The 55,290-nt window shown below is 73.1% G+C and carries 55 protein-coding genes, 4 tRNA genes and 1 pseudogene (2 of these 60 running past the window's edge); 29 read left to right on the forward strand and 31 right to left on the reverse strand.

From position 1 onward, the window contains the following. From BM223_RS11600 to BM223_RS11615, 4 genes are all read left to right on the forward strand, one after another. Positions 1-329, forward strand: the 3' portion of a protein-coding gene (locus BM223_RS11600) for an RNA polymerase sigma factor (RefSeq protein WP_052138374.1). 250 nt of this gene lie to the left of the window's left edge; the window shows 329 of its 579 coding nt (coding positions 251-579); its start codon lies beyond the left edge, outside the window; the stop codon is at positions 327-329. A gap of 133 nt (positions 330-462) precedes the next feature. Then, positions 463-1,152: a hypothetical protein gene (locus tag BM223_RS28935; RefSeq protein WP_158510186.1), complete on the forward strand. Its 690-nt coding sequence runs from the start codon at positions 463-465 to the stop codon at positions 1,150-1,152. Positions 1,153-1,245: 93 nt separating this feature from the next. Beyond that, positions 1,246-1,785, forward strand: coding sequence for an RNA polymerase sigma factor (locus BM223_RS11610; protein WP_052138372.1), 540 nt, complete (start codon positions 1,246-1,248; stop codon positions 1,783-1,785). Between the two features lie 21 nt (positions 1,786-1,806). Next, the gene (locus BM223_RS11615; protein WP_038677741.1) at positions 1,807-2,580 is read left to right on the forward strand and encodes an enoyl-CoA hydratase/isomerase family protein; all 774 of its coding nucleotides are present in this window, start codon (positions 1,807-1,809) and stop codon (positions 2,578-2,580) included. Here BM223_RS11615 and BM223_RS11620 read toward each other — a convergent pair. After that, positions 2,567-3,463, reverse strand: coding sequence for an acyl-CoA thioesterase (locus BM223_RS11620; RefSeq protein ID WP_052138371.1), 897 nt, complete (start codon positions 3,461-3,463; stop codon positions 2,567-2,569). The two genes, BM223_RS11615 and BM223_RS11620, sit on opposite strands and share 14 nt — an antisense overlap. A 149-nt stretch (positions 3,464-3,612) precedes the next feature. On the opposite strand from BM223_RS11620, the gene BM223_RS11625 reads away from it, so the two are divergent. Genes BM223_RS11625 through BM223_RS11635 form a run of 3 tightly spaced genes read left to right on the forward strand, consistent with a single transcriptional unit; the run spans position 3,613 to position 5,981 of the window. Beyond that, complete coding sequence (locus tag BM223_RS11625; RefSeq protein ID WP_038677739.1) at positions 3,613-4,827, forward strand: acetyl-CoA C-acetyltransferase; 1,215 nt, start codon at positions 3,613-3,615, stop codon at positions 4,825-4,827. A gap of 49 nt (positions 4,828-4,876) precedes the next feature. Beyond that, positions 4,877-5,458: a GNAT family N-acetyltransferase gene (locus BM223_RS11630; RefSeq protein ID WP_038677737.1), complete on the forward strand. Its 582-nt coding sequence runs from the start codon at positions 4,877-4,879 to the stop codon at positions 5,456-5,458. 10 nt (positions 5,459-5,468) lie between these two features. Then, entirely contained in the window at positions 5,469-5,981 is a 513-nt protein-coding gene (locus tag BM223_RS11635) for a MarR family winged helix-turn-helix transcriptional regulator (protein WP_038677735.1), read from the forward strand. Positions 5,982-6,154: 173 nt separating this feature from the next. Here BM223_RS11635 and BM223_RS11640 read toward each other — a convergent pair whose 3' ends face one another. The 6 genes from BM223_RS11640 to BM223_RS11665 form a co-directional block, all read right to left on the reverse strand. Next, a complete protein-coding gene (locus tag BM223_RS11640) occupies positions 6,155-7,447 on the reverse strand; it encodes an HNH endonuclease signature motif containing protein (protein ID WP_038677733.1) in 1,293 nt (430 codons plus the stop codon). A gap of 113 nt (positions 7,448-7,560) precedes the next feature. Further along, entirely contained in the window at positions 7,561-9,243 is a 1,683-nt protein-coding gene (gene ettA, locus BM223_RS11645) for an energy-dependent translational throttle protein EttA (RefSeq protein ID WP_038677731.1), read from the reverse strand. A gap of 145 nt (positions 9,244-9,388) precedes the next feature. Next, positions 9,389-9,811 carry a single-stranded DNA-binding protein gene (locus BM223_RS11650; protein WP_038677728.1) on the reverse strand — a complete coding sequence of 141 codons (423 nt, stop codon included), beginning with the start codon at positions 9,809-9,811 and terminating at the stop codon, positions 9,389-9,391. A gap of 204 nt (positions 9,812-10,015) precedes the next feature. After that, a complete protein-coding gene (locus tag BM223_RS28940) occupies positions 10,016-11,617 on the reverse strand; it encodes a GTPase (RefSeq protein WP_038677726.1) in 1,602 nt (533 codons plus the stop codon). Further along, positions 11,614-13,368, reverse strand: coding sequence for a dynamin family protein (locus tag BM223_RS11660; protein WP_235319205.1), 1,755 nt, complete (start codon positions 13,366-13,368; stop codon positions 11,614-11,616). Before BM223_RS11660 ends, BM223_RS28940 begins: the two co-directional genes overlap by 4 nt. Beyond that, positions 13,365-14,486: a PrsW family intramembrane metalloprotease gene (locus tag BM223_RS11665; RefSeq protein ID WP_038677724.1), complete on the reverse strand. Its 1,122-nt coding sequence runs from the start codon at positions 14,484-14,486 to the stop codon at positions 13,365-13,367. The genes BM223_RS11660 and BM223_RS11665 overlap by 4 nt, the downstream gene beginning before the upstream one ends. 94 nt (positions 14,487-14,580) lie before the next feature. Between BM223_RS11665 and BM223_RS11670 the strand changes: the two genes are divergently transcribed. The 3 genes from BM223_RS11670 (at position 14,581) to BM223_RS11680 (ending at position 17,955) form a co-directional block, all read left to right on the forward strand. Beyond that, positions 14,581-15,999 (forward strand): aminopeptidase P family protein, encoded by a 1,419-nt coding sequence (locus BM223_RS11670; RefSeq protein ID WP_038677722.1) that lies wholly within the window; start codon positions 14,581-14,583, stop codon positions 15,997-15,999. Beyond that, positions 15,996-16,487 carry a universal stress protein gene (locus BM223_RS11675; RefSeq protein WP_200887093.1) on the forward strand — a complete coding sequence of 164 codons (492 nt, stop codon included), beginning with the start codon at positions 15,996-15,998 and terminating at the stop codon, positions 16,485-16,487. The genes BM223_RS11670 and BM223_RS11675 overlap by 4 nt, the downstream gene beginning before the upstream one ends. A gap of 109 nt (positions 16,488-16,596) precedes the next feature. Then, on the forward strand, positions 16,597-17,955 hold the full coding sequence (locus BM223_RS11680) for an NAD-dependent malic enzyme (RefSeq protein WP_052138369.1): 1,359 nt from the start codon (positions 16,597-16,599) through the stop codon (positions 17,953-17,955). On the opposite strand, the gene BM223_RS28945 is transcribed toward BM223_RS11680, so the two are convergent. The 3 genes from BM223_RS28945 to BM223_RS11690 are packed head-to-tail and all read right to left on the reverse strand — an operon-like array spanning position 17,952 to position 19,056. After that, positions 17,952-18,092: a hypothetical protein gene (locus BM223_RS28945; RefSeq protein ID WP_170222498.1), complete on the reverse strand. Its 141-nt coding sequence runs from the start codon at positions 18,090-18,092 to the stop codon at positions 17,952-17,954. The two genes, BM223_RS11680 and BM223_RS28945, sit on opposite strands and share 4 nt — an antisense overlap. Next, positions 18,089-18,571: a DUF4396 domain-containing protein gene (locus BM223_RS11685; RefSeq protein WP_174823532.1), complete on the reverse strand. Its 483-nt coding sequence runs from the start codon at positions 18,569-18,571 to the stop codon at positions 18,089-18,091. Before BM223_RS11685 ends, BM223_RS28945 begins: the two co-directional genes overlap by 4 nt. 38 nt (positions 18,572-18,609) lie before the next feature. Further along, positions 18,610-19,056, reverse strand: a complete 447-nt coding sequence (locus BM223_RS11690; RefSeq protein WP_038677717.1) for a group I intron-associated PD-(D/E)XK endonuclease — start codon at positions 19,054-19,056, stop codon at positions 18,610-18,612. Positions 19,057-19,164: 108 nt separating this feature from the next. Between BM223_RS11690 and BM223_RS11695 the strand changes: the two genes are divergently transcribed. Continuing rightward, positions 19,165-19,237, forward strand: a tRNA-Arg gene (locus BM223_RS11695). Here the strand turns inward: BM223_RS11695 and BM223_RS11700 are convergent. Next, positions 19,199-20,992 carry a 2-isopropylmalate synthase gene (locus tag BM223_RS11700; RefSeq protein WP_052139258.1) on the reverse strand — a complete coding sequence of 598 codons (1,794 nt, stop codon included), beginning with the start codon at positions 20,990-20,992 and terminating at the stop codon, positions 19,199-19,201. The genes BM223_RS11695 and BM223_RS11700 overlap by 39 nt on opposite strands. 162 nt (positions 20,993-21,154) lie before the next feature. Here BM223_RS11700 and BM223_RS11705 point away from each other — a divergent pair, with 162 nt between their 5' ends. The 3 genes from BM223_RS11705 to BM223_RS11715 are packed head-to-tail and all read left to right on the forward strand — an operon-like array spanning position 21,155 to position 23,275. Continuing rightward, on the forward strand, positions 21,155-21,820 hold the full coding sequence (locus tag BM223_RS11705) for a FadR/GntR family transcriptional regulator (protein ID WP_038677714.1): 666 nt from the start codon (positions 21,155-21,157) through the stop codon (positions 21,818-21,820). After that, positions 21,817-22,623, forward strand: coding sequence for an ABC transporter ATP-binding protein (locus tag BM223_RS11710; RefSeq protein ID WP_038677712.1), 807 nt, complete (start codon positions 21,817-21,819; stop codon positions 22,621-22,623). The genes BM223_RS11705 and BM223_RS11710 overlap by 4 nt, the downstream gene beginning before the upstream one ends. Before the next feature lie 40 nt (positions 22,624-22,663). Continuing rightward, a complete protein-coding gene (locus BM223_RS11715; protein WP_141267188.1) occupies positions 22,664-23,275 on the forward strand; it encodes a hypothetical protein in 612 nt (203 codons plus the stop codon). 69 nt (positions 23,276-23,344) lie between these two features. On the opposite strand, the gene BM223_RS11720 is transcribed toward BM223_RS11715, so the two are convergent. Genes BM223_RS11720 through BM223_RS11735 form a run of 4 tightly spaced genes read right to left on the reverse strand, consistent with a single transcriptional unit; the run spans position 23,345 to position 26,808 of the window. Beyond that, positions 23,345-24,511, reverse strand: a complete 1,167-nt coding sequence (locus BM223_RS11720) for an acyl-CoA dehydrogenase family protein (RefSeq protein WP_038677710.1) — start codon at positions 24,509-24,511, stop codon at positions 23,345-23,347. A 3-nt stretch (positions 24,512-24,514) separates the two neighbouring features. Then, on the reverse strand, positions 24,515-25,543 hold the full coding sequence (locus tag BM223_RS11725; RefSeq protein WP_235319203.1) for an adenosine deaminase: 1,029 nt from the start codon (positions 25,541-25,543) through the stop codon (positions 24,515-24,517). A gap of 32 nt (positions 25,544-25,575) precedes the next feature. Beyond that, on the reverse strand, positions 25,576-26,313 hold the full coding sequence (locus BM223_RS11730; RefSeq protein WP_038677708.1) for a DsbA family protein: 738 nt from the start codon (positions 26,311-26,313) through the stop codon (positions 25,576-25,578). 3 nt (positions 26,314-26,316) lie between these two features. Further along, positions 26,317-26,808, reverse strand: a complete 492-nt coding sequence (locus tag BM223_RS11735; protein ID WP_038677706.1) for a MauE/DoxX family redox-associated membrane protein — start codon at positions 26,806-26,808, stop codon at positions 26,317-26,319. An 80-nt stretch (positions 26,809-26,888) separates the two neighbouring features. Here BM223_RS11735 and orn point away from each other — a divergent pair, with 80 nt between their 5' ends. From orn to BM223_RS11750, 3 genes are all read left to right on the forward strand, one after another. Continuing rightward, the gene (gene orn, locus BM223_RS11740) at positions 26,889-27,506 is read left to right on the forward strand and encodes an oligoribonuclease (protein WP_038677704.1); all 618 of its coding nucleotides are present in this window, start codon (positions 26,889-26,891) and stop codon (positions 27,504-27,506) included. A 68-nt stretch (positions 27,507-27,574) separates the two neighbouring features. Further along, a tRNA-His gene (locus BM223_RS11745) sits at positions 27,575-27,650 on the forward strand. Between the two features lie 199 nt (positions 27,651-27,849). After that, on the forward strand, positions 27,850-28,710 hold the full coding sequence (locus tag BM223_RS11750; protein WP_038677702.1) for a bifunctional helix-turn-helix transcriptional regulator/GNAT family N-acetyltransferase: 861 nt from the start codon (positions 27,850-27,852) through the stop codon (positions 28,708-28,710). A gap of 1 nt (position 28,711) precedes the next feature. Here BM223_RS11750 and BM223_RS11755 read toward each other — a convergent pair whose 3' ends face one another. After that, positions 28,712-29,665 (reverse strand): pirin family protein, encoded by a 954-nt coding sequence (locus tag BM223_RS11755; protein ID WP_038677700.1) that lies wholly within the window; start codon positions 29,663-29,665, stop codon positions 28,712-28,714. A gap of 102 nt (positions 29,666-29,767) precedes the next feature. Here BM223_RS11755 and BM223_RS11760 point away from each other — a divergent pair, with 102 nt between their 5' ends. From BM223_RS11760 to BM223_RS11775, 4 genes are all read left to right on the forward strand, one after another. Beyond that, a complete protein-coding gene (locus tag BM223_RS11760) occupies positions 29,768-31,324 on the forward strand; it encodes a phytoene desaturase family protein (protein ID WP_038677698.1) in 1,557 nt (518 codons plus the stop codon). Positions 31,325-31,388: 64 nt separating this feature from the next. Further along, positions 31,389-31,461, forward strand: a tRNA-Lys gene (locus BM223_RS11765). 78 nt (positions 31,462-31,539) lie between these two features. Continuing rightward, positions 31,540-33,027, forward strand: a complete 1,488-nt coding sequence (locus BM223_RS11770) for a serine/threonine-protein kinase (protein WP_052138367.1) — start codon at positions 31,540-31,542, stop codon at positions 33,025-33,027. A gap of 51 nt (positions 33,028-33,078) precedes the next feature. After that, positions 33,079-33,780, forward strand: a complete 702-nt coding sequence (locus tag BM223_RS11775; protein WP_141267187.1) for a GAF and ANTAR domain-containing protein — start codon at positions 33,079-33,081, stop codon at positions 33,778-33,780. Positions 33,781-33,892: 112 nt separating this feature from the next. Here the strand turns inward: BM223_RS11775 and BM223_RS11780 are convergent, their stop codons facing one another. From BM223_RS11780 to BM223_RS11795, 5 genes are all read right to left on the reverse strand, one after another. Beyond that, positions 33,893-35,170, reverse strand: a complete 1,278-nt coding sequence (locus tag BM223_RS11780) for an HNH endonuclease signature motif containing protein (RefSeq protein WP_038677695.1) — start codon at positions 35,168-35,170, stop codon at positions 33,893-33,895. Between the two features lie 56 nt (positions 35,171-35,226). After that, complete coding sequence (locus BM223_RS28950; protein ID WP_158510185.1) at positions 35,227-35,394, reverse strand: hypothetical protein; 168 nt, start codon at positions 35,392-35,394, stop codon at positions 35,227-35,229. A gap of 109 nt (positions 35,395-35,503) precedes the next feature. Beyond that, positions 35,504-36,484 carry a helix-turn-helix transcriptional regulator gene (locus BM223_RS11785; protein WP_038677693.1) on the reverse strand — a complete coding sequence of 327 codons (981 nt, stop codon included), beginning with the start codon at positions 36,482-36,484 and terminating at the stop codon, positions 35,504-35,506. Continuing rightward, positions 36,481-37,437, reverse strand: coding sequence for a WYL domain-containing protein (locus tag BM223_RS11790; protein ID WP_141267469.1), 957 nt, complete (start codon positions 37,435-37,437; stop codon positions 36,481-36,483). The genes BM223_RS11785 and BM223_RS11790 overlap by 4 nt, the downstream gene beginning before the upstream one ends. A gap of 66 nt (positions 37,438-37,503) precedes the next feature. Next, positions 37,504-39,924: a penicillin acylase family protein gene (locus tag BM223_RS11795; protein ID WP_075018565.1), complete on the reverse strand. Its 2,421-nt coding sequence runs from the start codon at positions 39,922-39,924 to the stop codon at positions 37,504-37,506. A gap of 137 nt (positions 39,925-40,061) precedes the next feature. On the opposite strand from BM223_RS11795, the gene BM223_RS11800 reads away from it, so the two are divergent. From BM223_RS11800 to BM223_RS29740, 3 genes and pseudogenes are all read left to right on the forward strand, one after another. Further along, positions 40,062-41,669 carry a PucR family transcriptional regulator gene (locus BM223_RS11800; RefSeq protein ID WP_038677689.1) on the forward strand — a complete coding sequence of 536 codons (1,608 nt, stop codon included), beginning with the start codon at positions 40,062-40,064 and terminating at the stop codon, positions 41,667-41,669. Positions 41,670-41,706: 37 nt separating this feature from the next. Continuing rightward, positions 41,707-43,182 (forward strand): amidase, encoded by a 1,476-nt coding sequence (locus tag BM223_RS11805; protein WP_038677687.1) that lies wholly within the window; start codon positions 41,707-41,709, stop codon positions 43,180-43,182. Beyond that, a pseudogene (locus BM223_RS29740) lies at positions 43,179-44,237 on the forward strand (APC family permease); the annotation flags it as partial. The gene BM223_RS11805 and the pseudogene BM223_RS29740, both read left to right, overlap by 4 nt. Positions 44,238-44,567: 330 nt before the next feature. Here the strand turns inward: BM223_RS29740 and BM223_RS28955 are convergent. Genes BM223_RS28955 through BM223_RS11840 form a run of 6 tightly spaced genes read right to left on the reverse strand, consistent with a single transcriptional unit; the run spans position 44,568 to position 47,662 of the window. After that, complete coding sequence (locus BM223_RS28955; RefSeq protein WP_075018600.1) at positions 44,568-44,867, reverse strand: GroES family chaperonin; 300 nt, start codon at positions 44,865-44,867, stop codon at positions 44,568-44,570. Between the two features lie 38 nt (positions 44,868-44,905). After that, the gene (locus BM223_RS11820) at positions 44,906-45,154 is read right to left on the reverse strand and encodes a DUF3618 domain-containing protein (protein ID WP_038677684.1); all 249 of its coding nucleotides are present in this window, start codon (positions 45,152-45,154) and stop codon (positions 44,906-44,908) included. Continuing rightward, a complete protein-coding gene (locus BM223_RS11825; RefSeq protein ID WP_038677681.1) occupies positions 45,151-45,924 on the reverse strand; it encodes an energy-coupling factor ABC transporter ATP-binding protein in 774 nt (257 codons plus the stop codon). Before BM223_RS11825 ends, BM223_RS11820 begins: the two co-directional genes overlap by 4 nt. After that, positions 45,921-46,613 carry a cobalt ECF transporter T component CbiQ gene (gene cbiQ, locus BM223_RS11830; protein ID WP_038677679.1) on the reverse strand — a complete coding sequence of 231 codons (693 nt, stop codon included), beginning with the start codon at positions 46,611-46,613 and terminating at the stop codon, positions 45,921-45,923. Before cbiQ ends, BM223_RS11825 begins: the two co-directional genes overlap by 4 nt. An 18-nt stretch (positions 46,614-46,631) precedes the next feature. Continuing rightward, positions 46,632-46,976, reverse strand: a complete 345-nt coding sequence (locus BM223_RS28960) for a PDGLE domain-containing protein (RefSeq protein ID WP_038677677.1) — start codon at positions 46,974-46,976, stop codon at positions 46,632-46,634. Continuing rightward, positions 46,973-47,662 carry an energy-coupling factor ABC transporter permease gene (locus BM223_RS11840; RefSeq protein ID WP_052138364.1) on the reverse strand — a complete coding sequence of 230 codons (690 nt, stop codon included), beginning with the start codon at positions 47,660-47,662 and terminating at the stop codon, positions 46,973-46,975. The genes BM223_RS28960 and BM223_RS11840 overlap by 4 nt, the downstream gene beginning before the upstream one ends. 124 nt (positions 47,663-47,786) lie before the next feature. Between BM223_RS11840 and bcp the strand changes: the two genes are divergently transcribed. From bcp to BM223_RS28965, 3 genes are read left to right on the forward strand one after another with little or no spacing between them, the layout of a single operon-like run. Then, positions 47,787-48,278: a thioredoxin-dependent thiol peroxidase gene (gene bcp, locus BM223_RS11845; protein WP_038677675.1), complete on the forward strand. Its 492-nt coding sequence runs from the start codon at positions 47,787-47,789 to the stop codon at positions 48,276-48,278. A 27-nt stretch (positions 48,279-48,305) separates the two neighbouring features. After that, positions 48,306-49,553, forward strand: a complete 1,248-nt coding sequence (locus tag BM223_RS11850) for a hypothetical protein (protein WP_038677673.1) — start codon at positions 48,306-48,308, stop codon at positions 49,551-49,553. Between the two features lie 13 nt (positions 49,554-49,566). Further along, on the forward strand, positions 49,567-51,711 hold the full coding sequence (locus tag BM223_RS28965; protein ID WP_038677671.1) for a hypothetical protein: 2,145 nt from the start codon (positions 49,567-49,569) through the stop codon (positions 51,709-51,711). Here the strand turns inward: BM223_RS28965 and BM223_RS11860 are convergent. Beyond that, the gene (locus BM223_RS11860) at positions 51,633-52,859 is read right to left on the reverse strand and encodes an amidohydrolase (protein WP_038677669.1); all 1,227 of its coding nucleotides are present in this window, start codon (positions 52,857-52,859) and stop codon (positions 51,633-51,635) included. The two genes, BM223_RS28965 and BM223_RS11860, sit on opposite strands and share 79 nt — an antisense overlap. A gap of 77 nt (positions 52,860-52,936) precedes the next feature. Between BM223_RS11860 and BM223_RS11865 the strand changes: the two genes are divergently transcribed. Continuing rightward, the gene (locus tag BM223_RS11865) at positions 52,937-53,446 is read left to right on the forward strand and encodes an HNH endonuclease signature motif containing protein (protein WP_052138363.1); all 510 of its coding nucleotides are present in this window, start codon (positions 52,937-52,939) and stop codon (positions 53,444-53,446) included. A gap of 16 nt (positions 53,447-53,462) precedes the next feature. Further along, positions 53,463-53,544, forward strand: a tRNA-Leu gene (locus tag BM223_RS11870). 17 nt (positions 53,545-53,561) lie between these two features. Here BM223_RS11870 and rdgB read toward each other — a convergent pair. The 3 genes in view from rdgB to BM223_RS11885 are tightly spaced (at most 21 nt apart) and all read right to left on the reverse strand, a layout consistent with a single transcriptional unit that may run on beyond the window. Next, complete coding sequence (gene rdgB / locus BM223_RS11875) at positions 53,562-54,164, reverse strand: RdgB/HAM1 family non-canonical purine NTP pyrophosphatase (protein ID WP_038677667.1); 603 nt, start codon at positions 54,162-54,164, stop codon at positions 53,562-53,564. Beyond that, on the reverse strand, positions 54,161-54,868 hold the full coding sequence (gene rph / locus BM223_RS11880) for a ribonuclease PH (protein WP_038677666.1): 708 nt from the start codon (positions 54,866-54,868) through the stop codon (positions 54,161-54,163). The genes rdgB and rph overlap by 4 nt, the downstream gene beginning before the upstream one ends. A 21-nt stretch (positions 54,869-54,889) precedes the next feature. Further along, positions 54,890-55,290: the 3' portion of an SGNH/GDSL hydrolase family protein gene (locus tag BM223_RS11885; RefSeq protein ID WP_038677663.1), read on the reverse strand. The gene runs 358 nt beyond the window's last position; 401 of the gene's 759 nt are visible here — the last part of the coding sequence; the start codon falls outside the window, past its right edge; the stop codon is at positions 54,890-54,892.

The raw sequence follows: 55,290 nt of genomic DNA on the forward strand, positions 1-55,290 counted from the left end.
GGCGCCGCGCCGCCCGGCGCGACCCCGCCCTCCTCGCGGCCACCGGGCCCGGCGTCGATCCCGGCCCGGAGCCCGCCGCCTGCGACGGCGACTGGGCCCGCCGGCTGCTCGCCACGCTGCCCGAGCGCGAGCGCGACGTGGTCACCTGCCGCGAGGTGCTCGACATGGACGTCCCCACCACCGCGGCCGCGCTCGGCCTGCGCCCGGTCGCCGTCCGCGTGGCGCACCACCGCGGCCTCAAGCGGCTGCGCGGCCGGTTCGACGCCGATCCCGCCGATCCCGCCGGCACCACGGCGCCGGCCGGTGCCGCCGCGCCGGAGCCGCTATGAGAGCGGTCGCGGGTTTTCTCTACCCTGGACGTAACAACCGCACCTCCCGGCTACATGAAGTCGGTGAGGACAGTCCCCGTCTCGGAGAGGGACTGCCCGGGCGCCCCACCCGAGCACGACCGACAGGCAGGCCATGAGCAGCGATCGCCGGATGGAACGGCTCCGCGTCGACGTACCGACGCTGGAGCCCGATCCCGCCTTCCTCGGCATGCTCGCCCACCTGAGCGCGTCCTCGGTCCCGGCACCCCCACGAACGGCTCGGTCATCCGGTCTCCGCCTCGTCGTCGCCATGGCCTCCGTGGCCGTGATCGCGGCGGCCACGTGGGCCGCGGGCATCCCCACCGGCAAGGAGATCCCACTCTCCCCTGCCGACGCCCCGACCCAGGTGGATCCCACCGGAACCCCGAGCCCCGGAGACGTCGGAACCCCACACTCCGACGTATCCACGCCCGGCAGCCCCCTGTCCCCGGGGCTGCCGGGCATCCCCCGCTCCTCGTCGTCGGGTTCGTCGTCGTCGCCGGACGACCGGACGAGCGACCCCGGCACCGACCGGCCCGGGAGCACGCCGACCGGGCCGGGCCAGCACGGCAAGGGCAACGGCAACGGCAACGGCAAGGGCAACGGGAACGGCAAGGCCAAGGGCCACGAGAAGGGCAAGGGTCCGGGCCAGGGCAACGGCAAGGGCAACGGCAAGGGCCAGGGCCGCGACCCCGAGCGCCCGCCCGGCAAGGCCGAGGGCAAGGCGAAGGGCAAGGCGAAGGGCAAGGGCCACGCCGAGCGCGACGAGCGCGACGAGCGCACGGAGCGCCCGATCGGCCGTTGAGTCGCCCGGAGGGCCCGGGGCAGGCGACAATGAGGCCGACGCTCCGGGGACGACCTCCGAGCGCGTGCAGGCCATAGGGGTGGGACACGTCTGGTGCGAGCCGACGACGAGCTGGTCGCCGCGGCGAAGCGCGGTGACGCCGCTGCGTGGCGCGAGCTCTATCGCGCGCACGCGGGCCGGCTGCTGCTCTGGCTCGAGTCCCGGGCCAAGCCCGGCGGCGAGGCGCCCGACGACCTGGCCGCGGCGGCCTGGCTGGTCGCGGCCGAGCGGGTCGCCGACTTCACCGGGTCCTCGTCCGACTTCGGCGGCTGGCTCTTCGGGATCGCGCGCAACCACGCGGCCAACGCCGCACGGCGCGGCGCGACCCGGGCCCGCGGCCTCGAGACGCTCGGCGCCGACGCGACCGTGACCCTGCCGGGCCCGGAGCCGCGGCTGCTCGCCGACGAGTGGGTCCGCGAGGCACTGGCCGCGCTGCCCCCGCGCGAGCGCGACGTGATCGCCTGCACCGAGGTGCTCGACCTCGACGTCGCCGCGACCGCTGCGGCGCTCGGCATGTCCGCGGTCGCCGTCCGGGTGGCCCGGCACCGCGGCCTCAAGCGGCTGCGCGGCGCGCTCGACCACCCCGAATCCTAGAACACGTTCTATTCTGGACCCATGACGCTGCAGGTCTCCGACGAGAACCGGGTCCGCACCCTGACCCTCGACCGCCCCGAGGCGCTCAACGCCTTCAACGAGGAGCTCTACGACGCCACCGCCGAGGCGCTCCTCGCCGCGGCGGCCGACCCCGGGGTCGCGGTCGTCCTGCTCACCGGCGCCGGGCGCGCGTTCAGCGCCGGCACCGACCTCCTCGAGATGCACCGGATGGCGACCGACCCGGACTTCGTCCGCGGCACCCACGGGTTCATCGGCCTGGTCGACGCGCTCGTCGACTTCCCCAAGCCGCTCGTCGTCGCCGTCAACGGGCTCGGGCTCGGGATCGGAGCGACGATCCTCGGCTTCGCCGACCTCGGGCTGATGTCCACCGAGGCCCGGCTCAAGTGCCCGTTCACCTCGCTCGGAGTCGCGCCGGAGGCGGCGTCGTCGTACCTGTTCCCGGCGCTGGTCGGCCGCCAGGACGCCGCCTGGGTGCTGCTGTCCGCCGAGTGGATCAGCGCCGACGAGGCCCGGGCGATGGGCCTGGTCCGGACGGTCTGCGCACCCGCGGACCTGCTCCCCACCGCCCGCGCTCAGGCCGAGCTGCTCGCGCGCCGTCCCATCGCCTCGCTGGTGGCGGTCAAGCGGACCATGACCGAGCCGCACCGCGCCGCCATCCGCGCGGCCCGGGACCGGGAGAACGCCGCCTTCGCCGAGCTGATGGGCGGCCCCGCGAACCTCGAGGCGCTCGCCGCCTTCGCCGAGGGCCGCGAGCCCGACTTCAGCGGCTGCTGACCAGCTCGCCGAGCGTGTCGAGGAGCGCCTCGCGGAAGCCCGGCGGCGGCGTCATCGACCGCTGCGTCTCGATGTCGAAGAACACGAGCACCACCTTCGAGCGCGCCAGCACCGCACCCTCCGGTGCGCCGCCGGTGCCGTCGGTGATCTCGGACTCGATCACCATCGACTTCGTGCCGACGTGGGAGATCACCGACCACGCGTCGTAGGGCTGGGGGCGCAGGACGATCGGCGCGAGGTACTCCACGTCGGCCTGGGCGATCACGCTCGCCACCCGCGGGAAGCCCTGCAGGCCCTGCTGGAGCCGGCGGATCGACGCGATCCGCGCCTCCTGGAAGTACTCGAAGTACTTCACGTTGTTGACGTGGCGGTAGATGTCGAGGTCCGAGAAGCGCACCTGCACCGGGTAGTGCGCGGCGTGCTCGCGCGGCACGTCCACCTTGACCGGGCGCGAGCGCTCGCCGAGCGCGGCGTACGGCAGCAGCGCATCGCGTTCCTGCTCGGCCAGCCGCCGCGGCAGGCCGGTCTCGAGCACGAACGGCGCGAGCACCGTGCGCGCCCGGACGTAGACGGTCCGGGTGCCGTCGGCGTCCTCCTGGAAGATCTCGTGGTCGAGCGTGAAGCTCGCCGTGCGGATCTCGCTCACCCACGACTCGATCGCCACCGACTGGAAGCGGAAGCGCAGCGGCGCCCGGAAGGTCACCTCGTGCCGGACGACGACGTACGCGTCGCCGTGGTGGGCCTCGACCCCCGCGGCCTGGCGGCAGGCGTGGAGCAGGGCGCTGCGCGCCTCCTGGAGGTAGTCGACGTACTTCACGTTGTTGACGTGGTTGAGCTGGTCGATGTCTCCCCAGCGCAGGGGGCAGTCGTAGCGGTGCCGCACGCCTGCATGCTTCCACGGGAGCGGCCCGGACCGGGGGTGGGATCCGCATGGAGGGACCGCCATGTGGGATCGGCCACCAGTGCAACCTGTTCCAGGCCGGCCGCACTACGCTGTGCAGGTTCTTCCTGTCACCGCACCGAGGAGTCTCCATGCCCGAGGCCGTCATCGTTTCAGCCGCCCGCACGCCCATCGGCCGTGCCAACAAGGGCTCGCTCAAGGACTTCCGGCCCGACGACCTGACCGCGTTCATCGCGAAGGCCGCGCTCGACAAGATCCCCGCTCTCGACCCCAACGACGTCGACGACTTCCTGCTCGGCTGCGGCCTGCCCGGCGGTGAGGCCGGCAACAACATGGCCCGCGTCGTCACCAGCCTGATGGGCTACGAGATCCCCGGCGCCACCATCACCCGGTACTGCTCCTCGTCGGTGCAGACCTCCCGGATGGCCTTCCACGCGATCAAGGCCGGCGAGGGCGACGTCTTCATCTCCGCCGGCGTCGAGACCGTCTCGCGCTTCCAGTTCGGCACCTCGGACCACATCCCGAACACCAAGAACCCCCTCTTCGCCGACGCCCAGCAGCGCACCGAGGAGTACGCCGCCGGCGGCAAGGACTGGCACGACCCCCGCGAGGACGGCCAGCTCCCCGACATCTACATCGCGATGGGCCAGACCGCCGAGAACGTCGCCCGGATGCGCGGCCTCAAGCGCGAGGACCTCGACCACTTCGCCGTCCGCTCGCAGAACCTCGCCGAGAAGTCCATCAACGACGGCTTCTGGGCCCGCGAGATCACCCCCGTCACCCTCGCCGACGGCACCGTCGTCTCCGCGGACGACGGCCCGCGCGCCGGCGTCACCTACGACGCCATCTCGCAGCTCCAGCCGGTCTTCCGGCCCGACGGCGTCGTCACCGCAGGCAACTGCTGCCCGCTCAACGACGGCGCGGCCGCGGTCGTCATCATGTCCGACACGAAGGCTGCCGAGCTGGGCCTCACTCCCCTCGCCCGGATCGTCTCCACCGGCGTCTCCGGCCTCTCCCCTGAGATCATGGGCCTGGGCCCGGTCGAGGCCACCCGCAACGCCCTCAAGCACGCCAACATGACCATCGACGACATCGACCTCGCCGAGATCAACGAGGCCTTCGCCGCCCAGGTCCTCCCCTCCGCCGAGGACCTCGGCATCCCGATCGAGAAGCTCAACGTCAACGGCGGCTCCATCGCCGTGGGCCACCCCTTCGGCATGACCGGCGCCCGCCTGCAGAACACCCTGCTCAACTCGCTGCAGTGGCACGACAAGTCCACCGGCCTGATCACCATGTGCGTCGGTGGCGGCCAGGGCATGGCGATGATCCTGGAGCGGCTGTCCTGAGCGGACGCCGTACCTGAGCCTGTCGGTGGCGGGCCGTACCTTGCCGTGCATGAGCACGGAGATCGAGGTACGGCCCGCCGTCGTTTTCGACGACGTCCGGGCGCTGGTCGGCCCCAAGCGCGACGACGCCAGCGTCTGCTGGTGCCTGAGCTACCGCATCCCCTCGAAGATCAACAACGCGATGCGCGGGCAGGAGCGTGGCCGGTTCGTGGCCGAGCTCCTCGAGCAGGGACCGCTCGGCGTGCTCGCCTACCGCGACGACGTCCCCGTCGGCTGGGCCGCCGTCGCCCCGCGCGCCGACACCACCTTCGCCCGCAACCGGAAGATCCCCCGCGTCGACGACCTGCCGGTCTGGTCGGTGTGGTGCATCCGGGTCCGGCCCGGTCACCGCGGCCAGGGCATCTCGCACGCCCTCATCCAGGGTGCCGTCGCCTTCGCCCGCGACAACGGCGCCCCCGCGCTCGAGGCCTACCCCCTCGACAACGGCGACGCCAAGGTCGACCAGACCATGGCCTACGCCGGGCTGCGCGCGAACTTCGAGGCGGCCGGCTTCCGCTGGGCCGCCGACACGACGTCCGTGCTCAGCGGCCATCCGCGCGTGCTCCTCCGGCACGACCTCGCCCAGCCCTAGACTGACGCGGATGACTGACGAGACCGCCGCCTCCCCGGCCGCCGCCGGCGATGAGCCGCGGTGGCTCGACGAGGACCAGCAGCGCACCTGGCGCTCCTTCCTGCTCGGCACCACGCTCCTCCTCGACCGGATCGACGAGGACCTGCGCCGCCAGCACGGCCTGTCCGCCGTCGAGTACGAGATCCTCGTCCGCCTCTCCGAGTCCGAGGGCCGCCTCCGGATGGCCCAGCTCGCCGCCGCCCTCGCCCACAGCCGCAGCCGCGTGACCCACACGGTCAAGCGGATGGAGCGGGCCGGACTCGTCCAGCGCGAGGAGTCCTCCGAGGACGGCCGCGGCGTCGACTGCCGCCTCACCGACGCCGGCGCCGCCATGCTCACCCTCGCCGCACCCGGCCACGTCGAGACCGTCCGGCAGTCGCTCATCGACCTGGTTGCGCCCGGTGACCTCGACGCACTCGGACGGGTGATGGACGCGGTGTGCGACCAGCTGATCTGCGCCTATCCGGAGCGTGAGATCCGCTAGTTGGGCAGGCCTGCGGGCCTGTGGGCTGGCGGTCGGTTGGCGGGCCGGAGCGCCGCGCCTTCTTGCCGAGGTGGTGGAGGATGCGCGCCGGCTTCGGCGCTTCTCGGGTCGGGGGCTTCTTTACTGATGGCGTGGTGGCGCGCCGCAGGGGTTGAAGTACCTGGTTGCGGTGATCAGTGGGTTGCGGGTGGCTGCCGGTACACCCCTGGCTCGGGGTCGTCAGCATCATCCGAGTGCTCGACCGGATGTGTTCCGCGGTGACTCACCTCGAAGTGGAAGCCCGCCGGGCTTCGCCACAGGTACGTGCCGAGCTTGGTGACCTGGTAGCGCCATCGGCTGTGGGTCTTCGCGCGATGGTGGCGCCGGCACAAGGGGACGAGGTTGCAGGGGCAGGTCGGCCCGCCTTGGCCGTGGGGTGTTGCGTGGTCGAGGTCGCAACGCGTGGCTGGCCGGGTGCAGTACGGGAAGCGGCAGGTGTGGTCGCGGAGCTCGACCTGCTGACGGTGACGGTCCGGGATCTCGTAGGCCGTCACCGGCACATGCCCGGCCACGTCGATCACCGGCCGGACCAGCACGGACACCCCGGGCTGGGCCAGCCACTCACGGATCTGCTCGGCGCTGATCGGGGTCTGGTCCCACCGGCCGACCGGGTTCTCGCCGGCCAGCGTCGCCTGCGTGATGTGGAGGTTCAGGACGGCCCGGCGAGCGGGGGCTGCGTCGGGGCCGAGGTCGAGGGTGAGGTCGTTGCGGGCCAGGTCGCCGAGGGCTTGGGAGCGGCGCACGTCCAGGCTCGCCTCATTGCCCAGCCGGCCCAGCAGCGTGGCCCGGCGGCTGATCGCGTCGTCCAGGTCACGGCCGTCGGCGGCGTCGAGGAGACCGTCGATCGACACCAGCCCGTTGCCGTCGGGTGCCCCGACCTCGACGTAGCGGTGGTCAGTCGCCGCCGTCCGCTCGGCCTCGTACCGCTCCGGGTCGAAGCGGATGACCGCCTCCGCAATGAGCCGCTCGAGCTGGGCCCAGCCGACTCCGGTGGCGTTGAAGAGCTGGCGGTCGACGAAGGCGGCGGCATCGGGGCAGAGGGGGCGGGTGGCTTCGGCGATCCGTTCGGCGCGCCAGGGGGCCAGACGGCCGGCGACCACTGAGGCATAGACCTGCGGCAGGCGCCACGCACATTCGAGCACCCGGCCGACGTAGACCCGGCCGCCATCGGGGGAACGGCCGAGCACCGCCACGAGCTCCATGAGTGCGAACTCCGAGACTAGCGGGGCGCCCTCGCCGGCGATCGGCAGGCCGGTGTCGACGAATCGGTCCCGGATGGTTGCCGCACCCACCGCCTCAGCCCCGGCCGAGCCGGCCACCACGTTGCCCGCGGCCCATTCCACGATGCCTGCCCACTCCCGCACCACCGACTCCTCGCGCCCGCGCACCTCCGCCCGGAGGTCGGCGAGAAGGGTGGTCGAAGTCATACCTGTATTAGATCAGGAGGGTCCGACACAACCCGAAAACGACCTCCGGGGCCGCAGGCTGGTCGACAGCGCTGCGGCCCCGGAGGTCTTTGTCTCGTCTCCGACTTGTCTGACTAGTCGCGGGTCAGGCGGCGGTGGGTGACCCGGTGGGGGCGGGCGGCCTCGACGCCGAGGCGCTCGATCTTGTTCTCCTCGTAGGAGGCGAAGTTGCCCTCGAACCAGAACCAGGCGCCCTCGTTGTCCTCGGTGCCCTCCCAGGCGAGGATGTGGGTGGCCACGCGGTCGAGGAACCACCGGTCGTGGGAGGTCACGACGGCGCAGCCCGGGAAGTCGAGGAGGGCGTCCTCGAGCGAGGAGAGCGTCTCGACGTCCAGGTCGTTGGTGGGCTCGTCGAGCAGGAGCATGTTGCCGCCCTGCTTGAGGGTGAGCGCGAGGTTGAGGCGGTTGCGCTCACCGCCGGAGAGGACGCCGGCCTTCTTCTGCTGGTCCGGGCCCTTGAAGCCGAAGGAGGCGACGTAGGCGCGGCTGTTCATCTCGAAGTTGGCGACCTTGATGAAGTCCAGGCCGTCGGAGACGACCTCCCAGACGTTCTTGTTGGGGTCGATGCCGCCGCGGCTCTGGTCGACGTAGGAGATCTTGACCGTCTGGCCGACGTTGAGCTTGCCGGAGTCGGGCTCCTCGTTGCCGGTGATCATCCGGAACAGGGTGGTCTTGCCGACACCGTTGGGGCCGACGACGCCGACGATGCCGGCGCGCGGGAGGGTGAAGGAGATGTCGTTCCAGAGGATCCGGCCCTCGAAGCCCTTGGTCAGGTGCTCGGCCTCGAGGACGACGTCACCCAGGCGCGGGCCCGGCGGGATGTTGATGTCGGCAGCGTCGATCTTGCGGGCCTTGTCGGCCTCGGCGGCCAGCTCCTCGTAGCGGGCGAGGCGGGACTTCGACTTGGTCTGGCGGGCCTTGGCGTTGGAGCGGACCCACTCCAGCTCCTTCTCGAGCATCTTGGCGCGCTTGGCGTCCTTGGCGCCCTCGACCTTGAGCCGCTCCTTCTTGGTCTCGAGGTACGTCGAGTAGTTGCCCTCGTAGCCGTGGATGGAGCCGCGGTCGACCTCGGCGATCCACTGGGCGACGTTGTCGAGGAAGTACCGGTCGTGGGTGACCGCCAGGACGGCGCCCGGGTAGGACTTGAGGTGACCCTCGAGCCACTGCACGGACTCGGCGTCGAGGTGGTTGGTGGGCTCGTCGAGGAGCAGCAGGTCGGGCTGCTGGAGGAGCAGCTTGCACAGCGCGACGCGACGGCGCTCACCACCCGAGAGCTTGTCGACGAGGGCGTCGGACGGCGGGCAGCGCAGGGCGTCCATCGCCTGCTCGAGGCGGCTGTCGAGGTCCCAGGCGTTGGCGTTGTCGAGCTCGGTCTGCAGCTCGCCGGTCTCGGCCATCAGGGCGTCCTGGTCGGCGTCGGGGTCGCCCATCTCCATGTAGGCGTCCTCGAGGCGCTTCATCTTGGCCTTGATGTCGGCGACGGCCTCCTCGACGTTCTCGAGGACCGTCTTGCCCTCGGTCAGCGGCGGCTCCTGCTGGAGCATGCCGACCGTCGCGTCGGGGTCGCGCACGATGTCGCCGTTGTTGGGGTGGTCGAGGCCCGCCATCAGCTTGAGCAGCGACGACTTGCCCATGCCGTTGGGTCCGACGACACCGATCTTGGCGCCGTGGAGGAACGACAGCGTCACGTTGTCGAGGACAACCTTGTCGCCGTGGGCCTTCCGCACGTTGCGCAGCGAGAGCACGTATTCCGCCATGGGCCCAAGGCTACGCAGCATCGGCCGGATCACGGTGGTCGGGGTCGCTCGGGATGACGGTCGTCGGGGGCCGGTGGCGCGGGCGGACGACTGGGCGGACGCGGCGGTGCCGGCGGGGCCGGCCGCGGGAGCGGCGGGGCGGCGGTCATGCGGCGGCGCTCCGGCCGGCGTCGGGACGCGCGGCCTCGACGGCGTCGGCTGGCGCGGCGGCCGCCTTGACGAAGGTCGCCACCCCGCGGGTGAGGTCGTGCCCGAGCGTGAGCGCGTCGATCTCGACGGCGACGGCCTCGAGCCCGTGCTTGTTGACGTAGGTGCGGTGGGTCAGCCGCCCGTGGACGACGACCGGGTCGCCCTGGTGGAGCGAGGCGGCGGCGTGGGCCGCGAGCCGGCGCCAGGCGCTGACGCCGTACCACTGGGTCTCACCGTCGACCCACTCTCCGGTGGTGCGGCTGAAGTGGCGCGGCGTGCAGCCCACCCGGAAGCTGAGCACCGGGACGCCGCCGACCTCGCGCGTGGTCGGGACGTTGCCGATCCAGCCCTGGACGGTGACCAGCGTGGCGTTGGTCATGAGGCTCTCCTCTCGTGGGGGCCCGGTCGGGGGTGACCGGGCGGGAGACGAGTCCACGCCACGAGGAGGAGGAAGCGGGTCCGGGAGGGCTCCGCCTGGGGAGAGAGCACCGCCGGTCCCCCGGCTGTGGAGAGCCGAGGGACCGGGAGGGGACGCCTGGGTCAGGCGTGACGATCAGAGGAGCCCGAAGGAGCCCGGAGGAGGTCAGCCGCGCGCGGCGTTGATCCCCCGCCGGAAGGCCGCGTACGACGCCAGCTCGGCGCCGAGCGGCTGGACGACGTCGGCGTCGAGGACCGCGTGCACGATCCCCCGCAGCCGCTCGTCGGCCGCCTCGGCGCGCTGCCGGGCGAGCCCGCGCACGAGCATTCCCCCGAGCACGGCGAGGACCAGCCCCAGCACCAGACCGCCGATGCCGAGCACGGCCGGCAGCGGGAGCCCCGCGACCTCGGTGAGGTCGCCGGTCGAGCCCTGGACCGCGGCCACGCCCCACCAGACGAAGCCGCCGACGGCAGCGAGCAGGAGCAGCCAGTGCAGGACCCGGACCAGGCCCACCCACGCGGGCAGCCGGCCACCGAGGTCGACGCCGCGCAGCTCGCGGTCGAGCCGCTCGCCGACCGTGTCGAGGCGACCGGTGGCGGCGGCGAGGACGTGCCGGGTCCAGCCGGGACCGACCCCGGCAGCGGCCTCGTCAGCGAGCCCACGGATGGTGGTGTCGACGGAGGCGCGGTCGAGCGGCGCGACCTTCGGCTCGGAGGACAACGTCATCTCGTCGTCACCGCGGCGGCCGAGCAGCGCGAGCGGCGGCCAGGTGGCGGCGCGGCGGGCGCGCTCGCCGATGGTCCGCTCGATGCCCTCGACGACGGCCGAGACGCCGGCGGCGTCGGCCACGCGGTCCTCGACGTCCTCGATCCGGCTGGGCGCGAGGTCGGCGGCGGGCGTCGTGCCCCCCGCCTGCTCGAGCCGGACGGCGGCCGCGGCGATGTCGGCCTCGACCCGGCGCGAGGTGCTCTGCTTGTCGTGGACGCGCCGCAGGATCTCCTGGCGCAGCTCGGTCATGCCGATGCCCTCGCGCGCCGAGATCGGCAGCACGGGCACGTCGGGCAGGCCGTCGGCGGCCAGCAGCCGGCGCACGTCGTCGATCATCGACTGCCGGCGCTCGGGCGGCACGGTGTCGATGTGGTTGAGCGCGACCAGGATGACGTCCTGGTGGGTGCTCATCGGCTTGAAGTAGCGGTCGTGCACGGCGGCGTCGGCGTACTTCTGCGGGTCGAGGATCCAGACCATGAGGTCGGCGGTGGCGACGAGCCGGTCGACCTCGAGGTGGTGGGAGACCTCGGTGGAGTCGTGGTCGGGCAGGTCGAGCAGGACGACGCCGTCGAAGTCCTCGTCGCTGCGCGGTGTGTCGAGCATCGAGTCGCGCATCGTCTGGTGCCGCGGCGGGATGCCGAGCCACTCGAGCAGCTCACCGGCGCCCTCGCTCCCCCAGACGACGGCCGTCGCCCACGAGGTGGTGGGCCGCCGGATGCCGACGGAGGAGAGCTCGAGCCCGGTCAGCGAGTTGTAGGTCGACGACTTGCCCGATCCCGTCGCTCCGGCGATCGCGACGACCGTGTGGCGCGCCGAGAGCCGCAGCCGGCCGGTCGACTTCTCCACCGCCGCCGCGACGTCGTCGAGCAGCGCGTCGTCGAGCCGGCCGCGGGCCGCCTGGGCTGCCGTGTCGAGACCGGCCACCTTGGCGCCGATCGCCGTCCCCCGCGTGGCGAGGTCGCTCGGGACCTTCGTCGCGTCGTCGAGACCTTGCGTCACAGGTGTCCACCCGTTCCCTTCTTAGCCGCGGCGAACCGCAGGTCGTCCACGCGGCGCGCAGCCTGGCGCAGCTGGTCTGGCGCATCGGGCTTGAGCTGCCACTGGGCGGCCGGCGCGAGGTAGCGCGCGCGCTCGGCGCCCATCAGCGTCGCGAGCCGGCGCGCGAGCGTGCCGCGCGCCTGGTCGACGACGCGGTCGGCTCCGGCCTGCCCGAGCGTGGTGGCGAGGAGGCCCTCGCCCAGCCGGACGGCCTCGGCCGCGTCGGCATGGGGCTGCGGTCCGGCGAGCGCGACGACGCCGAGCGTCACCGCGAGCCCGCGGACGCCGAGCGCGAGGAAGCGCGCGCTGTGGCGCGCGTCGCCGGCCTCGGTGCGGACGAGCTCCTGGAGCTCGTCGTGCCAGGCCCGGATCTCCTGCTCGGCCTGGGCGCGCAGCCCCCGGCCCGCCCGGGACAGGTCGTCGGTCGTCGAGCGCAGCAGCGCCTCGCCGTAGGACTTCTCGCGCCACGCGGCGGCCGCGGTGGACGCCGCTCGCTCGGCGTGGTCGGCCACGAGCGTCTCGAGCGCCATCTCGATGGCGAGCCCGACCCGCTCGGCCTGCTGGGGCTTGCCCTTGATCGCGTTGACCAGCCGCTCGCGGACGAAGCCGACCTTGGCCTCGAGCGTGCGGACGAGCTCGCCGCTGCCGACGAACTCCTGCCAGCGTGCGAGCAGGTCGCCGCGCAGCAGCGTGCCGTCGGAGCCGGCGGCGAGCAGCGCGGCCTGGGCCTCGTCGTAGACGCGGTCGGCGCGGGCGAGGAGGTCGGCGACGGCCTCGACCTGCTGATCGACGGCGTCGGCGATGGGGAACGCCTTGCGGGTAACGGTGCGCACCGCGCCCGCGACGGTCTGGTTGACGACGTCGCGCTTGGCCGCGGTGTCGGCGGCCAGCGCGTCGAGCCAGCTCTTGATCTCGGCGCCGTACGACGTGGGGAGCAGCCCGTCGTCGCTCACCGGCCCCTGCGGGACGGCGAACAGCGGGCTGTCCTTGAGCCCACGAGCCGCCATCATCCGGGCGAGGTGGACCGAGACCGTCGAGACGTCGTCGGGCGAGGTGCGGCTGAGCACGAGCGCGACGGCCGTGTTGCGGTCGACGGCCTGCTTGAGGTGGTCCCACGGGACCTGGTCGGAGTAGCGCGCCGCCGACGTGACGAACAGCCACAGGTCGGCCGCGGCGAGCAGCTGGCTGGCGAGCTCGCGGTTGCGCTCGTCGACCGAGTCGACGTCGGGCGCGTCGAGGATCGCCAGGCCGCGCGGGACCTCGAGGCTCGGGACCAGCTGGATGGCGTCCTGGTCGGTGGTCGCCTGGGCGACCCGGGCGAGCTCGGGCAGCAGCCGGTCGGCGCCGAACCAGCGGCCGTCGTCGGGGTGGTGCACCAGGACGGGCGAGCGCGTCGTGGGACGGAGCAGGCCGGGCGTGGTGACCTTGGTGCCGACGAGCGTGTTGACCAGGGTCGACTTGCCCGCACCGGTGGAGCCGCCGACGACGACGAGCAGCGGCGCCTCGATCTCGGTCAGCCGCGGGATGATGTAGTCCTCGAGCTGCTCGATGATGTGCTCGCGCCCGACCCGCAGCGCGTCGACGCTGGGGAGGTCGAGCGGCAGCGGCGCGTTGTTGAGGGAGCCGTGGAGGCGCACCACCTCGGTGAGCATCCGGCCGCCGACGTCGTCGAGCAGATCGGCCCCCGTCGTTGCCTGGTGTCCGGGAGTCATCGCTGAGGTACCACCTGTCCGGGAAATGCGATCCGCGGCCGAGCGGCCTGGATCCTGCCGAGGAAGTCCTGCCCGCGCACCTGCCAGTCGGCCGGCGCGGTGCCGCGCAGGAGACGGTGGTGCAGGTAGCCGAGCTCGATCGCGGCCTGCTGATAGTCGCGCATGGCGCGTTCGGCGTCGGGGCCGCCCATCCGGCGCGCGTACTGCCGGGCCTGGCGGCGCGCTCGGAGGTCGACGACCCAGCCGATGTCGGTCGCCGGCAGCAGTCCGCGCTGCGCGGCGTCCGTGAGGGAGACGCGGAGGACGTGCGCCTCGGTCTCGCGCGACCACCACGCCAGGGCGATCATCGCGATGAACGCCGGCGCCATGATCACGACGTAGACGACGGCGAAGCTGCCGAAGCCGAAGATCGTGGAGGCGTTCCAGACGCCGTGGGCGAGGACGGCGAGGGCGTAGCCGCCCAGGGGGGCGAGCCAGCGCACGGAGCGGCGGCGCGAGGCGACGGCGAGTCCGACCCCCACCCCCGTGAACGCGGTGAAGAGCGGGTGCGCGAACGGGCTGAAGACGCAGCGCACGACGAACGTGCCGGTGATCGCCTCGAAGCCGCCGGGACCCATGCCGTCGGTGCCGTTGTAGGCCGCGGCGAGGTAGAGGATGTTCTCGGTGAAGGCGAAGCCCACGCCGACCATGCCGGCGTAGACGATGCCGTCGAGGACGCCGTCGATCTCGGCACGGCGCCACCACAGCAGCAGGACGAGGAAGAGGCCCTTGCTCGCCTCTTCGATGACCGGCGCGGCGATCGCGAGCGAGGCGTCGTCGGTGAAGCCGACGATCAGGCCGCCGAGACCCTGGATGACGATGGCGGCCATGGTCGCGACGAAGGCACCCCAGGCGAGCCCGGAGGCGAGCAGCACCCGCGGCTCGGGCTCGTAGCGGTCGAGCCACAGGTACGCCGCCACGACCGGCCCCACGGGCACCGCGGCGAGCGCGGTCGCCAGCAGCACGATCGTCGGCGCGCCGGCGAGCGCGAGCACGAGCAGTGTCAGCAGCGCTCCGAGCGCCACCGCCACGGCCACGACGACCGTGAAGGCAACGCTGTTGCGACGGACTGCTGGCATGGGCGGAAGCCTATCCGGAGCGTGCCGTGCGCCTGAGATCGCCGTTGGCTCCGTGGGCGCTCGACGCGCGTACGCGCGTGCGTACAGTAGGGGGGTGAGCGCCGAGACCCCCCAGAACGGACCCAAGACCGAGCAGCACGACCCCGCCGTCCCGGAGGCCTACGCCGCCTTCATGCGGACCGGCTGGGACGAGCGCGAGGACGACGTCCAGCGCCATCCCGTCGCCGACCTGGCGGCCGCTCGTCGTACCCGGCTGGCCGAGGCGTTCCCGGGCGAGCGGCTGGTGCTGCCTGGTGGCGGCTACCAGGTGCGCGCCTACGACACCGACTACCGCTTCCGCGCCGACACCGCGCACGCGTACTTCTCGGGCAACCACACCTCCGACGCGACGCTCGTCGTCGAGACCGACGGGTCCTCGGTGCTCTACGCGCGCCCGCGCTCGGGTCGCGACACCGACGAGTTCTTCCGCGACCGCCAGTACGGCGCCCTGTGGGCCGGCAAGCGCCCGTCGGCCGGCGAGCTCGAGGCCGCGCTCGGCCTGACGGTCAAGCACGTCGACGAGCTCGAGGCCGACCTGGCCCGCGGCGCCAAGACCCGCGTCCTGCGCGGCGTCTCGGCCTCGGTCGACGGACTCGTCCCCGGCGACGAGGCGCGGGACGGCGAGCTCGAGCGGGTCGCGTCCGAGATGCGCCTGGTCAAGGACGCCTGGGAGATCGGCGAGCTGCAGGCCGCGGTCGACGCGACCACGCTGGGCTTCGAGGACTGCGTGCGCGAGTGGGACCGCGTCGTCGAGCACGGCGAGCGCTGGCTCGAGGGCACCTTCTTCCGCCGGGCCCGCACGATGGGCAACGACCTCGGGTACGACTCGATCGTCGCCAACGGCGCGCACGCCACGACGCTGCACTGGATCGAGAACTCGGGCGCGATCGTGCCCGGCGACCTGATCCTGTGCGACATGGGCGTCGAGGGCGCCAACCTCTACACCGCCGACGTCACGCGCACGCTGCCCGTCTCCGGCACCTTCTCCCCCCTGCAGCGCGATCTCTACACGCTGGTGCTGCGCTCGCAGGAGGCGGCGATCGCGGCGCTCCGTCCGGGCGCGAAGTTCCTCGCCGGCCACGACGCCGCGATGGAGGTGCTCGCCCACGGGCTCGACGACCTCGGCCTGCTGCCGGTCTCGGTCGAGGAGGCGCTCTCCCCCGACTCCAAGGTCTACGCCCGCTGGACGCTCCACGGCGTCAGCCACATGCTCGGCATGGACGTGCACGACTGCGGCAAGGCCGCACCCGAGGCCTACCGCGAGGCCGACCTCGTCGAGGGCATGGTGCTGACCGTCGAGCCCGGCCTCTACTTCCAGGCCGACGACCTCCTCGTCCCCGAGGAGCTGCGCGGCATCGGCATCCGGATCGAGGACGACGTGGTGGTCACCGCCGACGGCGTCCGCAACCTCTCCGCGGCGCTGCCGCGCACCCCCGACGCGATCGAGGAGTGGATGGCCACCCTGCGCGGTTGAGCGCTACGTTGAGCCACCAGCACAACGGCGTGAAGGAGCGAGCAGTGGCGGACAAGACGATCGTGGCCGGGGTCGACGGCAGTGAGACCGCGGCGATCGCGGCGGAGCGGGCGGCGGTGCTCGCGCAGGCGCTCGACGCCCGGCTGCACCTGATCTCGGCGTTCGGCAAGTTCGAGTCCGAGACCGTGCGCATCGGCAGCGACACCCTCATGCTGAGCAACGAGACCGAGGCCGAGAAGGTCGCGGCCAAGGCGGCGACGCTGCTGCGCTCGGCGTACCCGGACGTCACGATCACGACCGCCGCGGCCGAGGGCAAGCCGGGCGAGGCGCTCGTCAGCGTCGCCGAGGCCCTCGGCGCCGACCTCATCGTGGTCGGCAACAAGCGGGTCCAGGGCATCGCCGGACGGGTGCTCGGCAGCATCGCGCGCGACGTCGCGGCGCACGCCTCGTGCGACGTCTACGTGGCGCACACGCACGACCGCGGCTGAGCCCTCCCGGAAAACCGAACACCGCGCCGACTTCCGAGTAACCCCGTCTCGGGACGAGACTTGGATCGTGCCTAAAAGGACTGCCACCGCCTCGTCGTACTCGATCACCATGCGTCTGCACACCACCGTCGACCACGGCGTCGTCGGTGAGGTCGCCACCGCGATCGCGAGCGCGGGCGGCATGGTCACCGCGATCGACGTCGCGGAGTCCAGCGCGCACCGCCTCACGGTCGACGTCACGTGCTCGGCCGCCGACGCCGAGCACGCCCTCGAGCTGCAGACCGCGGTCGCCGCGGTCGACGGCGTCGAGGTGCACAAGGTGTCCGACCGCACGTTCCTGATCCACCTCGGCGGCAAGATCGAGGTCGCCTCGAAGGTCCCGCTCAAGACCCGCGACGACATGTCGCTCGCCTACACGCCCGGCGTGGGGCGGGTCTCGATGGCGATCGCCGAGAACCCCGAGGACGTGCGCCGGCTCACGATCAAGGGCAACGCGGTCGCCGTCGTCACCGACGGCTCCGCCGTGCTCGGCCTGGGCAACATCGGCCCCGGCGCCGCGCTGCCGGTGATGGAGGGCAAGGCCGCGCTGTTCAAGCGGTTCGGCGAGATCGACGCCTGGCCGATCTGCCTCGACACCCAGGACACCGACGAGATCGTCCGCGCGGTCGAGCTCATCGCCCCCGGCTTCGGCGGCATCAACCTCGAGGACATCGCCGCGCCGCGCTGCTTCGAGATCGAGGCCCGGCTGCGCGAGCGGCTCGACATCCCCGTCTTCCACGACGACCAGCACGGCACCGCGATCGTCGTGCTCGCCGCCCTCACCAACGCGCTGCGGGTGGTCAAGAAGGAGGTCGGCGAGGCCCGCGTCGTCGTCTCCGGCGGCGGCGCCGCCGGTACCGCCATCGTGAAGCTGCTGCTCGCGGCCGGCGTCCAGGACGTCGTCGTGGTCGACCGCAACGGCGCGCTCTGCGCCGACGACGAGGGCCTCTCCCCCGCCCACCAGGAGCTGGCCTCGCTCACCAACCGCGGTCGTCGTACCGGCGGGCTGGAGCAGGTGCTCGAGGGCGCCGACGTCTTCATCGGCGTGAGCGCGCCGGGCATCCTCAAGCCCGAGTGGATCGCCACCATGGCCCCCGACCCGGTCGTCTTCGCGCTCGCCAACCCCGACCCGGAGGTCGACCCGGCGCAGGCCGCGAAGTACGCCGCCGTCGTCGCGTCCGGCCGCTCCGACTTCCCGAACCAGATCAACAACGTGCTCGCGTTCCCCGGTGTCTTCCGGGGGCTGCTCGACGCGCGGGCCGCCGAGGTGACCGTGGAGATGATGCTCCGCGCGGCCGAGGCCATCGCACTCGTCGTCCGGGACGACGAGCTGAACGCCAGCTTCATCATGCCCTCGGTGTTCCACCCCGAGGTGCACCACGCGGTCGCGACCGCGATCGCGGACTCCTCCGCGACGCGCGAGCGCTAGCGGGTCTGGACGACGGCCGGGCCCGAGCCGTGACTCGGCGCCCGGTCGTCGTCGTCCTCGAGGGACGCGGCGGTCGACACGACGAGACCGCCGAGCAGGAAGCCGATCACGCCGCCGGCGAGGGTGTTGACGTTCATGCGGGGTGCTCCGATCCGTGGGACTCGTGCATGCCGTGGCCCTCGTGCATGCTGTGGTGCAGCGCGTGGCCCTTGCCGCGGTCGATCAGGTAGCGGTTGACCGGGAACGCCGCGACGAACGCGGCGGACAGCGCGATCATCATGCCGATCCAGAAGACCGGGTCGACGAGACCGGAGTCCATCGCGCCCGGGATGATCGCCATCACGAGGTTGTCGACGACCTCCATCACGATGATCGAGATCGTGTCGGCGGCCAGCACCAGCTTGAGCGCGCGGCCCAGGCTCATCCCCGCGCCGAGCAGCGGCAGCGACGACAGCGCGTAGCCGAACACGAACGCGAGCCCGATCGCGAGCGCCATCGTCTGGACGTTCGACAGCCCGACCGCCGTACCGATCATGAGGCCGGCGATCTCGCCGATCGCGCAGCCGGTGAGGCAGTGCAGGGTGGCACTCGCGGCGATCGCGTTGCGGGGGTTCATGGGGCGCTCCTCTCGGGTGGCGTCGTCGGTTCGGAACGCTATACCCCATAGGGGTATTCCGGCAAGGGTGCCGGCACCTCCCGGAAGTCGGCAGCGGGCCAGACGCCGGTGCGCTGGTTGTTGCGGGTAGGGCGGACCCGCAGGGTCAGCGACCGGCCGTGCTCGCGCGGGCGGAAGTAGTAGCACTCGTCGGTGTCGGGGCAGTAGACGCAGAAGACGTCGACCTCGCTCTTGTCGAGCTGTCGCACGTGGTGGCCGTGGCGGTCGCTCCAGACCGACTTGAACTCGACCTCGACCGCACCGCTCGCACTTGCCGCGCGGTACTTGACCTGGATCCGGAGGAAGCGGCCGTGCTTGTAGGCGACGAGGTCGAAGGGCGCGTGCTCGGTGCTCGGGAACAGGACGACGTGACCCTGCGCGACGAGGTCGGCGTACGCCTTCGCGACGCCGAGATCTCCCTTGCTCTTGGTGTGGTGGGCGCGCATGACACCTCCGAGACGACGGCCCGCGGACGAGACGATCCTCACCGAGGGGAGCGTCATCCCGCTCGCTCCGTCCACAGCCACGGGGGCCGGGCGGTAACCTCGGGCCCGGCCCCCGTAGCTCAATGGATAGAGCACTGTCCTTCTAAGTCAGCCGTTGCAGGTTCGAGTCCTGCCGGGGGCGCCCAGCACCACGAGTCCGCTCCGCCGCCGCCACCACCGCCGCCAGGCTCGCCCCGACCACCGAGCGGTCCCGCCCAGCCGCCCAGCCCGTGACCTCGCCCGCGCGGTACTCCAGCAGGGTGAGCGCGTCGGCGTCCGAGCCGGCGTCGATGCTGGTCTGGTGCAGGCCGAGGACCTCGACGCCCACGCCGCCCTCGTCGAGGGCGGCGACCAGCGTCTCGACCGGCCCCACCCCCCGCCGTACGACGCGGCGCTCGGTGCCGTCGATGCGGCAGGCGACCTCGGCGACGAGGTCGTCGCCGGCGCCGGACACGCGGTAGTCGACGAGCTCGACGCGGGCGGCCGGATCGGCGGTGAGGTAGGCCGCCTCGAAGAGCGTCCACAGGGCGGCGGCGCTGACCTCTCCCCCGGTCGCGTCGGTGTGCGCCTGGACCCGGCGGCTGAAGTCGATCTGCAGGCGCCGCGGCAGCTCGACGCCGAGCTCGGCCTCCAGCAGGTAGGCGATGCCGCCCTTGCCGGACTGCGAGTTCACCCGGATCACCTCGTCGTAGGTGCGTCCGAGGTCGGCCGGGTCGATGGGCAGGTAGGGCACCCGCCACTCGATCTCGGAGGCCGGCTTGCCGAGCTCGGCGGCGCGGGCGCGGTGCTCGGCGAAGCCCTTGCGGATGGCGTCCTGGTGGGTGCCGCTGAAGGCGGTGTGGACCAGGTCGCCGACGTAGGGGTGGCGCGGGTGGACCTCGATGCGGTTGCAGTGCTCGACGGTGCGGCGGATCTCGTCGATGTCGGAGAAGTCGATCATCGGGTCGATGCCCTGGGCGTGCAGGTTGAGCGCCAGGGTGGCGATGTCGACGTTGCCGGTCCGCTCGCCGTTGCCGAAGACGCAGCCCTCGACGCGCTGCGCGCCGGCCAGGACGGCGAGCTCGGCGCAGGCGATGCCGGTGCCGCGGTCGTTGTGGGGGTGCACCGACAGGATGACGCTGTCGCGACGCGCCAGGCTCTTGTGCATGTGCTCGATCTGGTCGGCGTAGACGTTCGGCGTCGCGATCTCCACCGTGGCAGGCAGGTTGAGGATCACCGGGCGCTCGGGCGTGGCGTCCCACAGGTCCGTGACGGCGTCGCACACGTCGAGGACGAAGTCCGGCTCGGTCAGGTTGAAGACCTCGGGCGAGAACTCGAACCGTACGTCGGGCAGCCCGTCGCTCAGCTCGAGGACGTCGCGCGCGCCCGCCAGCACCAGCTCCTTCAACGACGCCTGCGAGTGCCCCAGGACGACGTCGCGCCAGGTCGGCGCCGTCGCCGTGTAGAGGTGGATGACGACCGGGTTGCGCAGCCCGCGCACGGACTCGACGGTCCGCGCGATCAGGTCGCGCCGGGCCGGCGTGAAGACGACGATCGTCACGTCGGGCGGCGCCAGGTCGGCCGACGACACGAGCAGCCGCACGAAGTCGAAGTCGGTCTGCGAGGCCGACGGGTAGCCGACCTCGATCTCCTTGTAGCCCATCGCCACCAGGAGCTCGAAGAACCGGCGCTTGCGGGCGGGGTCCATCGGCTCGGCGAGCGCCTGGTTGCCGTCGCGCAGGTCGACCGGCACCCACAAGGGGGCGGCGGTGAGCCGGCGGGTGGGCCAGTCGCGCTCGGCCAGGGGGACATCGACGCGGTCGTAGGCGTCGCGGTAGCGGTGGGACGGCATCCCCGAGGGGCGCTGCCGGTTCCAGGTGGGACTGACGGAGCTGGTCGTGCTGGTCGTGCTGGTCATGCGGAGGTTCCTTGCCGGTCGTGGGATGGCCGGCGCACGCCTCACTCCGCGACGAGGAGCCGACCGCACCTGGCCCCGCCGCGGCGGGGAAGGAGGAGCGCGGTCGTCTGCATGGCCTAGACTCTAGCGGAACTCACTCCTCAGACAAGTAGATAGGTCCCGATGCAGGTACGACGCGAGCCGCTCGCCGACCAGGCGGCCGAGCTCCTGCTCACCCGGATCCGCGCGGGCGAGTGGCAGCTCGGCCAGAAGCTCCCCGGCGAGACCACGCTCGCCCCTCAGCTGGGCGTCGGCCGCTCCACCCTGCGCGAGGCGATCCGGCAGCTGGCCGGGCGCGGCGTGCTGGCCTCGCGCCAGGGCGCGGGCGTGTTCGTCACCGCGCTCGACGTCCCCGAGGACTGGGACCTGGTGCTGCGCCGCGCCGACATCGTCTCGGTGATCGAGGCGCGCACCGCGATCGAGGCCGAGGCCGCGGCGCTCGCCGCCGTCCGGCGGACGCCGACCGAGCTGCGCGCCATCGGGAGGGCCCTGGCGGCGCGGGCCCGGCGCCGTCCGGACGTCGAGGAGCACGTGGACGCCGACATGGCGTTCCACCGGGCCGTCGTCGTGGCGGCCCACAACCCCGTGCTGGTCGACCTCTTCGACAGCTTCGTGCCGCGCAGCCGGATCGCGATGGTCGAGATGCTCCGCCTCGGCACGGCCGCCGACCACGCCGCCGACCACACGGCCCACGACCTGCTGCACCGCGCGATCGCCGATCGCGACGCCGACCTGGCCGCCCGGCTCAGCCGGACCCACCTGACCTCCCTGAAGGAGAGCCTGACGTGAACCCGACCGTCCTCGACCTGCGCGGGGTGACCTTCCGGCGCAACGGCAACGAGATCCTGCACGGCGTCGACCTCACCGTCCGCGCCGGGGAGCACTGGGCGCTGCTCGGGCCCAACGGCGCCGGCAAGAGCACCGTGCTGAGCTTCTGCGGTGCCCAGGTGCACCCGACGTCCGGCACCGTCGAGGTGCTCGGCCGCCGGCTCGGCCGGGTCGACCTGCAGGAGCTGCGCCGCGACATCGGGCACGTCAACCCGCGCCACCCCCTGCAGTCCGGGCTGACCGTGCACCAGGTGGTGCTCACCGGCATCACCGGGACGATCGAGCTGCCGATGCGCTGGACGCCGTCCGCCGCCGAGATCGAGCGCGCCGACGAGCTCCTCGTGGAGGTCGGGCTCGGCGCCAAGCGGGACGCACGCTGGCCCCACCTCTCGCAGGGCGAGCGCGGCCGGGCCCTCATCGCCCGCGCGCTGGCCGCCCAGCCGCGGCTGCTGCTGCTCGACGAGCCGACCACCGGGCTCGACGTGGCCGCGCGCGAGCAGCTGCTCAGCGTCCTCGACCGGCTCGCGCACACCGCGCCCGAGGTGGCGTCCGTGCTCGTCACCCACCACCTCGAGGAGCTGCCGACCACGACCAGCCACGCGCTGCTCATCTCGCACGGCGACGTCGTCGTCGCCGGCCCCGTCGCCGAGGCGGTCACCACGGCCACGATCAGCCGGACGTTCGAGCACCCCATCGAGGTCGACCGGGACGGCGGCCGCTGGCGGGCCCGGGCGCTGCCGCCCACCCGGCTGCACAGCGCCTGACCCGACCGGTTGATCCCGGCGGACGGGGTACCGCGGGGTCATGCCGAACTCTGTGATCACCACCGCGACCGATGCCGTCGGGCGGGCCCTCGCCGCGCTCCGGTCCACCGCGAGCTCGCTGCACCCCGCCGGCGACCTGTACGCCGGACGGCTGACCCGGCCCGGCTCGGACGACCCGATCGGCGTCCCCTGGATCGACAACGCCGGCGAGGACGAGGTCACCGTCCGGGTCTCCCGGCTGATCGGCCTGCCCGACCCGCTGCCCGACCTGCCCGGCCTCGCCATCCGGCTCCGCAAGGGCCAGATGCGCTACGGCGACCTGCTGCTGACCAGCACCGGCTGGGACCCGCTCACCCGGCACCTGGTGATGCCCGCCTGGAACGCCCGGTGGCCGTTGACCACGCTGCTCCCCTACCGCAGCCCGGTCGGCCCCCTGGTCATCGGCGCCCGGCCGGTCGACGTCCGCGGCTACGAGCTGTCGTGGGCGCGCGTCGGGCACCGCTGGGAGCGCCTCGGCGAGCTCACCCTGGAGATGCCGCTGCCCGACGAGGACGCCGTCACCTTCGACCCGGTGCGCAACCCGCTGCCCGGCCTGCAGCAGTACGGCTGGGTGGAGCGGCTCCGGCGCGCCTCCCCCGGCGCACCGGCGTGATCTCGTAGAAAGGTGCCGGCCCCGCGGGAGGTATGAGCCCCGTGGGGCTGATGTCTGTCCCCCGCCGGATCAGCGGAAGGCGGCCTCGCCGGTCAGCGCGCGGCCGATGACGAGCTGGTGCACCTCGCTGGTGCCCTCGTAGGTCAGCACCGACTCGAGGTTGTTGGCGTGGCGCAGGATCGGGTACTCGAGCGTGATGCCGGCCGCGCCGAGGATCGTGCGGCACTCCCGGGCGATCGCGATGGCCTCGCGGACGCTGTTGAGCTTGCCGAGGCTGATCTGCTCGGGCACCAGCCGCCCGGCGTCCTTGAGCCGGCCCAGGTGCAGCGCGAGGAGCATGCCCTTGCCGAGCTCGAGGCTCATGTCGGCGAGCTTGGCCTGGGTGAGCTGGTAGCCGGCCAGCGGCTTGTCGAAGATCTCGCGCTGCTGCGCGTAGGCGATGGCGGTCTCGAGGCAGTCGCGCGCGGCGCCGAGCGCGCCGAACACGATGCCGAAGCGCGCCTCGTCGAGGCACGACAGCGGGCCGCGCAGGCCGCGGACCTCGGGGAACGCCGCGCTGTCGGGCAGCCGGACGCCGTCGAGCACGAGCTCGCTGGTCACCGAGGCGCGCAGCGAGAGCTTGCGCTTGATCTCGGGGGCGGAGAAGCCCGGTGTGTCGGTCGGGACGACGAAGCCGCGGATCCCCTCGTCGGTCTGCGCCCAGACGACGGCGACGTCGGCGACCGAGCCGTTGGTGATCCACATCTTGTTGCCGGTCAGCACCCACGCGTCGCCGTCGCGCACCGCACGGGTGCGCATGCCCGCCGGGTTGGAGCCGAAGTCGGGCTCGGTGAGGCCGAAGCAGCCGATCGCCTCACCCGCGGCCATCCGCGGCAGCCACTCCTGCTTGTGCTCCTCGGAGCCCCACTTCCAGATCGCGAACATCGCGAGCGAGCCCTGCACCGAGACGAGCGAGCGCAGGCCCGAGTCGGCGGCCTCGAGCTCGAGGCACGCCAGCCCGTACGCCGTCGCGCTGGTCCCCGCGCAGCCGTAGCCCTCCAGGTGCATCCCGAGGACCCCGAGGTCGCCGAGCTCGCGGGCCAGCTCGCGGGCGGGGATCCGCGCGTCGTCGTACCACTCGGCGAGGTGCGGCTTGACCGACTTCTCGACGTAGTGGCGCACGGTGTCGCGCATCGCCCGCTCCTCGTCGGAGAGCAGGGAGTCGATGTCGAACAGGCCGAACGGGGTGGTGGGCACGGCTCAGGCCTCCTCGGCCGCGTAGGTGTCGATCTCGGCGGTCAGCCGCGCCTTGGCGTCGTCCGAGGCGAACGACGCGGCGACGCCGGCCCGGGCCAGGTCGGCCACGCCCGCGGCGTCGAGGTCGAGGAGGCCGGCCGCGATCTCGTACTCGCGGTTGAGCGTGGTGCCGAACATCGGCGGGTCGTCGGAGTTGATCGTGACCAGGACTCCGGCGTCGACGAACCGCGGCAGCGGGTGCTCGTCGAGCGAGGCGACCGCCCGGGTGGCGACATTGGACGACGGGCAGACCTCGAGCGGGATCCGGTGCTCGGCGAGGTGGTCGAGGAGTGCCGGGTCGGCGGCCGCGGAGGTGCCGTGGCCGATCCGCTCCGCGCCGAGGTCGCGCAGCGACGTCCAGATCGTCTCGGGGCCGGTGGTCTCGCCGGCGTGCGGCACCGAGCGCAGGCCCGCGGCGCGCGCGGCGGAGAAGTGCGGGATGAACTGCTCGCGCGGCACGCCGATCTCGGGACCGCCGAGCCCGAAGCCGACCAGGCCCTCGGGCGCGTGGTCGAGCGCGAACCGGAGCGTGGCGTCGGCAGCAGGCAGCCCCGACTCACCCGGGATGTCGTAGATCCAGCGCAGGACCAGGCCGAAGTCGCGCTCGGCCGCGACCCGGGCGTCCTCGATCGCCTCGGTGTAGGCCTCGATCGCCATCCCCCGCTCGGGGTCGTCCGGCAGCACCGACGTGTACGGCGTGCACGTCAGCTCGGCGTACCGCACCGCCTGGCCGGTGGCGAGCTCGCGGCCGATCTCGTAGGTGAGGTACCGGACGTCCTCCGGCGTGCGGACCAGGTCGACCACCGCGAGGTAGACCTCGATGAAGTGCGCGAAGTCGCGGAAGGCGAAGAAGTCCCGGAGCAGCTCGGGGTCGGCCGGCACGGTGCCCGGGTGGCGCGCCGCCAGCTCGGAGACGATCCGCGGCGACGCCGACCCGACGTGGTGGACGTGGAGCTCGGCCTTGGGCAGGCCGGCGATGAAGTCGTTCAGCACACGACGATCCTGCCAGCCCGCCCCGGCTCCGGTCAGTCCACCGCCGCGACGAGGTTCTTCGCGATGTCGTCGATGGTCCGGCCGTCCTGGAAGAGCTGGCCGTCGAGCAGCACCGTCGGGGTGCTGCTGACGCCGCTGTCGTGGGCCTCCTTGGTCGCCTTGGTCACCCAGTCGGCACCCTCGCCGGCCTCGATGGCGGCCTTGACGTCGCTCTCGCTCGCCCCGGCCTTGACCGCGAGGGCGACCAGGTCGGCGTCCGTGACGACGTCGGGGTTCTGCTCGGAGGGCTGGTTCTCGTAGAGCAGGTCGTGGAACTTCTTGGCGATCTCGGGCCCGGACTTGTCGAGCACGATCGAGAACGCGCCCGCCGCGCGGATCGGGTAGTCCGAGCCGGTGCCCTGGCTGAGCAGGTCGAACGGGCGGTACTCGACGAACACCTTGCCGTCGGCGGCGAGGCTCTCGAGGTCGCTGCGCGTCGCGGACTCGAGCTGGCGGCAGAACGGGCAGAGGAAGTCCTCGTAGATGACGACCGAGTGCGGGGCATCCTTCTTGCCGATGGTCACGCCGTAGGCGCTCGAGCCGGCCGCGGCCGCCTTGACCTCCTTCTTGTTGAGCAGGCTGACGCCGATCGACCCGCCGATGATCAGCGCCATCACGACGACGACGCCGCCGATGGTGAGGATCCGGCGACGCGTCTCCCGCTTCTTCTGGGCGGCACGCATCTCGGCGGCCTTCTGCGCGCGGGCAGAAGCCTTCGAGTTGGAGGACATCGGCTAAACAGCTCCTTCGGGGGCGCTCTCGGAGCGCCGGTCGAACAACAGGGAATCCAGGGACAGCCGGGTACGTCGTACCCAGGCGACGAAGAGGGAGGCGGCGAGCAGCGCGGCGTCCCGGGCGATCTCCCAGGGGTACGCCGACGCGGCACCGGACTTCGACCCGCCGCCGCCGAAGCAGCCGCAGTCGATCTCGATGCCGCGGGCCCACACGGAGGAGATCCCGATGATGAACGCGACGAACAGGAGCGCCGAGATCAGCGCGGCGCCACGGGTCAGCACGCCGAGCACGAGCGCCAGGCCCACCACCAGCTCGATCGCGGGCAGCGCGATGCCGACCGTCTCGGCCACCGACGACGGCAGCAGCTGGTAGGCGCGGACCGCGGCGATGCTCGCGTCGGGCTCGGTGATCTTGAGCGCGCCGGCCACGATCCAGACGCCACCGGTCACCACCCGGGCGACCAGACCGACCCAGGCCAGTGCTCCGCTCACGCCGCCGAGGCTAACGGTCCCCGCTGAGCGGCTGCTGAGAACCGGGGCGTCGACGGGGAGACGGCGTAAGGTGCACCCTCGTGAACGAACGACTGGTCTGGATCGACTGCGAGATGACCGGGCTCGACCTGGTGAACGACGCGCTCATCGAGGTCGCCGCCCTGGTGACGGACTTCGACCTGAACGTGCTCGGCGACGGCGTCGACGTCATCATCAAGCCGCCGGCCGAGGCGCTGGACCAGATGATCCCCTTCGTCCGGAGCATGCACGAGACCTCCGGCCTGCTCGCGGAGCTCGAGAACGGCGTCACCCTGCAGGAGGCCGAGGAGCAGGTGATGGCCTACCTGCGCGAGCACTGCGGCCCCGACAGCCGCCCCCCGCTCGCCGGCAACTCCGTGGCCACCGACCGCGGCTTCGTCGCCCGCGACATGGCCGACCTCGACGCCTTCCTGCACTACCGGATCGTCGACGTCTCCTCGATCAAGGAGCTGTCGAAGCGCTGGTTCCCCCGCGCCTACTTCAACGCGCCCACCAAGCGCGGCAACCACCGCGCGCTCGCCGACATCCAGGAGAGCATCGAGGAGCTGCGCTACTACCGCGACACCGTCTTCGTGCCCCTCCCCGGCCCCGACGGCGACGCCGCCAAGGCCGCCGCGGCCCGCCACGGCGGCTCGATCACCGGGCTCGGCGCGCCCTGAGCTCGCACCGATTCCTGGTTCGCGGGCGGTAGCCTCTACACTCGTCCCCGGCTCTTCGAGAGTCGATGGTGGGTATAGCTCAGCTGGTAGAGCGCCGCGTTGTGGTCGCGGATGTCGCGGGTTCAAGTCCCGTTACTCACCCCAAGAGCCCCACCTGCGGAGACGCAGGTGGGGCTTTCTCGTGGTCCGGGCCCCTAGATGCGCGGGCAGCTGGGCACCGTCGTCGACCGTGGAGCAGCGTGATCACGCCGCAGGCGGCGAACACCACGCCCAGGGCGACGCGATGACGATCGAGGTGAACCGCGGATCGACAACGGCCAGATCCTCTGACTAAAGTCAGAGAATGATCGTCGACGTCGTCCGCCGCTTCAACCTCACCTACACCCAGCGCATCGGCGTCCTCGACGACTCGTTCCTGGGGACCGGGCGGCCGCTGGCGGCCTCGCGGCTGCTGTTCGAGGTGGGCAACGACGAGGGGGCGAGCGTCCGGGTGCTGCGGGACCGGCTCGACCTCGACTCGGGGCACCTGTCGCGGCTGCTGCGGCGCCTGGAGGCCGAGGGGCTCGTGGCGACGGCGCCCGATGAAGACGACCGGCGCCGGCGGGTGGTGCGGCTGACGCCCGCCGGCCGCACGGCGTACGACGACCTCGAGCGCCGCTCCGAGGACCGGGCCGCGTCCCTGGTCGCCCCGCTCACCGCGCGCCAGCAGGAGCGCCTGGCCGAGGCCCTGGCGACCGCGGACCTGCTGGTGCGGGCCGCGACGGTCCGGTTGCGCGAGGTGGCCTCGGACGACCCGGTCGCGCGGGTCGCGACGCAGCGCTACTTCGACGAGCTCGACGCCCGGCTCCCCGGCGGCTTCGACACGGGCGGGCCGGACGCGCCGGAGCCCGGGGCGACGTACGTCGTCGCGATGTCGGACGGCGAGCCCGTCGCGTACGGCGGCATCCGGCCGGTCCTCGACGACGAGACCGCCGAGATCAAGCGGATGTGGGTGCACGACGACTGGCGCGGGGCCGGTCTCGGCGCGCGGATGCTGCGCCACCTCGAGGCGCTCGCCGTCGACCAGGGGTACCGCCGGGCCGTGCTCGACACCAACGGCACCCTGGTCGAGGCGATCGCCATGTACGAGCGGTCCGGCTACCGCCGGATCGAGCGCTACAACGACAACCCCTACGCCGAGGCCTTCTTCGAGAAGGAGCTCTGACTCAGCCGCCGATCGGCAGCCCGAACCGGCCCTTCTGGAAGTCCTCGTACGCCGCCATCACCTCGGCCTTGGTGTTCATCACGAACGGCCCGGCCCAGGCGATGGGCTCCTTGATCGGCTTGCCGCCGACGACGATGACGTCGAGCTTCGGCGAGCGGCTCTCCTGCTTCTCGTCAGCGGTGATCGTGAGGAAGTCGCCCGCGCCGAGGACCGCGGTCTGGCCCGTGTGCACCGGGCTCGGCTCGGTGGCGCCGACGCTCCCGGAGCCGTTGAGGACGTAGACGAGCGCGTTGTAGTCGACCTGCCAGGGCAGGTCGAGGCGGGCACCGGGCTCGAGCGTGGCGTGCACCAGGGTCATCGGGCTGTACGTCGATCCCGGGCCGGTGTGCCCGTCGACCTCACCGGCGATCACCCGCACCAGCGCGCCGGCGTCCTCGCCGGTGAGCAGGGCGACCTCGCCGGAGCGGATGTCCTGGTAGCGCGGGTCGTTCATCTTCGAGTCGCGCGGGAGGTTCACCCAGAGCTGGATGCCGTGGAACAGGCCACCCTGCTGGACGAGCCACTCCGGCGGGGCCTCGATGTGGAGCAGGCCGCTGCCGGCCGTCATCCACTGCGTGTCGCCGTTGGTGATGGTGCCGCCGCCGCCGTGGCTGTCCTGGTGGTCGAAGGTGCCGTCGATGATGTAGGTGACGGTCTCGAAGCCGCGGTGCGGGTGCCAGGGGGTGCCCTTGGGCTCTCCGGGCGCGTACTCCACCTCGCCCATCTGGTCCATCATGATGAACGGGTCGAGGTGGCGCATGTCGATGCCGGCGAACGCCCGGCGGACCGGGAAGCCCTCCCCCTCGTAGCCCTGCGGCGCGGTGGTCACCTGCCAGACGGGGCGCGGCTGGTCGCCGAGGCCGGGGCTGGTGAGGCGGGGCAGGACGGTGAGGTCGTCGACGGTGATCGCGGGCATGACATCCACCTCCGGGTGGTGGTCGGTCGAATTGGTTGCCGTGTCAACCATAACACCGCGTGGCGCATTCCCGCAGGCCCCCGGAGTCCCTAGGGTCGGGACATGAACCGCTACGACGTCGTTGTCGTCGGTGCCGGCCACAACGGCCTGACCGCCGCCGCGTACCTGGCCCGGGCCGGGCTCTCCGTCCTGGTCCTCGAACGGCTCGACCACGTCGGCGGCGCGGCGGTCTCCGCGCAGGCGTTCGCCGGGTTCCCGACCCAGCTCTCGCGCTACTCCTACCTCGTCTCGCTGCTCCCCCAGCAGATCCAGGACGACCTCGGCCTCGACCTCGCGCTCGTCAGCCGGGCCACGGCGTCGTACTCGCCGACGACGCGGGGCGGCCGGACGCACGGCCTGCTCGTCGAGCGCGACGAGGGCGAGGCCACCCGGGCGTCCTTCCGCGCGCTGACCGGCTCCGACGACGAGTACGACGCCTGGCGGTCCTTCTACGAGGGCGTCTCCGGGCTCGCCCGGGCCGTCGCACCGACGCTCACCCGGCCCCTGGCCACCGACGCCGGCCTGCGCGCCCAGGTCGACCCTCAGGTGTGGCGCGACGTCGTCGAGCAGCCGATCGGCACCGCGATCGTGCGGCGCTTCCGCGACGACCTGGTCCGCGGCGTCGTCGCGACCGACGCGCTGATCGGCACGTTCGCCTCGATCCACGACCCGAGCCTCATCCAGAACCGCTGCTTCCTCTACCACCTCATCGGCAACGGGACCGGCGAGTGGCGGGTGCCCGTCGGCGGCATGGGCGCGGTCACCGACGCCCTGGCCCGGGCCGCGGTCGACGCGGGCGCGACCGTCGTGACCGGCGCCGGGGTCAGCTCCATCCGGCCCGGCGAGCCCACCGCGGTGACCTGGCACGACGGCTCGCGGGAGCACACGGTCGAGACGTCGTCCGTGCTGGCGAACGTGGCGCCGTGGGTGCTGCGGATCCTCCTCGGCGAGGGCGAGGACCCGGCCACCAAGCCGCAGGGTGCCCAGCTCAAGATCAACCTGCTGCTGTCCCGGCTGCCGCGGCTGCGCTCCGGGATCGACCCCGAGGTCGCCTTCGCCGGCACCCTCCACCTCGCCGAGGCGGCCTCCGACCTCGAGGTCGCCTGGGCCGCCGCCCGCCGCGGCGAGCTGCCGAACCCCCTGCCCGGCGAGGTCTACTGCCACTCGCTCACCGACCCGTCGATCCTCGGCGACGTCCCGCCCGGCACGCAGACGCTGACCTACTTCGGCCTGCACACGCCGGCGCACCTCTTCGACGAGGACCCCCAGGCGACCAAGGCGGAGGCCGTCCGCCGCGCCCTCGCCGCGCTCGACGCCGTCCTGGAGGAGCCGATCGACTCCGTCGTCCTGCGCGACGCCGACGGGAACCCCTGCATCGAGGCCAAGATCCCCCAGGAGATCGAGGCCGACCTCGCCATGCCCGGCGGCCACATCTTCCACGGCGACCTCGACTGGCCCTGGGCCCCGGCCCATGCCCGGCTCGCCACCCCCGCCGAGCGCTGGGGCGTGCAGACCGACCACGCCGCCGTCCTGCTCTGCGGATCGGGCGCCCGCCGGGGCGGCGCCGTGTCCGGTCTCGGCGGTCACAACGCCGCCCAGGCGGTGCTCGAATCACGCTGAGGTGGGTCCCGATTTCGCTGGTGCGGACGTACGCTGGTAACGTTTCTTCTCGCGTTCGACGCAAGCGCCATTAGCTCAATTGGCAGAGCAGCTGACTCTTAATCAGCGGGTTCGGGGTTCGAGTCCCTGATGGCGTACAACACCAGACGAAGGCCGGGTGACCGCGAGGTCACCCGGCCTTCGTCGTTCTCCGATCACGTCACTACGATGCGGCCGTGGACCCCCAGCCACCCCCTCCTCCGCCACCCCCGCCGCCGCCTCCGTACGACGGCCCGCCGACCCAGCACACGCTGATCGTCCCGGGCGTCGACCTGGTCGACGAGATCGGCCGCGGCGGGTTCGCCAAGGTCTGGCGCGGGCGGCAGGTCGCGGTCGACCGCGAGGTCGCGGTGAAGATCGACAACCGGGTGGTCGACGACGACACGAACCGGCGCCGGTTCGTCCGCGAGGCGACGGCGGTGAGCCGGATCAGCGGGCACCCGCACGTGGTCTCGCTGATCGACGTGGGCGTCACGAACGACAACCGGCCCTACCTGGTGATGGAGCTGTGCGCGAACGGCAGCCTGGCGTCGTACCTCGACGCGCACGGGCCGCTGCGGGTCGACGAGGCGATCGAGGTGGGCCTCGCGGTGACGAGCGCGCTGGCGGCCGCCCACGAGGCGGGGATCCTGCACCGCGACCTCAAGCCCGGCAACGTCCTCATCGACGCCTGGGGGACGCCGCGGCTCTCCGACTTCGGTCTCGCCGCGCTCCCCCAGCCGGGCCAGGACCTCTCCGTGAGCCTCGAGGCGCTCACGCCGGCGTACGCGTCTCCCGAGGCCTTCGCGGCGGCACCGCCGACCACCCAGTCGGACGTCTTCTCGATGGGCGCGACGCTCCACGCGATGATCACCGGCGCCTCCCCGCGACGCAGCACCGACGGGCGGCCGGCCTCGGTCGAGGAGATCCTGGCCGGGCTGCGCAGCGAGCTGCCCGACCCGGGGCTGCCCGACGGCGCGGGACTGATGCACGTCATCCGCACCGCGACGGCGTACGACGCCGCCGACCGCTATCCCACCGCCCGCCAGCTCCACGACGCCCTGCGCGCCATCCGGCCCGGGGTCGGCAGCGGCGGGCTCGTCGTGGGCGGACCGGAGGCGAGCTTCACGCAGCTGCGGGGCGCAGCGGCGCCGGCGTCGGCGTCGGCCTCCCCCGGGACGCCGCGGCGGCGCTGGCCGCTCGCCGTGGCCGGTGCGGTCGCAGGGCTCGTGCTCGGCGGCCTGGGCGGGCTGCTGCTCGCGCCCGACAGCGGCGGCTCGGCCGACCCGCGACCACCGGCAGCAGCGGCGGGCAGCAGCGACGCACCGACCCCGGACGCGGACGCGGACCCGCTGACCGGCGCGCCCGAGCTCGGCACCTGCTACAGCGGCGTCCAGCAGATCGGCCAGGCGCTCAGCGCGAGCAGCGGAACCTGCCCCGAGGGTCCGTGGGAGGTCTTCGAGACCGGGCAGCTCGACGACGCCACCACCGACGTCACCGCCGACGCGATCGACGCCGACCCGACGGTGCGGTCGACGTGCACCGGCCCGCACCTGCGCAGCTACCTCGACGGCAAGGGCGAGCGCGAGCGCGGCAACTTCGACGTCTTCGTGCTGCCGCCGAGCACGACCGCCTACATCCAGGGGCAGCGGTGGTTCGCCTGCCTCTACCGCCCGACGGGCTGAACCGGCCGCTTGCGGGTACTGACCAGCGGGAGCCCACCGAGGAGGATCGAGTTGACCCCTGACCGCACCATGATCGCGTCTGCCCTCACCGAGGCGGCCCAGGCGATCAACAGCCACCGATCGCTGGACGACACGCTCGACGCGATCGTCCGCGCCGCCCAGCAGACCGTGCCCGGCTTCGAGCACGTCGGCATCTCGATCACCCACAGCAACGGCACCATCGAGACCCGGGCCGGCACCGGCCAGCTCGTCTGGGAGGTCGACGAGCTGCAGTACAAGCTCGCCGAGGGCCCCTGCTACGACGCCATCCGGCACGGCGGCGTGACCGTCATGGACGACGTCGACAAGGAGGACCGCTGGCCCCGCTACGTCGACGAGGTCCGCCGGCTCGGCCTGCACGCCCAGATGGGACTGCAGCTCTACACCGACGACGGCACCCTCGGGGGCCTCAACTTCTACTCGTGGAAGCCCGGCGTGGACCCCGACGCCGTCCAGCTCGCCGAGCTCTTCGCCGCCCACGCCGCGATCGCGCTCGGCCGCGCCCGGCACGAGCACCAGCTCAACGAGTCCGTCGCCTCGCGCCAGGCGATCGGCACCGCCGTCGGGATCATCATGGAGCGCTACCGGATCCCCGAGGACCGCGCCTTCCAGTTCCTGGTCCGCGCCTCGTCGACGAGCAACATCAAGCTGCGCGCGATCGCGCAGGAGATCGTCGACTCGGCGACGGAGCAGTTCCTTGCGGAGAAGAACTGAGGGGCTGCGGGTCTGCGCCTGAGGTCTGCGCCTGAGGTCTGCTCGGGTCGGGGTTTTCTTTACTGATGGCGTGGTGACGCGCCGCAGTGGTCGAGGTACCTGGATGCGGTGATCAGTGGGTGTCGGGTTGTTGCCGGTACACCCCTGGCTCGGGGTCGTCGGCATCATCCGCGCGGTCGTGCTGGTGAGTTCCTCGGTGATTCACCTCGAAGCGGAAGCCCGACGGGCTTCGCCACACATAGGTGCCGATCTGGGTGACCTGGTAGCGCCACGTGCTGTGGGTCTTGGCCCGGTGGTGGCGCCTGCAGAGAGGGACGAGGTTGCAGGGGCAGGTCGGCCCGCCTCGGTTGTGGGGTCGGGCGTGGTCGAGGTCGCAACGCATCGCTGGCCGGGTGCAGTACGGGAAGCGGCAGGTGTGGTCGCGGAGCTCGACCTGCTGGCGGTGGCGGTCCGGGATCTCGTAGGCCGTCACCGGCACATGCCCGGCGACGTCGATCACCGGGCGGACCAGCACTGACATGCACGGCTGGGCCAGCCATTCACGGATCTGCTCGGCGCTGATCGGGGTCTGGTCCCAGCGGCCGACTGGGTTGCTTCCCGCGAGGGTCGTGTCGGTGATGTGGAGGTTCAGGACGGCCCGGCGAGCTGGGGCTGCGTCGGGGCCGAGGTCGAGCGTGAGGTCGTTCCGGGCGAGGTCGCCCAGGGCTTGGGAGCGGCGCACATCCAGGCTCGCCTCGTTGCCCAGCCGGCCGAGCAGGGTCGCGCGGCGGCTGATCGCGTCGTCCAGGTCCGCGCCGTCGGCGGCGTCGAGGAGGCCGTCGATTGAGACGAGGCCGTTGGTGTCGGGGGCGCCGACCTCGACGTAGCGATGGTCGCTCGCCGCCGCACGCTCGGCCTCGTAGCGCTCGGGGTCGAACCGGATGACCGCCTCCGCGATCAACCGCTCCAGCTGCGCCCAGCCGACTCCGGTGGCGTTGAAGAGCTGGCGGTCGACGAAGGCGGCGGCCTCAGGGCAGAGGGGCCGGGTGGCCTCGGCGATCCGTTCGGCGCGCCAGGGCGCCAGCCGGCCCGCGACCACTGAGGCGTAGACCTGCGGCAGGCGCCACGCACACTCCAGCACCCGGCCGACATAGACCCGGCCGCCGTCAGGGGAGCGGCCGAGCACGGCAATGAGCTCCATGAGCGCGAACTCTGACACGAGCGGGGCACCCTCGCCGGCGATCGGGAGACCCGTGTCGACGAAGCCGTCGTGGATGGTTGCGGCGCCCTCTGAGCCCCGAACCACGTTGCCCGCGGCCCACTCCACGACGCCCGCCCACTCGCGAACCACCGACTCCTCGCGCCCGCGCACCTCCGCCCGGAGGCCGGCGAGAAGCGCTGTCGAAGTCATACCCGTATTAGATCAGGAGGGTCCGACACAACCCCGCGGCTAAACCCGCCCGGCGGCTAGGCCTCCAGCAGCCGCACCTTCTCGACGGGGACCCACGACGTCGCGACGTGCCCGTCCTGCTCGTAGGTGACGAGTGCGGAGCTGCCGTCGGCATTGGTCTTGAGGAGCAGTCCGGGGACGGCGCCCTCGGTGAGCTCGACGAGGACCTGGGATTGCGGGGGCACAGGAGACCTCCTGGCTGCGGGGTCGCCACGGACCCGGGCGCGGCCCCCGTCCTGAGCCACTCATCGACAACTCTAGGCCACGGCACCGACAGCGGCACCGACAGCGGTGCTAACCCGCGTGGTGGACCAGCAGCTCCTCGGCGAGGACGACGCCCGCGTCGGCGAGCGCGGCCGGCTCGACGACGAAGGCGGCGGGCCCCGCGGCGAGCAGGAGGCGGCCGACCCGGCGCTCCAGCGGCGGCAGCAGGTCGAGGTCGACGACGACCGACTCCTCGTCGTCCTGGACGAGGGTGACGTGCTCGGCGTAGAAGTCCGCGGCCCAGCGGGCCTCCTGCGGCAGCAGGACGCGGACGGTGGTGGTCGCGCGCTGGGCGGCGAGGACGTCGCCCAGGTCGTCCGGGACGGCGAACTCCCGGTCGAGGAGGGTGACGTCGCGGATGTTCGAGAGCAGGTAGGTGCGGAGCCGGCCGTGCTCGTCGGCCGGTCCGGCGTCGACCTCCCAGCCGCGGCGGGTCTGGACGAGCCGGTAGGGCTCGATCTCGCGCTCGGAGACGCCGGGCTGCCAGGCCCGGGAGTAGACGATGCGCGCGGCCCGGCGCTTCTCGCGGGCCTCCTGCAGGAGCGGCAGCGAGCGGTTGGCGTCGGAGACCCGGGGCAGGTCGCCGGGGGCGCCGAGCAGGGTCTCGGTGAGCACCTCGATGGCGCCCGCCAGGTCGGCGTTGTCGGGCTCGAGGTCGAGCAGCGCGAGGGCGGCGGTGTGGACCAGGGCGAGCTCGGCGGCGTCGACGTACTCGACGCCGAGCTCGCCGGTCTCCTCGACGAAGCGCACGATCTCGGCCTCGGCCGGGTCGACGTCCGAGCCGTCGGGGCCGAGGAACTCCAGGACGTCGGGCCGGGTCAGGCCGAGCAGCCAGTCGGCGGAGACGTCGGCGGTGTAGAAGGCGAGGAGGTCGTCGCGCAGCTCGGCGGCCGGGACGTCGAGCTCGGCGGCGAGCTCGGCCAGCGGCAGCCCGTCGGGGTGGGCGGCGAGGCGCTCGAAGACCCGCGGCAGGCGGGCGATCCGGGTGGCGTACTGCGGCACGGTGCTCATGAGGGCGGCTCCATCCCGGCCGCCGCGGCGAGCGCGGCGACGAGCTCGTCGCGGACCTCCGGCGGTCCGACCACGCGCACCCGCGTGCCGAGCTCGTAGAGCCGCGCGCGCAGCGCCTCGCGGTTGGTCACCCGGTAGGTCAGCAGCACGTCCTCGCTGCCGGGACCGGGGTCCGCGGCCGTGACGGCGCGGGGCTCCCCCAGCCATCGGCGCACGTCGGGCTCGAACCGCGCGGGGGTGCGCAGCACGACGTCGACCGGCGGGTCGAGCTGCCAGGTCATCGGGTGCAGGCCGGCATGGCGGACCGGCTCGACGAGGGATGCCGAGCCCGCGGGGCCGGCCTCGGGCTCGGCCATCCGGTCGACGACGAACGTCTTCACCGGGCCGCCCTCGGCGACAGCGGCATCCTCGACGCCGCGGAGGTACCAGCCGCCGTTGCGGGTCTGCAGCGACTCGGGGTGCACGACCCGGGCGACGCCCTTGTAGCCGAAGCGCAGCACGCAGCGGTCGCGGACGGCGCGGACCACCTCGGACAGCGCGCCGCTCGTCGTCCCCTCGACGGAGGCTCCCGGCGCGGCGACCTCGGCCGGCCGGGCCTCGGCGGGCAGGCCGAGCCGCTCGACGAGGTCGTCGCGGTCGGCGAGCAGGACGGCGCGGCGCAGCGCGGTCTGCTGCTCGGGGGTCAGCCGGACGCGCAGCCGGTTGTCGACGGTGGTCATCCGGTAGCGCGCGTCGTCACCGGCGTCGGCGACGTTGTCGATCAGCCAGCCGAGGCGGTTGAGGTTGCGCAGCTCGCGGCTGAGCTGGGTCGGCGCGTCGGCGCCGTCGAAGCCGGCCACCTCGAGCAGCCGGTCGCGCGGCACGCCGGCCGGGCCCGCGGCCCGCAGCACCGCCGCGATCCGCACCAGCCGCTCCATGGGCGCGCGCTGGTCGCGTCCCGGGCCCTTCGCCACCGTGGTCCCGCCTCTCTGCGCTCGGTCGATCGCGTCGAGCGTATCGGCGTGCCGGGTGCGGCGTGCTCAGCTCCCCTGCAGGTCGATGGTGCGGACCAGCGCGGCCCGCACCTGGGCGGGCGTCCAGGGGAAGCGGACCCACTGCTCCTGGGAGAAGAGCCGGGTCTGGTCGGCGGACCACGGGGAGGCCGGGTCCTCGTCCTGGCTGTAGGTGAGGATCGTGCGGGCGTCGACGCTCCCGTCGGCCAGGTAGGCGACGGCCTGGATGTGCGAGGAGCCGTAGCTGACCGGCTTGTAGCGGCCCGTGTTGCCGGCCGGGTCGCGCGACGCGAGCGCGTTGGCGTTGCCCGCGAGGTCGCCGTCACCGCCCCCGAGGGGGTACGCCGGCGCCCCGCGGTCGCCCGCGACCTGCAGGCTCCCCCAGGGTGCATCGAAGGCGACCCCGGCCTTGCGCACGGCGTCGATCGCCGCCTGCATCGCCTTGACCACGGGCGCGGTGGTCGTGAGCCCGCGCGGCGTGTTGAACGGGTCCTTGGCGTCGAAGGGCACGTTCCACAGGTTGGTGCCGGTGGGCGCGCGCGTCACGAACGCCTCGAACAGGTGGGTGCCGACCGACGTGATGTCGGAGCGGCCGTCCCAGGCCTTCAGCACCGCGCACGCCTGGGTCTCCCCCGTCTTGGCGCAGACCTCGTCGAGCCGGCCGTCGGCGCGCATCACCTCGGCCGCGCGGACGCGGTTCTCGTACTCGTGCCCACGCAGGCTCTCGGGCGTCTCCTTGCCGGCGGTGCGGAGCCGGTCGAGGACGTACTGCGCCACCATCCGGGTCCGCATCGTGCGGACGCACTTCTCGCAGCCGATGATCGAGGCGTAGCCCTCGAGCCGGACCTTGTCGTTGGGCGTCCAGTACGAGTCGTTGGCGTTCATCACCCAGTCACGGCGGACGACGGACGGCAGCCTCGCCGGCCCGAGGATCCCCGGCCGCTGCGCGTCGGCATCGGTCCCCCACTTGCAGGCGCCGTCGGCCAGGAGGCCGTTGAGGCCCGGCAGCCCCGCGACCGTCTTGAGCAGCAGCCCGACCGGCGTGAGGCAGCGGGTGACCAGGGCGTCGGGGACGTTCGGCACCACGCTGTGGTCGGCGTAGAGCACGTCGCCGCCACGGTCGGCCGCGACCGTGTTGACCCAGGGCATGCCGCCGCCGGCGTCCTGGCGGCGCAGCAGGTCGCGGCTGCTCGACGCCTGGCCCATCGACAGGAAGGTGTCGATGGTGCGCAGGTGCTCGGCGTTGGCGTCCCGGATCGCCCAGAGGCTGATCGGCGACCAGCCCATGAACTGCGACGGGCTGTCGATCACGTAGCCCTGCGGCGTGCGCCAGAGGTCCTCGCGGACGGTCTTGACCGTGCCGTCCGGCTGCTTCGCGGCGATCTCGACCCAGCGCCGCTCCGCCTTCCTGAGCAGCCCGTTGCCGCTGAGGTAGAGCGGACCGGGCCCGACGGTGAGGTACTCGTAGGGGGTGAACCGGTAGGCGGTGGAGACGGTGTGGCTCCACGCGACGTCCTTGTTCCAGCCGATGTTGACGACGGGCGAGCCCATCAGCGAGGCGCCCGCGACGTCGTACTGGCCGGGGAGGGTGAGGTGCTGCTGGGTGAACTTGTAGCGCCCGACCCACGGGAAGTGCGGGTTGCCGAGCAGCATCCCGCGCCCGGTCGAGCTGGCGTCGCCGCCGATCGCGGTCGCGTTGGAGCCGAAGTCGGTGTCGCGCCCGAGCGAGCGCAGCAGTGCCGCGCGGTCGACCTGCGCGGCGTACGCCGGCACCTCGGCCTGGGTCTTCGGCAGCGGGAGGTCGATGCCGAGGTCGGGCAGGCCCGGGTCCTGCAGGGTGGGCGGGTCGGCCTCGACGATCTCCTTGACGAACACGCCCGACGACGCGATCAGGTTGGCCAGGTAGACGCCGTACCAGAGGTCGAGCTCGGTGGCGTCGGGCTTGATCCAGGTCTGGGCCCGGCATGCCGGGTCGGTGATCCGCTGGTCGCGCAGCCAGCGGTTGACGCCTGCCGCATAGCCCTTGACCATCTCGCGCGCCCGCGGGCTGGGCCCGGCCGGCGAGGCGAGCAGACCCTCGACCACCTTGCGGTTGCGCAGGTCGGTGACGAAGGCGTCGACCTGGAGGTTGCTGGCGTCCATCGAGACGCCGTCCTGGTAGCGCCCGTTCGGCCCCAGGTAGCGCGAGCGCTGCCCGCGGGCGGTGAGCACGGTGTCGGCCAGGTTGCAGATCGACGAGCGGGCCGTGGCGTAGCCGCTGCCGTAGCCGAGCGATCCCCAGTCACCGGCCGTGATGTGCGGGATGCCGTGGGCGGTGAGCCGCACCGTCGCCCGGTACGACGGCGCGGCGGCGGGCGCCGCTGGTGCCGCCGGACCGGGCCCCGCCGCGGCGAGGGTGGGCACGACAAGGACGGCAGCGAGCAGCGACAGCAGTCGGGGGGAGCGCACGGAGGTGCAACGAGGCCCGCGCGATGTGTGTTACGTCACATCGCGCTCCGTCGACGGTTCGCGAACGGAGGAGGCGCGCGCCGTGCCCGGCCCGGCGCCGGCCCCTAGGGTGGCGCCGACCCGGACCCGGAGGTGCCGTGCTGCCCACCCTGCGCGAGGTGCTCGCGACCCCCGTGCTGTCCGCCGCAGACGCCGAGGTGGTCGCCGGCGCCGACCAGCTCGACCGGCCCGTGCGCTGGCTGCACCCGGCCGAGGTCGCCGACATCGCGTCGCTGCTGCGCGGCGACGAGGTGGTGCTCACCAACGGGCTGTTCCTCGGCGACGACGCCGACGAGATCCACCGCTACGTCGGCTCGCTCACCGCCGCCGGCGTGGCCGGCCTGGTCCTCGAGCTCGGGCGGCGCTGGCCGGCGGTGCCGGCCGCCCTGGTGGAGGCCTGCCGTGAGCACTCCCTCGCGCTCGTCGCACTGCACCGCGAGGTGCGGTTCGCCGCCGTCGTCGAGGAGGTCGGCGCCCGGATCCACGACGCCCAGGTCGAGGACCTGCGCGCCATCGAGCAGCTGCACGACGACTTCACCCGGCTCGACCTGGCCCAGACCGATGCCGCCGCGATCTTGCGCACGATCGCCCGGGTCGCCCAGGCACCGGTCGTGCTGGAGTCGTTCCGCCACCAGGTGCTCGGCTTCGACCTGGCCCGCGGCGACCACTCCGGCGTGCTCGGCGAGTGGAGCCGGCGCTCGCGCGAGGTGACGACGCCCGGCCGCACCGGCTACGACCGGCGCAGCGGCTGGCTCACCACCGTGGTCGGCACCCGCGGCGACGACTGGGGCCGGCTGGTGCTCATCACCGAGGGACTCCCCCGGCGCCGCGACTACGTCCTGGTCGAGCGGGCCGCGGCCACGCTGGCGCTCCAGCAGCTCGTCACCGGCGCTCGCGACGGCCTGGAGCGGGGCACGCACGCCGCGCTGCTGGCCGAGCTGCGCGCCGGGCGGATCACGCCCGAGCTCCTCGTCCGCTGCGAGGCGTCCCACCTGCCGGTGACCGGCTGCCGCCTGTTCGCCGTCGCCGTGCGCGGCCGGGTCGAGCCGGGCGCCCCGGGCGTCGCCGCGCCGGCCGACCTGGGCGGCGCACTGGCCGGCGCCGCGCGCGACCTCGGCCTGCCGGTCCTCGTCGGCGTCGAGGCCGACCACGCCGTCGGGCTGGTCAGCCTCGCACCCGGCCGCGCGGCCGACGCGGCGATGCAGGCGCTCGTCCGGGCACTGCGCGGGCGGGTCGCGGTGACGGTCGCGCGGGGTGAGGTCGTCGGGCGGATCGAGGACGCCCCCGCCACGCTCGTGGGGGCCGAGCACGTCCTCGCGGCCACCGAGTCCGACGACCCGCGCCCGTGGACCACGCTCGCCGACGTCCACGTGCGCGGCCTCGTGCACCTCCTGCGCGACGACGAGCGGCTCCAGGCGTTCGCGGGGCGCGAGCTCGGCCCGCTGCTCGCCCACGACGCCGACCGCGGGACGTCGCTGACCGACCTGCTGCGGGTCTACCTCGAGTCCCGCGGCGGCAAGGCGGGAGCCGCCAAGAGCCTGCTGGTCTCGCGGCCCGTGCTCTACGAGCGGCTCGCCCGGATCGAGGCCGTCCTCGGCGTCGACCTCGAGGACCCGCAGATCCGGACCTCGCTGCACCTGGCGCTGCTCGCCCGCGCCAGCCTTGACGAACTGCCGGGAAGCCCGGCGACAACCGACACTACGTAGGCGGCGCCCGGCCGGCGTCCTGACGACGCTGCTCCCCATGGATCTCGGTGAGTACGCCACCCTCGACGCCACCTCGCTGGCCGCCCACGTCCGCGCCGGCGACGTCGCCCCCGACGAGCCCGCCGCGCTCGCCGCCGCGGCGGCCGCGGCGGTGGACCCCGCGCTCGCCGCCGTCGTCGAGGTGTACGACGAGCCGTCGCGGCGCCCGCTGCGCGACGACGCGCTGCTCCCCGGCGTCCCGACGCTGCGCAAGGACTCCACGCCCGAGGCCGGCCGGCTGCACGAGCGTGGGAGCCGGCTCGCGCAGGGCGTGCGCGCCACCACGACCGGCCATGTCGTCGAGCGGGTGCTCGACGAGGGTGCCCGGGTGGTCGGCCGCAGCGCGGTGCCCGAGCTGGCGATCCTCAGCAGCACCGAGTCCGCCCTCCACGGCACCACCCGCAACCCCTGGTCGCCCGACGTCACCGCGGGCGGCAGCAGCGGCGGGGCCGCGGCGGCCGTCGCGGCCGGCGTGGTCCCCTTCGCGCTCGCCAGCGACGGAGGCGGCTCGATCCGGATCCCGGCCTCCTGCTGCGGCCTGGTCGGTCTCAAGCCGAGCCGCGGGCTGGTCTCGCCGGGCCCCGGCCGGGCCGAGCACCTCTTCGGGATCGCGGTCGAGAACGTCGTCACGCGCACCGTGCGCGACACCGCGCTCCTGCTCGACGTCCTCGCCGCGCGCCAGCCCGGCGACCCGTTCGCCGCCTGGCCGCGTCGCTCGTTCCGCGCCGCGCTCGCCGAGCGCCAGGACCGGCTGCGGATCGCGGTCTCCGCCGAGCCCTGGGCGCCGCGCTCCGACCTCGACCCGGAGGTGGCCGCCGCGACCCTGCTGGCCGCCTCGACGCTCGGCTCGCTGGGGCACCGCGTGCAGGAGCGGCGACCGCACTACGACAGCGCGACCGCCGTCGCCACCGGCGCGACGTACTTCGCGCTCGGGGTCGCCGCCGAGGTCACGGAGATCGCCCTGGCGACCGGGCGCCCGGTCGACACCGGCCCGGACGACCTGGTCGACCTGGTCGAGCCGGTCGCGCTGACCTACGTCCGGACGGCGGAGCGGCTCGGTGCCGCCGACGTCCTCGCCGCGAGCGAGGGCCGGGCGCTGGTGCGCTGGCAGGTCGAGCGGTTCTTCGACGACGTCGACGTGCTCGTCACGCCGACCCTCCAGGTGCTGCCGCCGCCCCACGGCACGGGCAACCTCACCGCGGTCGCACCGGCCGCGGTCGACCACTGGTCGGCGCTGGAGCAGATCCACCCGAACCTCTCGATCTTCAACCTGACCGGGCACCCGGCGGTCAGCGTCCCGGTCGGCACGAGCGCCTCCGGCCTGCCGATCGGCGTCCAGCTGGTCGGCCGGCGCGGAAGCGACGACGTGCTGCTGCGCCTCGCGCTGGCCCTCGAGCAGGAGCTCCCGTGGGCCGGGCGCCGGCCACCTGTCCACGTGACCACCGCTGCGGCCGTGACGGAGGCCGTCCGATGAGCGAGAGCGGCCTGGCCCAGGGCCGTCTCGGCGCCTGGGGGATCGTGTTCTTCGTGGTCTCGGCCGCGGCCCCGCTGACCGTGATCGCGACGACCCCGTTCTCGGTCCGGGTCGGCGGGATCGGGGCCCCGGGCGCCTACCTCGCCGCGGGTGTGGTGCTGACCCTGTTCGCGATCGGGTTCACCGCGATGACCCGCTACGTGCGCAACGCCGGCGCGTTCTACGCCTACGCCAGTCGCGGGCTCGGCCGCGACGCCGGCAACGGCGTCGCGGTGATGACCGCCTGCTGCTACGGCGTGATGGTGACCGGCTTCTACGGCTTCATCGGCTTCTACGCCCAGCTCGAGGTGCAGCGGCTGCTCGGGTTCGACCTGCCCTGGTGGGTCGCCGGCCTCGGCTGCGCGGTCCTCGTGGGGGTGCTCGGCTACCGGCAGGTCGACGTCGGCGCGAAGGTGCTCGCCGTCCTGCTGACGGCCGAGGTGGTGGTGCTGGTGATCTTCGCTGTCGCCGTCCTCGTCCAGCAGCGCCCGGAGCCGCTCACGGCCGCGCCGCTGGCGCCGTCCCACGTCTTCGCGAGCGGCGCCGGCGCGCTCTTCGTGATCGGCTTCGGCTCCTACATCGGCTTCGAGGGGACCGCGATCTACGTCGAGGAGGCCAAGCGCCCCGAGCGGACGATCCCCCGCGCGACGTACGCCGCGATCGCCTTCCTCTCGGTCTTCTACGCCTTCTGCGCGTGGGTGCTGGTGCAGGCCTGGGGCGTCACCGGGATGCTCGAGGGCGCGCACCGCGAGGGCGAGTTCTACGGCGAGATGCTCTTCGTCGCCGCCGAGGACTACGCCGGGCGCGGCCTGGCCTCCAGCATGAGCCTGCTCGTCGTGACGAGCTTCCTGGCCGCCGCGGTGGCCTTCCACAACGCCTGCGCCCGCTACCTGTTCGCGATGGGACGCACCGGCCTGCTGCCGGCCCGGTTCGCCCGCACCCACCCGCGGATGCGCTCGCCGTACGTCGCGAGCGTCACGATCACCGTCGTGGTGCTCGCCGGCATCGTGGTGGGCGTGCTCGCCGGCGCCGACCCGCTGCAGTTCGCGTTCTGGACCTACGCCCCCGGGCGTCTTCGGCGTCGTGGCCGCCCAGGCCGTCGGTGCGCTGTCCGTGCTGGCCTTCTTCACCCGCGACCGGCGCGGGCACAGCCCGTGGCGGGTCCAGGTGGCGCCCGGGCTCGCCGCGCTCGGGCTCGGCGTCGGGCTCTACCTGATCGGCACGAACTTCGACCTGATCAGCGGCCGCACGGGCTGGGTGAACTGGCTGATGCTGCTCTTCACCCCGGTGACCTTCGCGCTCGGCGTGGCGCGCGGGCGGCTCGCCGCGGAGGCGGGCGCACCCGCTCAGAGGTAGAGGCCGGCCGCCTCGTCGCCGAGGCGGTCGGCGGCGACCGCGTGGATGTCGCGCTCGCGCATCACGACGTAGACCTCGCCGGAGACCTCGACCTCCGCCTTGTCGTCGGGGTCGTAGAGCACCTTGTCGCCGGTCACCACGGCTCGGCAGTGCGGGCCGACGGCGACGACGCGCGACCAGGCCAGGCGGCGGGCGCCCATCGCTGCGGTCGCGGGGATGACGATGCCACCGGAGGAGCGGCGCTCGCCGGCCTCGGTGTCGGTCTCGCACAAGATGCGGTCGTGCAGCATCTTGATGGGGGTCTTGTCGGTCACGGGTGCCGCGGGTCCTAGCTGGTGATCTTGCGCAGCACGACACCCACGGCGATCACCCCGACGACGATCCCCACGGTCTTGAGGATGTTGTCGGTGCGCGGCTCGCCCGTCTCGACGTCCACGTAGTGCGCCTTCACCTGCGCCACCTCGCGCCCGACGATCGTCTTGGGGTGCGAACGGTAGAGCAGCTGGTCGATCGTGCCCGCGAGGCGCTCGCGCGCCTCTTCGATCTCGCGCTCGATGTCAGAGGGAGTCCCAGTCACCGGGGCAGGCTATCAACCGCGATGGTGCGGGGGTCGAAACCCCAGGGCAGTTCCAACCGGTGGGCACGCATGAGGGCCTCGTCGGTGAGCACGTCGTAGGTCGATCCGTCGGCCACCACCCGGCCGTCGCTGAGCACCACGGCGCGCGGGCACAGCTCGAGCGCGTAGGGCAGGTCGTGGGTCACCATCAGCAGGGTCACGTCGAGCCCGCGCAGGATGTCGGCGAGCTCGCGGCGCGAGGCGGGGTCGAGGTTCGAGCTGGGCTCGTCGAGGACCAGGATCTCGGGCTCCATCGCCAGCACCGTGGCGACGGCGACCCGGCGCCGCTGGCCGAACGAGAGGTGGTGCGGCGGACGGTCGGCGAAGTCGGCCATGCCGACCTGGTCGAGCGCGTCCATCACCCGCCGCTCGAGCGCGGCGCCCTTGAGGCCCAGGTTGGCCGGGCCGAAGCCGACGTCGGCCCGCACCGAGCCCATGAACAGCTGGTCGTCGGGGTCCTGGAACACGATGCCGACCCGGCGCCGGATCTCGAGGAGGTTCTTCTTGGTCACCGGCAGGCCGCTGACCGCGACGCTGCCCGCGCCGTCGCCGCTCTCGCCGGACAGGATGCCGTTGAGGTGGAGCACGAGGGTGGTCTTGCCGGCGCCGTTGGGACCGAGCAGGGCGACCCGCTCCCCCGCGTGCACGTGCAGGTCGACACCGAAGAGCGCCTGGTGGCCGTCGGGGTAGGCGAACGCCAGGGACCGGACGTCGAGGACGGGCGTGGTCACCGGGCCTCCTCGGGGAGCCGGCCGTCGTACCCGCGCGACAGCATCGCCAGGTGCACGCGCTCTCCCCTCTCGTACGACCGCACGAACAGCGCCCCGAGCGTACGCGCGAGCGCCGGCCAGTGCCGCGGCGACCGGGGGTCGACACCGCGCGAGCGCATGGCGGTGAGCATCCGCGCGAGGTCGCTGGTGACGACGTCGAGGTAGCGGATCATGAAGCCCATGATCTGCACGAGCAGGTCGGGCAGGCGCAGCCGCTGCAGGCCGCGCAGCACCTCGGCCGGCTCGGTGGTCGCGGCCAGCGTCAGCGAGGCGAGGACGCCGAGCGTGCCCTTGGCGACCAGGCCCCAGGCGGCGAGCAGGCCGGACTCGGAGAGCGAGAGCTCCCACCCGCCGACCACGTGGACGGCGATCCGCTCCCCCTCGGCGACGAACGGGACGAGCGCGGCGAAGAGGAGGAAGGGCACCTCGATGACCATCCGCGGCAGGAGGTAGCGCAGCGGCACCCGGGCCAGCACCACCACGCCGAGGACGAGCGCGAGGTAGCCCCCGAAGACCGGGTACCACTCGCGCGGGGTGGCCACGACGCCCAGCACGAAGCCGAGCAGCACGAGGATCTTCAGGTGCGCCGGAGCGCGGTGCACCACGGAGTGCCCGTGGAAGTGCAGCCGGTGCCCGTGCCCCGCGCCCATCGCCGCGTCCCGCCCGGCTCAGTCGGCGTCGGCGGGCACGGGAGGCTCCGCCGGCGCCACATCGCCGGCGGAGCCGTCGCGACGCCGGAGGACCCAGAAGAGCCCTCCGCCGATCACCAGGGTCAGCAGGACGCCGGCCACGCCGGCGAGTCCTCCGCTGAGCCGCTCGTCGTCCACGCCCTTCGTGCTGTAGTCGGCGAAGGGGCTGCCGGTGTCGACCGGCTCGTCCTGGGAGTCGATGAAGCCGGTCTTGCCGGCGACGTACTCGAGGCCGTCGGGGTGGCTGCTGGCGTAGTAGCTGCCGACGCCGGCGACGAGCAGCGCCACGAGCAGGCCGGCGAGGAGGAAGCGACGGTTCCTCATGCGCCCACCCCCTCGCTCTGCAGGTGGCTTCGTCGTCCGGCGTACCCGCGCGCGCCGCGCACCAGGTCGGGCCGGGAGGCGATGACGGCACTGACCACGAGGCCGGTGATGACCGCCTCGCCGATGCCGATGACCAGGTGCCAGCCGACCATCGCGGTGAGCACCTTGGCGGGCGCGATGTCGGCGGTGCCGCCGATCGCGAAGAGCAGGCTGAACACCGACGCGGCGGCGGGGACCGAGACGAGCGCACCCGCGGCGGCGGCCAGGGGCACCGAGCCGGGCCGGCGGGGCAGCACGCCGAGCGCCAGGCGGAACACGCCGTACCCGACGACGACGCCGACGATCGCCATGAGCGTGATGTTGGTGCCGAGGGCGGTCAGGCCGCCGTCGGCCATGAAGAGGCCTTGGACGAGCAGCACCACGCTGATGCAGAGCATCGCCGTCCAGGGTCCGACCAGGACCGCGGCCAGCGCGCCGCCGAGGAGGTGCCCGCTGGTGCCGGCGCCGACCGGGAAGTTGATCATCTGGCCGGCGAACACGAAGGCGGCGACCAGGCCCGCCATCGGCGCGGTCCGGTCGTCGAGCTCGGTGCGCGCCTTGCGCAGCGCCAGACCCACGCCCGCGGCCGCGACGACGCCGGTCGCGATCGACGTCGGGGCGTCGAGGAAGCCGTCGGGGACGTGCATCGTTGCTCCTGTACTCGATCCGGTGTTCGGAAGCGCGCCACCGGGGTAGTTAGATGGTCACGAGCACGATCCACCTTATTGCACGCATTTTGCAACAACACGACCTTGTCAGGAGCTGGAACACATGAGCGACCCCGTCCGCCTCGCCCCCGGCGACAGCGCTCCCGACTTCACCCTCGTCACCGACGACGAGCGCGAGGTCTCCCTCACCGCCCTCCTCGCCGAGGGCCGCAAGGTCATCGTCTACTTCTACCCGGCGGCGATGACGCCGGGCTGCACCAAGCAGGCGTGCGACTTCACCGACTCCCTCGACGCCCTCCAGGCCGCGGGCTACACCGTGGTCGGCGTCTCGAAGGACACCCCCGCCAAGCTCGCCAAGTTCCGCGAGCGCGACGGGCTCACCATCACCCTGCTCTCCGACCCCGAGCTGGGCGTGCACCGCGCCTACGGCGCGTACGGCGAGAAGAAGCTCTACGGCAAGCTCGTCGAGGGCGTCATCCGCTCGACGTTCGTCGTCGGGACCGACGGTGCGATCGAGCTCGCGCAGTACAACGTCAAGGCGACCGGCCACGTGGCGAAGCTCCGCAAGGACCTCGGGCTCGCCGCGCCCGCCTGACCCGAATCCCGCTAGAGAAGGACTCCCATGAAGCTGCACCAGGCGCTCGCCGACCTCGCCCGCGACCACGGACACGACCTGTTCCGTGACGCCACGGCCTTCCGTGGCTCGCTCGACGACTACCTCGACGAGGGCCAGGCCTCGAGCGGGACGATCAACCTGCTCACCGACGCGGTGCGCCTGGGTGCCCTCGACGGCATGGTGACCATGCTCGACAGCGGCGCGAACCCCGCCGACGCGGTCGAGTCGGCCGGCCAGCGCCTGGCCCGCGACCGCGGCAGCGCCGACGTCCGCGGCTGCCAGTGGGCGGTCGCGGTCCTCGGCTTCGCGCTCGGCAAGGTGCCCGAGTCGCTGGTCGCCGGGCTCGACCCCGACGCCGGCACGGCCGCGCCGCCGTCGTACGGGCCCGGGGGGACGGCGCCCGTGCAGCACACGCCCCCGCCGCCGGCCCCGATGACCTCGCCGGTCGCGCCGCCGCAGCAGCCGATCGTCTCCCCCGCCCACCAGCCGATGGTGTCCCCGCCGCACCCGGTCCAGCAGGGCGCGGGCGGTGCCGGCTACGGCGGCCCGTCGTACGCCGCGGGCGGGTGGTCGCAGCAGCCGACGCCGCCGAAGAAGAAGAGCAACACCGGCTTCATCGTCGCCGCCATCGTGGTCGCGCTCGTCCTCGTCGTCGGCGGTGTGATCGGCATCGTCGCGCTCGCCAACGGCGGCGGCGACGACAAGAAGGCCGACGACCCCGAGACCACCGCGTCGTCCACCGAGAGCGGCGGCACCGACGAGCCGACCGACAAGACCGACACCCCTCCGGCCGACGCGCTGCAGGGCCTCGGCTACTACTTCACGCTGCCCGCGGGCTGGAAGGACGCCACCGAGGACTTCCTCGCCCAGAACCCCGGCGTGACCACGCTCGACAAGGTCGCGATCTGGGGCAGCACCTTCAACACCGCCCGCGCCAACGTCATCGTCGAGACCCAGTCCGCCTACGGCAGCACCGACCCGGCCGACCTCGAGAGCTCCTGGAAGACCGCGCTCAGCTCGGGCGACGCCAGCGTCGAGGTGACCGACATCGACGAGAAGACGATCGACGGCCAGTCGGCGATCGGCGTCGACATCTCCCGCACCAACGACAACGGCGTCGAGGTCTCCCAGCGCGCCTACCTCGTGATCAGCGGTGACAAGGGCTACTCGATCACCGTCTCGCTCAAGAAGGGCGACGACGGCGTGTTCGACAAGTTCGACGAGATCCTCGACGGCTGGACCTGGACCGAGTGAGCTGAGCCGCGCGATGCGCCGCCTGCTGCTCCTGCTCGTCGCGCTGTTCCTGCCGGCTTTCCCGGCACTGCACCCCGCTCCGGCCACGGCCGGGGCGGGGTTCGCCGTCTCTGCCCCGACGCCGACACCGACGCCCACACCGACGCCCACACCGACGCCCACGCCGACGCCCGAGGACGAGCCGGGCGACGAGCCCACCGACGAGGACGAGCCGGGCACCTCGGTCATCGACACCGACCCGGACGTCGTCCCCGGCTCCCCCGACGATCCCGACGTCGGCACCACGCCGGCGCCCGGCGCCGAGGAGGCCGCCGCCGCCGAGGCGGCGCTGGCGGAGCGGTTCGCGCCGGTGCTGATGCTGGTGCGCCAGAAGCAGACCTGCGGGCCCGGCGAGCCGTACCTGCCCAGCGACGTCGACGTCCTCTTCGACAACCCGACGATCGCGCTGCGCGGACCGTGGACCGGGCGCGACCTGGTCCAGGTCGGCCCGTCGGCGAAGGACGTCTCGGTGGGCCTGCCCGGCTACGAGCTCGACCTGCCCGGCAACCCGCTGACGCCGGGCTGCGACTACGAGACCTGGGCGCGCTCGCAGTGGGCCGGCCACGAGCCGACGATCTACGCCCACGTCGCGACCCAGCGGGGCGTCGACGACCGGATCGCGCTGCAGTACTTCTTCTTCTACGCGTTCAACGACTACAACAACAAGCACGAGACCGACTGGGAGCGGATCCAGCTCGAGTTCGCCGCCCCTGACGCCGCCACCGCGCTCGCCGACGAGCTCGAGCCCGAGCTGGCCGTCTACTCGCAGCACTACGGCTCCGAGAAGGCCGCCTGGGGCGACGCCAAGCTCGAGGTCCGCGACGACACCCACCCGGTCGTGTACGTCTCGGCGGGCTCGCACGCCAACCAGTTCTCGGCCGGCATCTTCATGGGCAACACCGCCAACACCGGCTTCGGCTGCGACACCACCGCCGGCGAGCACGAGGCGATCGAGGCGCTGGTCAAGACCATCCCGTCAGACCCGGTGCTCGGCCGGGCGGCCTTCCCCTGGATCACCTACGAGGGCCACTACGGCGAGGTCGGCCCGAAGCGCTTCTACGCCGGCCCGACCGGCCCCAACCGCAAGCAGGCCTGGAGCCGGCCCTTCGCCTGGTCGGCCAAGGCCCGCGGCTCCTCGATCGAGGTTCCTGCCGGCGGGTCCAGCAGTGCCGCGGTCGCCGAGACCTACTGCGACCTGGTCGGCCGGGGCAGCGACCTGTTCCGCGGCTACGTCGACGACCCCTGGCGCGGTCTGGTGATCCTCGTCGCCGCGCTGCTCGGGCTCGGCTGGCTGCTGCGTCGTACGTCGTGGGCGACCAGCGCGCTCCCCCTCCGGGCCCGCCGCTCCAGCGGCCAGGTCGTCGCCGCGTCGCTGGCGGTGCTCCGTGAGCGCCCGGTGCTGTTCTTCCTCAGCCTGCTGCCACCGGCACTGCTCAACGTGCTCGCCGCCGTCCTGCAGGGCGTCACGATCACCCGCTTCGTCCCCAGCTGGGTCGGCGGTGCCGCGCTGCTCCTCGGCCTGCTCACGCTGCCCGTCTCGGCCGGCGCGCTCGCCGTCGTCGTGCGGACCCTCGACGCCGACGGGATCGAGGCCCGCGTCCGTCTCCGCGCGGCGTACGGCGAGAGCCTGCGCCGGCTCGGCGCGGGTGCGCCGGCCATGGTCGTCACCGCGCTCCTCGTCGTCCTGCTGACGACCTCGGTCGTGCTGGCACCGCTCGCGCTCGTCGTCCTGACCGCGGGGGTGCTGCTCGTGCCGGTGGTCGTGCTGGAGCGCCGGACCGGGTTCGCCGGGCTGCCCCGCAGCATCCGGCTGATCCGGCACTCGGTGACCACGCTGCTGCCGGTCCTGCTCCTCGGCCTGCTGCTGCTCACCACCATCGGCGCCGTCGTCGCGGCCCTGCTGTTCGTCGTCGTCCCGCTGCCGTTCGTGGTGCTCAACGCCGTGCCGTCGGTGGTCCTCGGCCTCGTGTGGCCGTTCGTGGCGCTGATGTGCGTCTACGCCTACGGCAGCGCCGCCACCCGCTCGGCCGAGGCCGCCGCTCAGCCCAGGAAGGACCGCGCCGCCGCGACCAGCGCGGTGACCCCCGACTCGATCGTGGGCCCGGCGACCGGCGCGTAGCGCGGCGAGTGGTTCGACGGCAGCTCGGCCACCACGCGCCGCAGCTCGTCGACCGTCGTGGCGCCGGCGAACAGTGCCGGGTCGGCGCCCCCGAGCAGCCAGTAGGCGCACGGCACCCCGGCCTCGGTGGCGAGGATGCCGACGTCCTCGCTCCCGGTGACCGGCCCGGGGTCGACGACCAGGTGCTGCCCGCCGTCCTGGAAGGCGGTCGCCACCCGGGCGCAGGCGTCGGCGTCGTTGTCGACGGCCGGGAAGCTCTGGAGGAGCTCGACCTCGGGCTCGCGCGGCGCACCGGCGGCCGCCGCCTCGCCACGGACGATCCGCTCGATCGCGGCCAGCACCTTCGCCCGCACGTGCTCGTCGGTGGTGCGCACCGAGAGCTGCAGCTCCGCCTGCTCCGGGATGATGTTCGGCGCGGAGCCCGCGTGGAACGAGCCCACCGTCACCACCGCCGTGTCACTGCCCGCGACCTCGCGCGCCACCACCGTCTGCAGCCGCAGCACCGTCGCCGCCCCCAGCACCACCGGGTCGACCGTCGCCTCGGGTCGCGACCCGTGCCCACCCTGCCCGTGCAGCACGACCCGCAGGCTGTCGGCCGCCGCGAACGCCGCCCCCGCATGCACCCCCAGCACCCCCACCGGCAACGGCGCCACGTGCTGACCCAGCACCACGTCCGGCTTCCCGAACCGCTCGAAGAGCCCGTCGGCCACCATGTCCCGCGCGCCGTTGCCGTTCTCCTCGTCGGGCTGGAACACCAGCAGCACCCGCCCCCGCCACTCCGTGTCCTGCGCGAGCCGCGCCGCCGCCCCCAGCAGGCACGTCACGTGGACGTCGTGCCCGCACGCGTGCATCACCGGGTGCTCCTCGCCGTCGGCCGTCGTCGCGGTCGCCGTGCTCGCGTACGGCAGCCCGGTGTCCTCCTTCACGGGCAGGCCGTCCATGTCGGCGCGCAGCAGCACCGCCGGGCCTGCGCCTCGCTCGAGCGTCGCGACGACGCCGGTGCCTCCGACGCCGGTCGTGACGTCGTACTGGAGGGCGCGGAGGTGGTCGGCGACGATGCCCGCCGTCCGGTGCTCCTGGCCGCCCAGCTCGGGGTGGCGGTGGAGGTCCTCGTAGATCGCGGTCAGGGCGTCGGGGGTGGTGGGCATGGTCGCATCCTTCCCGGCGGGGCGGGTGCGGGCAACGGCCGGCCGATTGCGTCGGACCCCCGACCTAGCGTCGGTCCATGGCGACGCGACGCAAGTACACCCGTGAGCTCCTCGAGCCCCTGGTCGAGCAGTCCACCTCGGTCGCGGGGGTGCTGCGCCTGCTCGGCCTGCGCCAGAACGGCGGGTGCCACGCGCACATCAGCCGCACGATCAAGGCCTACGGTCTCGACACCTCGCACTTCCGCGCCTACCGGCCGACCGTCATCCCCCACCGCGCGAGCGCCGCGGAGCTGCTCGTCCGGCTGCCTCCCGGGCACGCCCGCACCAAGCCGCACCGCCTCACCCGTGCGCTGCTCGAGACCGGCCGCCCGCACGTGTGCGCCTCGTGCGGCAAGGACGGGACGTGGCTCGGCCGGCCCTTGACGCTCGACGTCGACCACCTCGACGGCGACTTCCTCAACAACCTCGCCGGCAACCTGCGGTTCCTGTGCCCCAACTGCCACCGCCAGACGCCGAACTTCGCCGGTCGCAGCCGCGGCCGGTTCGTCACCGACCGCCCTGTGGGGCCGGCAGCCCGGCCACCCTAGACTCGTGGCGCTCAGCGCCGGAGTGGTGGAACTGGCAGACACGCGGCACTTAGGATGCCGTGCCTTCGGGTGTGCGGGTTCGAGTCCCGCCTCCGGCACCGATCGCCGCCGTGGCCTACCCCAGCAGGTCGGCGACCAGCGGCGCGATCTCGCGCAGTGCCTTGCCGCGGTGCGAGATCGCGTCCTTCTCGTCCCGCGAGAGCTCGGCCGTGGTGCGGCCGGGGTGGTCGTCGGCGACGAAGAGGACGTCGTACCCGAAGCCGCCGGCGCCGCGGACCTCGCGCTCGACGCGGCCGTCCATCCGGCCCTCGACGACGAGCTCGCGGCCGTCGGGGTGGGCGAGGGCGACGGCGCACGCGAAGTGAGCCGTGCGGCGCTCGTCCGGGACGTCGGCCAGCTGGGCCAGGAGGAGGGTGTTGTTGCGGTCGTCGGACTTGGGCGGGCCCGACCAGCGGGCGGAGAGGACGCCGGGCATGCCGTTGAGGGCGTCGACGCAGATGCCGGAGTCGTCGGCGAGGGTGGGCAGGCCGGTGGCGGCGACGCCGGCGCGGGCCTTGACCAGGGCGTTGCCCTCGAAAGTGGGCTGGTCCTCGACCGGCTCGTCGTAGGGGGCGACGTCGTCGAGGCCGACGACCTCGACAGTGGTCATGTGCTCGGCGAGGATGCGGCGCATCTCCTCGAGCTTCTTGGCGTTGCGCGAGGCGACGAGCACCTTCACGACGACAGCGCCTCCTGCTGCAGGCGGGTGAGGTCGGCGCAGCCCTTCTCGGCGAGGCCGAGGAGCGCGTCGAGCTCGGCGCGGTCGAAGGGCGCGCCCTCGGCGGTGCCCTGGACCTCGACGAAGGAGCCGGTGCCGGTCATGACGACGTTCATGTCGGTCTCGGCACGGACGTCCTCGACGTAGGGCAGGTCGAGGCGCGGGACGCCGTCGATGATGCCGACGCTGACGGCGGCGACCGAGCCGGTGAGGGCGCCGGGGACGCCGAGCGTGGCGCAGGCGTCGGCGAGCGCGACGTAGGCGCCGGTGATGGCGGCGGTGCGCGTGCCGCCGTCGGCCTGGAGGACGTCGCAGTCGATCTGGATGGTGTTCTCGCCGAGCGCCTTGTAGTCGATGACGGCGCGCAGCGAGCGGCCGATCAGGCGGCTGATCTCGTGGGTGCGGCCACCGATCCGGCCCTTGACCGACTCCCGGTCGGAGCGGGTGTTGGTCGAGGCGGGGAGCATCGCGTACTCGGCGGTCACCCAGCCCAGGCCGGAGCCCTTGCGCCAGCGCGGCACACCCTCGGACGCGGACGCCGCGCACAGCACGCGGGTCTTGCCGAACTCGATCAGCACCGACCCCGCCGGGTGGTCGAGCCAGTTGCGGGTGATCTTGATCGGGCGCAGCTCGTCGTCGGCGCGGCCGTCCTCGCGGGTGCTCATGTCCCCCAACCTAGCGGGGGCTCAGCGGGCGGCGGCGAGGGCCCGTCGTACCGCCCAGGGGCCGAGGTCGCGCGCCCGTCGCCCGAACCACGGCGCCCCCTCGGTCACCATCCAGGCGACGTCGCGGCGCCAGCTCGGCGGGCACCCGCCGCACGGCTCGCGGCCCGGCAGCGGGAAGTCGTACCCCTCCGCCTGCAGCCGCTCGGCCCACGCCCGGGCCAGCGCGCGGTGGCCCAGCTCGGAGGGGTGGAAGCGGTCGATCGACCAGCACGTGCGGTCGAGCACCTCGGGCATCAGCGCGAGGTCGAGCCGCAGGCCGCCGTACGCCGCGTGGAGCTCGTCGTACACCTCGTTGACGACGGCGATCCGCTCCCCCATCGGCCGGGTCAGCACCCGCGGCAGCCCCAGCAGCGCACCGTGGT

The sequence above is a fragment of the Pimelobacter simplex genome (genome assembly GCF_900114845.1).
Lineage (GTDB): Bacteria > Actinomycetota > Actinomycetes > Propionibacteriales > Nocardioidaceae > Nocardioides > Nocardioides simplex.

Bases quoted from the DNA above. Each gene is read 5' to 3' on its own strand.
- BM223_RS11665 (WP_038677724.1), bottom strand. From the start codon at position 14,486: ATGCCAGCAGTCCGTCGCAACAGCGTTGCCTTCACGGTCGTCGTGGCC.
- BM223_RS11615 (WP_038677741.1), top strand. From the start codon at position 1,807: ATGACGCTGCAGGTCTCCGACGAGAACCGGGTCCGCACCCTGACCCTC.
- cbiQ (WP_038677679.1), bottom strand. From the start codon at position 46,613: ATGGGCGCGGGGCACGGGCACCGGCTGCACTTCCACGGGCACTCCGTG.
- BM223_RS11840 (WP_052138364.1), bottom strand. From the start codon at position 47,662: ATGCACGTCCCCGACGGCTTCCTCGACGCCCCGACGTCGATCGCGACC.
- BM223_RS11785 (WP_038677693.1), bottom strand. From the start codon at position 36,484: ATGAGCACCGTGCCGCAGTACGCCACCCGGATCGCCCGCCTGCCGCGG.
- BM223_RS11685 (WP_174823532.1), bottom strand. From the start codon at position 18,571: ATGAACCCCCGCAACGCGATCGCCGCGAGTGCCACCCTGCACTGCCTC.
- rph (WP_038677666.1), bottom strand. From the start codon at position 54,868: ATGAGCACCCGCGAGGACGGCCGCGCCGACGACGAGCTGCGCCCGATC.
- BM223_RS11680 (WP_052138369.1), top strand. From the start codon at position 16,597: ATGCGTCTGCACACCACCGTCGACCACGGCGTCGTCGGTGAGGTCGCC.
- BM223_RS11630 (WP_038677737.1), top strand. From the start codon at position 4,877: ATGAGCACGGAGATCGAGGTACGGCCCGCCGTCGTTTTCGACGACGTC.
- BM223_RS11780 (WP_038677695.1), bottom strand. From the start codon at position 35,170: ATGACTTCGACAGCGCTTCTCGCCGGCCTCCGGGCGGAGGTGCGCGGG.
- BM223_RS11805 (WP_038677687.1), top strand. From the start codon at position 41,707: ATGGATCTCGGTGAGTACGCCACCCTCGACGCCACCTCGCTGGCCGCC.
- BM223_RS28945 (WP_170222498.1), bottom strand. From the start codon at position 18,092: ATGAACGTCAACACCCTCGCCGGCGGCGTGATCGGCTTCCTGCTCGGC.
- BM223_RS28965 (WP_038677671.1), top strand. From the start codon at position 49,567: ATGCGCCGCCTGCTGCTCCTGCTCGTCGCGCTGTTCCTGCCGGCTTTC.
- BM223_RS11690 (WP_038677717.1), bottom strand. From the start codon at position 19,056: ATGCGCGCCCACCACACCAAGAGCAAGGGAGATCTCGGCGTCGCGAAG.
- BM223_RS11660 (WP_235319205.1), bottom strand. From the start codon at position 13,368: ATGACTCCCGGACACCAGGCAACGACGGGGGCCGATCTGCTCGACGAC.
- BM223_RS11865 (WP_052138363.1), top strand. From the start codon at position 52,937: ATGGCGACGCGACGCAAGTACACCCGTGAGCTCCTCGAGCCCCTGGTC.
- BM223_RS28935 (WP_158510186.1), top strand. From the start codon at position 463: ATGAGCAGCGATCGCCGGATGGAACGGCTCCGCGTCGACGTACCGACG.
- BM223_RS11850 (WP_038677673.1), top strand. From the start codon at position 48,306: ATGAAGCTGCACCAGGCGCTCGCCGACCTCGCCCGCGACCACGGACAC.
- BM223_RS11640 (WP_038677733.1), bottom strand. From the start codon at position 7,447: ATGACTTCGACCACCCTTCTCGCCGACCTCCGGGCGGAGGTGCGCGGG.
- BM223_RS11700 (WP_052139258.1), bottom strand. From the start codon at position 20,992: ATGACCAGCACGACCAGCACGACCAGCTCCGTCAGTCCCACCTGGAAC.
- BM223_RS11705 (WP_038677714.1), top strand. From the start codon at position 21,155: ATGCAGGTACGACGCGAGCCGCTCGCCGACCAGGCGGCCGAGCTCCTG.
- ettA (WP_038677731.1), bottom strand. From the start codon at position 9,243: ATGGCGGAATACGTGCTCTCGCTGCGCAACGTGCGGAAGGCCCACGGC.
- BM223_RS11650 (WP_038677728.1), bottom strand. From the start codon at position 9,811: ATGACCAACGCCACGCTGGTCACCGTCCAGGGCTGGATCGGCAACGTC.
- BM223_RS11760 (WP_038677698.1), top strand. From the start codon at position 29,768: ATGAACCGCTACGACGTCGTTGTCGTCGGTGCCGGCCACAACGGCCTG.
- BM223_RS28955 (WP_075018600.1), bottom strand. From the start codon at position 44,867: ATGCTGCACGACCGCATCTTGTGCGAGACCGACACCGAGGCCGGCGAG.
- BM223_RS11715 (WP_141267188.1), top strand. From the start codon at position 22,664: ATGCCGAACTCTGTGATCACCACCGCGACCGATGCCGTCGGGCGGGCC.
- BM223_RS28960 (WP_038677677.1), bottom strand. From the start codon at position 46,976: ATGAGGAACCGTCGCTTCCTCCTCGCCGGCCTGCTCGTGGCGCTGCTC.
- bcp (WP_038677675.1), top strand. From the start codon at position 47,787: ATGAGCGACCCCGTCCGCCTCGCCCCCGGCGACAGCGCTCCCGACTTC.
- BM223_RS11625 (WP_038677739.1), top strand. From the start codon at position 3,613: ATGCCCGAGGCCGTCATCGTTTCAGCCGCCCGCACGCCCATCGGCCGT.
- BM223_RS11635 (WP_038677735.1), top strand. From the start codon at position 5,469: ATGACTGACGAGACCGCCGCCTCCCCGGCCGCCGCCGGCGATGAGCCG.
- BM223_RS11730 (WP_038677708.1), bottom strand. From the start codon at position 26,313: ATGTCCTCCAACTCGAAGGCTTCTGCCCGCGCGCAGAAGGCCGCCGAG.
- BM223_RS11750 (WP_038677702.1), top strand. From the start codon at position 27,850: ATGATCGTCGACGTCGTCCGCCGCTTCAACCTCACCTACACCCAGCGC.
- BM223_RS11860 (WP_038677669.1), bottom strand. From the start codon at position 52,859: ATGCCCACCACCCCCGACGCCCTGACCGCGATCTACGAGGACCTCCAC.
- BM223_RS11755 (WP_038677700.1), bottom strand. From the start codon at position 29,665: ATGCCCGCGATCACCGTCGACGACCTCACCGTCCTGCCCCGCCTCACC.